This window comes from Allobosea sp. 10L417, from assembly GCF_056395485.1.
Map to the genome: position 1 here is coordinate 1 of NZ_JBFTJP010000019.1, position 42,122 is coordinate 42,122.

Annotated in this window: 38 protein-coding genes and 3 pseudogenes; 19 read left to right on the forward strand and 22 right to left on the reverse strand. The window is 62.4% G+C overall.

Annotated features, from left to right (window positions below; all coding sequences use genetic code 11):
* A pseudogene (locus AC1DE3_RS26965) lies at positions 1 to 660 on the forward strand (hypothetical protein); the annotation flags it as partial.
* A 402-nt stretch (positions 661 to 1,062) separates the two neighbouring features.
* Positions 1,063 to 1,389 (forward strand): Ku protein, encoded by a 327-nt coding sequence (locus AC1DE3_RS26970; RefSeq protein WP_476852944.1) that lies wholly within the window; start codon positions 1,063 to 1,065, stop codon positions 1,387 to 1,389.
* A gap of 248 nt (positions 1,390 to 1,637) precedes the next feature.
* On the opposite strand, the gene AC1DE3_RS26975 is transcribed toward AC1DE3_RS26970, so the two are convergent.
* The 5 genes and pseudogenes from AC1DE3_RS26975 to AC1DE3_RS26995 all read right to left on the reverse strand — a co-directional run bounded on the left by AC1DE3_RS26975 (position 1,638) and on the right by AC1DE3_RS26995 (position 6,211).
* Positions 1,638 to 3,080 carry a DUF1254 domain-containing protein gene (locus AC1DE3_RS26975; protein WP_476852945.1) on the reverse strand — a complete coding sequence of 481 codons (1,443 nt, stop codon included), beginning with the start codon at positions 3,078 to 3,080 and terminating at the stop codon, positions 1,638 to 1,640.
* A gap of 344 nt (positions 3,081 to 3,424) precedes the next feature.
* Positions 3,425 to 3,727: a hypothetical protein gene (locus AC1DE3_RS26980; protein ID WP_476781332.1), complete on the reverse strand. Its 303-nt coding sequence runs from the start codon at positions 3,725 to 3,727 to the stop codon at positions 3,425 to 3,427.
* 53 nt (positions 3,728 to 3,780) lie between these two features.
* Positions 3,781 to 5,176: pseudogene (locus tag AC1DE3_RS26985) on the reverse strand (FAD-dependent oxidoreductase).
* A 50-nt stretch (positions 5,177 to 5,226) separates the two neighbouring features.
* Positions 5,227 to 5,541, reverse strand: a complete 315-nt coding sequence (locus AC1DE3_RS26990; protein ID WP_476781336.1) for an ArsR/SmtB family transcription factor — start codon at positions 5,539 to 5,541, stop codon at positions 5,227 to 5,229.
* A gap of 220 nt (positions 5,542 to 5,761) precedes the next feature.
* Positions 5,762 to 6,211 (reverse strand): helix-turn-helix transcriptional regulator, encoded by a 450-nt coding sequence (locus tag AC1DE3_RS26995; protein WP_476781331.1) that lies wholly within the window; start codon positions 6,209 to 6,211, stop codon positions 5,762 to 5,764.
* A gap of 266 nt (positions 6,212 to 6,477) precedes the next feature.
* On the opposite strand from AC1DE3_RS26995, the gene AC1DE3_RS27000 reads away from it, so the two are divergent.
* The 4 genes and pseudogenes from AC1DE3_RS27000 to AC1DE3_RS27015 form a co-directional block, all read left to right on the forward strand.
* On the forward strand, positions 6,478 to 6,819 hold the full coding sequence (locus AC1DE3_RS27000; protein ID WP_476781330.1) for a DUF6634 family protein: 342 nt from the start codon (positions 6,478 to 6,480) through the stop codon (positions 6,817 to 6,819).
* A gap of 106 nt (positions 6,820 to 6,925) precedes the next feature.
* Positions 6,926 to 7,732 (forward strand): metallophosphoesterase, encoded by an 807-nt coding sequence (locus tag AC1DE3_RS27005; RefSeq protein ID WP_476781329.1) that lies wholly within the window; start codon positions 6,926 to 6,928, stop codon positions 7,730 to 7,732.
* A gap of 14 nt (positions 7,733 to 7,746) precedes the next feature.
* Positions 7,747 to 9,678 carry an AAA family ATPase gene (locus AC1DE3_RS27010; protein ID WP_476781328.1) on the forward strand — a complete coding sequence of 644 codons (1,932 nt, stop codon included), beginning with the start codon at positions 7,747 to 7,749 and terminating at the stop codon, positions 9,676 to 9,678.
* A 465-nt stretch (positions 9,679 to 10,143) separates the two neighbouring features.
* Positions 10,144 to 10,278 (forward strand): annotated as a pseudogene (locus AC1DE3_RS27015) (DUF6538 domain-containing protein); the annotation flags it as partial.
* Here the strand turns inward: AC1DE3_RS27015 and AC1DE3_RS27020 are convergent.
* Together AC1DE3_RS27020 and AC1DE3_RS27025 are read right to left on the reverse strand one after the other, a co-directional pair.
* Complete coding sequence (locus tag AC1DE3_RS27020; RefSeq protein WP_476781337.1) at positions 10,279 to 10,599, reverse strand: hypothetical protein; 321 nt, start codon at positions 10,597 to 10,599, stop codon at positions 10,279 to 10,281.
* 18 nt (positions 10,600 to 10,617) lie between these two features.
* Positions 10,618 to 11,370, reverse strand: a complete 753-nt coding sequence (locus AC1DE3_RS27025; RefSeq protein WP_476852946.1) for an SDR family NAD(P)-dependent oxidoreductase — start codon at positions 11,368 to 11,370, stop codon at positions 10,618 to 10,620.
* A gap of 116 nt (positions 11,371 to 11,486) precedes the next feature.
* On the opposite strand from AC1DE3_RS27025, the gene AC1DE3_RS27030 reads away from it, so the two are divergent.
* The gene (locus tag AC1DE3_RS27030) at positions 11,487 to 12,395 is read left to right on the forward strand and encodes a LysR family transcriptional regulator (protein WP_476852947.1); all 909 of its coding nucleotides are present in this window, start codon (positions 11,487 to 11,489) and stop codon (positions 12,393 to 12,395) included.
* A 249-nt stretch (positions 12,396 to 12,644) separates the two neighbouring features.
* On the opposite strand, the gene AC1DE3_RS27035 is transcribed toward AC1DE3_RS27030, so the two are convergent.
* Positions 12,645 to 13,565, reverse strand: coding sequence for an alpha/beta hydrolase (locus tag AC1DE3_RS27035; RefSeq protein ID WP_476781296.1), 921 nt, complete (start codon positions 13,563 to 13,565; stop codon positions 12,645 to 12,647).
* Between the two features lie 174 nt (positions 13,566 to 13,739).
* Between AC1DE3_RS27035 and AC1DE3_RS27040 the strand changes: the two genes are divergently transcribed.
* The gene (locus tag AC1DE3_RS27040; RefSeq protein WP_476781295.1) at positions 13,740 to 14,660 is read left to right on the forward strand and encodes a LysR substrate-binding domain-containing protein; all 921 of its coding nucleotides are present in this window, start codon (positions 13,740 to 13,742) and stop codon (positions 14,658 to 14,660) included.
* 241 nt (positions 14,661 to 14,901) lie between these two features.
* On the opposite strand, the gene AC1DE3_RS27045 is transcribed toward AC1DE3_RS27040, so the two are convergent.
* From AC1DE3_RS27045 to AC1DE3_RS27055, 3 genes are read right to left on the reverse strand one after another with little or no spacing between them, the layout of a single operon-like run.
* Positions 14,902 to 15,723, reverse strand: a complete 822-nt coding sequence (locus tag AC1DE3_RS27045) for an SDR family NAD(P)-dependent oxidoreductase (RefSeq protein WP_476781294.1) — start codon at positions 15,721 to 15,723, stop codon at positions 14,902 to 14,904.
* A gap of 25 nt (positions 15,724 to 15,748) precedes the next feature.
* Positions 15,749 to 17,014 carry a multidrug effflux MFS transporter gene (locus tag AC1DE3_RS27050; RefSeq protein ID WP_476852948.1) on the reverse strand — a complete coding sequence of 422 codons (1,266 nt, stop codon included), beginning with the start codon at positions 17,012 to 17,014 and terminating at the stop codon, positions 15,749 to 15,751.
* A gap of 35 nt (positions 17,015 to 17,049) precedes the next feature.
* Positions 17,050 to 17,643, reverse strand: coding sequence for a TetR/AcrR family transcriptional regulator (locus AC1DE3_RS27055; RefSeq protein ID WP_476852949.1), 594 nt, complete (start codon positions 17,641 to 17,643; stop codon positions 17,050 to 17,052).
* Between the two features lie 78 nt (positions 17,644 to 17,721).
* On the opposite strand from AC1DE3_RS27055, the gene AC1DE3_RS27060 reads away from it, so the two are divergent.
* Positions 17,722 to 18,846, forward strand: a complete 1,125-nt coding sequence (locus AC1DE3_RS27060) for an efflux RND transporter periplasmic adaptor subunit (protein WP_476781291.1) — start codon at positions 17,722 to 17,724, stop codon at positions 18,844 to 18,846.
* Positions 18,843 to 21,965 carry an efflux RND transporter permease subunit gene (locus AC1DE3_RS27065; RefSeq protein ID WP_476781290.1) on the forward strand — a complete coding sequence of 1,041 codons (3,123 nt, stop codon included), beginning with the start codon at positions 18,843 to 18,845 and terminating at the stop codon, positions 21,963 to 21,965. Before AC1DE3_RS27060 ends, AC1DE3_RS27065 begins: the two co-directional genes overlap by 4 nt.
* Positions 21,966 to 22,235: 270 nt before the next feature.
* On the opposite strand, the gene AC1DE3_RS27070 is transcribed toward AC1DE3_RS27065, so the two are convergent.
* The 4 genes from AC1DE3_RS27070 to AC1DE3_RS27085 all read right to left on the reverse strand — a co-directional run bounded on the left by AC1DE3_RS27070 (position 22,236) and on the right by AC1DE3_RS27085 (position 25,805).
* Positions 22,236 to 23,318 carry a Gfo/Idh/MocA family protein gene (locus AC1DE3_RS27070; RefSeq protein ID WP_476852950.1) on the reverse strand — a complete coding sequence of 361 codons (1,083 nt, stop codon included), beginning with the start codon at positions 23,316 to 23,318 and terminating at the stop codon, positions 22,236 to 22,238.
* On the reverse strand, positions 23,290 to 24,015 hold the full coding sequence (locus tag AC1DE3_RS27075) for an SDR family NAD(P)-dependent oxidoreductase (protein WP_476852951.1): 726 nt from the start codon (positions 24,013 to 24,015) through the stop codon (positions 23,290 to 23,292). The genes AC1DE3_RS27070 and AC1DE3_RS27075 overlap by 29 nt, the downstream gene beginning before the upstream one ends.
* Positions 24,016 to 24,098: 83 nt before the next feature.
* Complete coding sequence (locus tag AC1DE3_RS27080) at positions 24,099 to 25,418, reverse strand: ABC transporter substrate-binding protein (RefSeq protein WP_476781288.1); 1,320 nt, start codon at positions 25,416 to 25,418, stop codon at positions 24,099 to 24,101.
* 99 nt (positions 25,419 to 25,517) lie between these two features.
* Positions 25,518 to 25,805: a hypothetical protein gene (locus AC1DE3_RS27085; RefSeq protein ID WP_476781287.1), complete on the reverse strand. Its 288-nt coding sequence runs from the start codon at positions 25,803 to 25,805 to the stop codon at positions 25,518 to 25,520.
* An 11-nt stretch (positions 25,806 to 25,816) separates the two neighbouring features.
* On the opposite strand from AC1DE3_RS27085, the gene AC1DE3_RS27090 reads away from it, so the two are divergent.
* Positions 25,817 to 26,614, forward strand: a complete 798-nt coding sequence (locus AC1DE3_RS27090; protein ID WP_476781286.1) for an IclR family transcriptional regulator — start codon at positions 25,817 to 25,819, stop codon at positions 26,612 to 26,614.
* 210 nt (positions 26,615 to 26,824) lie between these two features.
* Here the strand turns inward: AC1DE3_RS27090 and AC1DE3_RS27095 are convergent, their stop codons facing one another.
* The 7 genes from AC1DE3_RS27095 to AC1DE3_RS27125 form a co-directional block, all read right to left on the reverse strand.
* Positions 26,825 to 28,030: a fumarylacetoacetate hydrolase family protein gene (locus tag AC1DE3_RS27095; protein ID WP_476781285.1), complete on the reverse strand. Its 1,206-nt coding sequence runs from the start codon at positions 28,028 to 28,030 to the stop codon at positions 26,825 to 26,827.
* A 214-nt stretch (positions 28,031 to 28,244) separates the two neighbouring features.
* Positions 28,245 to 29,066, reverse strand: coding sequence for a sugar phosphate isomerase/epimerase family protein (locus tag AC1DE3_RS27100; RefSeq protein WP_476781284.1), 822 nt, complete (start codon positions 29,064 to 29,066; stop codon positions 28,245 to 28,247).
* A 79-nt stretch (positions 29,067 to 29,145) separates the two neighbouring features.
* Entirely contained in the window at positions 29,146 to 29,946 is an 801-nt protein-coding gene (locus AC1DE3_RS27105; RefSeq protein WP_476781283.1) for an SDR family NAD(P)-dependent oxidoreductase, read from the reverse strand.
* 92 nt (positions 29,947 to 30,038) lie between these two features.
* Positions 30,039 to 31,556, reverse strand: coding sequence for a UxaA family hydrolase (locus AC1DE3_RS27110; RefSeq protein ID WP_476781298.1), 1,518 nt, complete (start codon positions 31,554 to 31,556; stop codon positions 30,039 to 30,041).
* A 114-nt stretch (positions 31,557 to 31,670) separates the two neighbouring features.
* Positions 31,671 to 32,348, reverse strand: coding sequence for a hypothetical protein (locus tag AC1DE3_RS27115; protein ID WP_476781282.1), 678 nt, complete (start codon positions 32,346 to 32,348; stop codon positions 31,671 to 31,673).
* A 105-nt stretch (positions 32,349 to 32,453) separates the two neighbouring features.
* Complete coding sequence (locus AC1DE3_RS27120) at positions 32,454 to 33,461, reverse strand: Gfo/Idh/MocA family protein (protein ID WP_476781281.1); 1,008 nt, start codon at positions 33,459 to 33,461, stop codon at positions 32,454 to 32,456.
* 34 nt (positions 33,462 to 33,495) lie between these two features.
* A complete protein-coding gene (locus AC1DE3_RS27125) occupies positions 33,496 to 34,257 on the reverse strand; it encodes an SDR family NAD(P)-dependent oxidoreductase (protein WP_476781280.1) in 762 nt (253 codons plus the stop codon).
* Between the two features lie 109 nt (positions 34,258 to 34,366).
* On the opposite strand from AC1DE3_RS27125, the gene AC1DE3_RS27130 reads away from it, so the two are divergent.
* The 8 genes from AC1DE3_RS27130 to AC1DE3_RS27165 all read left to right on the forward strand — a co-directional run.
* Entirely contained in the window at positions 34,367 to 35,167 is an 801-nt protein-coding gene (locus tag AC1DE3_RS27130) for an IclR family transcriptional regulator (protein ID WP_476781279.1), read from the forward strand.
* A 169-nt stretch (positions 35,168 to 35,336) separates the two neighbouring features.
* Positions 35,337 to 36,389, forward strand: a complete 1,053-nt coding sequence (locus AC1DE3_RS27135; protein WP_476781278.1) for an ABC transporter ATP-binding protein — start codon at positions 35,337 to 35,339, stop codon at positions 36,387 to 36,389.
* Positions 36,390 to 36,521: 132 nt separating this feature from the next.
* Positions 36,522 to 37,400 (forward strand): carbohydrate ABC transporter permease, encoded by an 879-nt coding sequence (locus tag AC1DE3_RS27140; RefSeq protein WP_476781277.1) that lies wholly within the window; start codon positions 36,522 to 36,524, stop codon positions 37,398 to 37,400.
* A 10-nt stretch (positions 37,401 to 37,410) separates the two neighbouring features.
* Positions 37,411 to 38,259, forward strand: coding sequence for a carbohydrate ABC transporter permease (locus tag AC1DE3_RS27145; RefSeq protein WP_476781276.1), 849 nt, complete (start codon positions 37,411 to 37,413; stop codon positions 38,257 to 38,259).
* Between the two features lie 81 nt (positions 38,260 to 38,340).
* A complete protein-coding gene (locus AC1DE3_RS27150) occupies positions 38,341 to 39,615 on the forward strand; it encodes an ABC transporter substrate-binding protein (RefSeq protein WP_476781275.1) in 1,275 nt (424 codons plus the stop codon).
* A 69-nt stretch (positions 39,616 to 39,684) separates the two neighbouring features.
* Positions 39,685 to 40,533: a fumarylacetoacetate hydrolase family protein gene (locus AC1DE3_RS27155; RefSeq protein WP_476781297.1), complete on the forward strand. Its 849-nt coding sequence runs from the start codon at positions 39,685 to 39,687 to the stop codon at positions 40,531 to 40,533.
* A 136-nt stretch (positions 40,534 to 40,669) separates the two neighbouring features.
* Entirely contained in the window at positions 40,670 to 41,431 is a 762-nt protein-coding gene (locus tag AC1DE3_RS27160) for a fumarylacetoacetate hydrolase family protein (protein ID WP_476781274.1), read from the forward strand.
* A gap of 158 nt (positions 41,432 to 41,589) precedes the next feature.
* A partial coding sequence (locus AC1DE3_RS27165; protein ID WP_476781273.1) for an aldehyde dehydrogenase family protein occupies positions 41,590 to 42,122 on the forward strand: 533 nt, incomplete at its 3' end.

The following is a 42,122-nucleotide window of genomic DNA, read 5'->3' on the forward strand; positions in this document are numbered from 1 at the left end:
TGGCGTGTTATCGATACGCCGGTGCTGGACGAAGCCGGGCCGTGGGAGACACCCCGCCAAAGCCGATCATCACGTACGGAATTGATGACCCGCCCCGGCGTACTGGCCTGCGGCCTTTTGTGTGCAATAGCTCTGAACTTGGTCGTCGTTGTCTTGGCTACGCGAGAGCAACTCCCGCCCCAATTCCCGGTGTCCGATCAGGCGCTTGAGACGCTTGAGCCACAGGTGACCGTCAGGCCGTTCGTCAGTTTGTCATCCGCACCGGAAGGCGTGGCATTCGCCGCTGACTTGTCCGAGGAAGTGCTGACGAGCCTCGCAAAGCAGAAGAACCTGCAGGTTTTTGCGGAAAATGGGCCGGTTAGTTCGGTGGCCGGTGACCGAGGCAGGCAAATTCCGCACCGGTACTTTGTTGAAGGCAGCATTCGCCAGGCAGCGGATAAGTGGCGTGTCAGCACGCGCCTGATCGACGCCCGTACGACTGCTGTGAAATGGGCCTACTCAGCAAACGGCGAACTGCGGACCGGATCAAACTTGGCGGCCGAGCTGGCCGATTTGATTACCCTTCAATTGGACACCGCTGCGGCGGCATCATGCGCATCGGCGCGCGCCGCAGGTCCTTCGAGACCACTGTCCGAGGTCGACGGCGGAGGGTGGCGTTGAGATCGGCATCGGAAAGCCCAATCTAGCACTTTTCGCCCTGTCACGCTTCAACGGGGCAGATTGCGGTCGTTCGTGGATCGTTCACGATTTCCAGCCATTCTCTCCGAGCGCCTTCGATGCGGCGTGGCGCCGAGCAGCCGTCTTCCCCCGATGGCGTGTGCGGCTCGGCGCCGTTTTTTCGCCTGGCCTCGCTATGCGGGGCCGGGCTTTCTGTCGCCGACTGCCGACCCCCGCAACAATCTGTCGCTTGGGAAGTTCTTTCCTAAGGCTGCTTCTTTGGTCGGAAGGAGCCTATTTTCCTTAACTTGGCCCGCCGGTCGTTCTGGCGGGCTCTTTCTTGCCGCTGGAACCTGCCAGCTCAGCATTGAATCGGGTGGTGTGTTGCGTCGGGAGTAGAGTGCCATGGTCGCGGCGCGTGCGAACTGGAAGGGCAACCTGAGATTCGGCGAGATCAGTTGTCCGGTGGCGCTCTATACCGGTGCAAGCACCGCGGAGCGCGTGTCGTTCAATATGATCAATCGCGATACCGGGCATCGGCTACGACGTGAGTTCATCGACCCCGTCACCGGCGAGGCGGTTGACCGTGAACACCAGATCAAGGGCTTCGAATTCGAGAAAGACCATTACGTCGAGATCGAGTCCGACGAGATCGCCCAGGCCGTCCCCGAGAGCACCAAGATCCTCGCTGTTGCCGCCTTCACCCCTGCGGAAAAATCCGGCATTAGGTAGCAAAGACCACCCAGGCCTCAGTAAGTATCTGACTCGGAAGGATTTCCGCCTCCTTGGTGCGGCCGAGAATTTTGGTGAGGCGTGCCCGCCTCGCCCGGCATCTACCGGCTCCTGGAAGGTCGCCGGGATCTCGCCCCTGAGCAGACGTTCCGAAGGTCGCAGAAGGGTGGAATGCGGAAGTTCGCCCGAGCCCAGGCCATGAGGCGCTTTCGGGCGCCCCCGGCCACGGCACCGTATTCCCTGTGGGGTTACGAGACGCGTTGCAGTCCGGGCGGCTGCCAGGTTCCTTCGCCCGCTGGCAGCACCGAAGGCGGCGTTGTCTTCGGCCAGTAGAGCCGCATCACCAAGTAGATCGGCCCGTTCGGAGCAGGCAGCCAGTTGGCTTCCTTGTCGGCGCCCGGAGACTTGTTCTGGATGTAGAGCGTCAGCGATCCATCGGCGTTGGTCTTCATGGCCGGCAGCATGGGCGAGTTGATCAGATAGCGGTTGAGCGGGTTTTCGATCAGGAGTTGGGACTTGCCGTCATACATCGTCAGCGACCAGAACGAATTCACCGGTGGCAATTGTCCCGCCGGGAAGGTCAGCGTGTAATTGTGCTTGCTGCCGTCGAGCGTCTGGCCGTCGCTGTCGACGCGCGTGAACGGATAGGTCGCTTCTGCCGGGTCATTACCATAGATGCCGGCCTGCGCGGCGACGGCGCGCTTCAACCAGTCGCCATTATAGTGGGCGCTATCGCCGGGAAGACCGCTGAGCCGCCAGCCATTGATCGCCTTGCCGACACTGGCGACGGCCTCATCGACCTTCCGCTGGCCCTCCTTCATGCCAAGGCCGATCTCCAGCTTGTGCTCCAGAGAGAGGTCCTTGAAGTTGAAGGTCTTGCCGGGTCCAACGCCGATGCGTGCCAGCTTGGCGCGTATCTCCCTCTCATTACCCTGCGCCGGCGCGAATTGCAGCGCGAAGTCGAGGTAATCGAGGAAGTTGGTCTTCACGAGTTCCTTATCGATCTTGGGGAAGTCGATGGTTGGCGCGGCCGGTGGTGGCGTCTGCTTCAGATAGGCCGAGAGCATCTGCGCCTTGTAGCCAGCCTGCACCTTCTTGACGTTGTCCAGATCATCCGGGCCGAAAAGCTGGGTGCGATAACCCGCAAGGGAAAATTGTGTGCTCGAACGAAAGACCTGCTTGATGCCCGCCGGGGTGTCGCCCTTCCAGTCGGGCCCGACCACCATGTAGTCGCCGGCCTCGCTCCCCGTGGCCCGGGTGCCGATATAGCCGTAATTGTAGGTATTCCCGTCGCAGAGCATGACCGAGTAGTAACGCTTCGGGTCGATCGCCGGCACCGAGAGCACCACCGGCTCCGCCCGCAAATCCATCCACACGAAGGAATAGGGCGTGTCGCTGTTTGGCGTGACGATGGCCGTATCTTTGTAGGTGAAGACGTTCGGTTCGTTCTTGATCTGATTGAACGGAGCCTTGAACTGCCCAGAACTCCGATCAATCGCGTATTCATACATGATGGCATAGTTCATCACGATAGGCAGGCCGTAGATGAATCCTGCCTCGGCGATGTCCTTGGCTTCAAACATGTCGGGCCATTCGGCCTTGTTCTGCGCAAAAACCGGGTTGGACTTCACTGTGGCGGCGGCGAATGCGGCCATCGCAGCCGAGCCAAGCAGATCGCGTTTCGTCAGCATCTGAAGACTTCCTTCCGGTTCGCAACTTGTGGTCAAACACGCGCAGACTGAGGTAACGCTACGCTATCTCGATGATCGACGACAATGCAGGAATGGTCGATCCAGCCATGCTTGCATGTCCGCCCTTGGTCATTCCGCGAGCTTGGTGAATTCCGCCTGTGCGGCAAAGCAGCAATCCGACAGCAAGACTACTCATTTTGTGCCAACCCTGCGGCATTCCGCGGCATCCAGTGCGCGGCCGAGATCCCGGTCGTCTCGGCCATATCCTGCACGGCGCGTCGGTAAGTCGAGGATAAGACGCTCCAGCGGGGCCAGCCGCGGCAGGGTTCGATCTCGACTGCCGGTCAGGCGATCAGCGCCGCACTCAACGCGACGGCCGAAAAGGCGTACACCTCAGTGTCGGTCTCGGTTTCAGCTACCGGAAGCACCGACCCGAGGGTCATCATCAGCCGGGTGCCGTAATGATCAATCAATCGCCCAGCAACGGGCGCGACCAGTCCGCCGATCAGCAGCCCGGCAGCGAACCCGCCATATGTCCACTCCGGGGACCAGCCGAAGCTTTCGGTCATCTTCGGAGCCAGTACGGCGAAGGCGTAGTACAGGCCGCCATAACCAGCGACCTGAGTGACGCCGAGCGCCGTGATCAACGCGAGACCGCGCCCTCCAGTGGGAGCGGGTATAGGTAGCGATAGGCTGGACATCAGGCTTCTGCCGTCTCACGGGTGGTTTCGCGGGAGCTGGACGAGCATCCGCATCCCGCCTTCCCGGATTGCTTGGCAGCCGCGTCATCGGCGCAGCAGGCATCGACGGCCGCTGGCGCGGGGCCTCCGCAGCAGCTCGATGTCGAAGCCGACGGCCCGCCGGGCGTCGCGCTGCAAACACCGGTCTCGGGCAAGACGAGTTCGACGCGCCGGGCCGCGACGTGATCGCCGGCGAGTTCTGCCACGATCGAGCGGACTTGTTCATGCCCCGTCGCGAGCAGGAAGGTCGGCGCTCGGCCATAGGACTTCATGCCGGCGATGTAGAAGCCCGGTTCCGGATGGGCGAGCTCGGCGACACCGTGCGGACGCACCGTTCCGCAGGAGTGGACGTTGGGATCGATCAGCGACGCCAGGCTTGGCGGACATTCGAGCGCGGGATCGAGCTCGACGCGCAACTCGCGCAGCAGAGCCAGTTCCGGGCGGAAACCGGTCGCGACGATGAGTTCGTCGACGGTGACGGCCTGCTTGCTTTCGTCGCTTGAGATCAGGCGCAGACCGGAGGCATCGCGCTCGATCTGTTCCAGCCGAAAGCCGGTGTGGGTCCTGATACGGCCTTGCTTGACGAGATCTGCGATCTGGAGACCGAGTTCGCCGCGGGCGGCGAGCTGGTCGGCGGCGGCGCCACCGAATGCCTTCGCCAGAATCGGACCCCGATAGAGCCAGGTGATCTTGGTTGCGGGATTCTCGGCCTGAAGCTCTGATAGCGCGATGAGGGTGCCGATGGCCGAATGGCCTCCGCCGAGCACCGCGACCTGTTTCCCGGCAACGCGATCGGGATTCCCCGGAGATGTTCGGCATCCCGTAGGCGATATGCTCGGTCGCTTCGATCTCGCCGATCGCCGGCAAACCGCCGACGCCAGCCGGGTTTGGCGAGAACCAGGTGCCGGATGCGTCGATGACGGCGTCGACGGCCAAGCTCGCGAGCGTACCCCGTCGCGATAGCGCACCAGCAGCGGCGCTGCCTCGCGGCCATCCGTCTTGACCTTGTCGTATCCCGCCCGGGAGACCGAGATCGCCTCGGCATTGAGCTTGATCCGATCCCGCAGTCGTTCGGCTAGAGGGGCGACGTACTGCGAAATCAGGTCACCGCCCGTCGGGAAACGATCCGGATCGGGGCGCGTCCAACCCGACGCCTCGAGGAGACGTTCAGCCGCCTTGTCGATGTTGAGGGCCCCGGGGCGAGAACATCGGAACATGAGCCCATTGCCGGATGGCATGTCCGGCCGCAGGACCGCGCTCCAAAACGATCGGGACGAGGCCGCGTTCCAGAGCATGGGCCGCCGCGGCGAGACCCACAGGGCCGGCCCCGATGATCGCGATCGTCGTGGTAGCCATCTTCGCATCTTCCCGTGAAACCGGAAATACTGAAATAGGGCCGAAAAAATTTATGCCGCAGTCTGCTCGGAGGCACACCCAGCGTCGGCGCAGCATTCGGCGATGAGGAACTGAACCAGTTCGTTCATGCGGTCGAAATTCGCCCGGCAGATCAGCGTGGTGCCATCGCGTTCCTGACTGACCAGGCCGACGATGATCAGCGCCTTCAGGTGGTGCGATAACGTGGACCCTGCGATCTCGAGGCGCTGCTGGCACTGACCCACGGACAGGCCGGGATGTCCCGCCCTCACCAGGAGGCGGTAGAGCGACAACCGGGTTGGGTTGCCGAGGGCCTCCAGCTTTGCTGCCGCGTCTTGCGTGATCATCATGATCGGAACCATGCGGCGGGCAGAACGGTGACTCAATCCGTATTTCCAAAAATACGGAAATATCGTTCAACCTTGAAACCCATGAGGCCCTTCAACTCCGTCAATCTTGAGGGCAGTCACGTCTAAAGCCGATGGGTTTCGCGGTAACCACTCGAGGCAAGCGCCCAGGCCAAGGTTTCCGAATCATAGGCTCCGACCGCCAACGTCGAGGTGTCGGTCACTCCGCAGCGGGTTGGGAGTCCGTGTCCGTGAGGGCCAAGGGTAGCCGAAAGCCTTCCCCCTTTTTAGCGCGGGCCTTGAGGAACTCCACGCCGCGATCCTCCAGCGCCTTTTGAACCATCGCGGCACCCTTCAGATATTGAGGGGATCGAGGATGGGTCTCGACTCGCCCAAGTGTCCGGCGGCTGATGCCGGCTTCCTCGGCCAGTTCTTCCGGGCTCAATCCGAGCGCAATTCTCGCCGCTTTCAATACGTTAGCGCCAGGGACCATGCGCATGGCATCGCACGCGAACGGCCCGGAATCCAGCTTGTCAACAATTGTCCGATATTGGCCTTCTATGTCCAATATCGGACATGTGTGGCCAAAATTGGCCAAATTCAGTAGACGGATTTTGGTCGGCCCGATAGGATTCAGCGAATCATCAAGGATCCGGAACGGGAAGGCCAAGCAATGGAAGCCGTTGTAATTGTGGGATTCGATCAGGGCGTCGGAAGGGCAATGGCCCGCTTGCCGACCGTCGGCCGGCCGGTTCGGGATGAGATTCGGGCGGCTGCATGTCCAAGCGTCGGCGGCCGAGGATGCTTCAACGCGCAGGATATCGAGGGAGCTCTTTCGAGACCGCCATTCTCGAACTCGTCACGTCGCCGCGAGGGCGACGGGCAGTTCGCTGGTCGAATTCCAGGAGGGTGGGTCCTCGCAGGAACGGCATTCCGATGGATCCAATAGATCTGGCTTGGTCGGACCGGCGGGCAGGGCTTGAACTTGAGATCGAGCGACTGACGCGGCTCGTGGCCGACTTGAAGACGTTCTGCGCCACCAAAGCCCCGGCCAGTTCGGAACTCACGATGGCGCCGATGCTTGATCGATGGCTGGTGACGTCAAGGCCCGCCTATTGCCTGGCTGGCGAGGTCTCCGGACATCCGCTGCTGGCGGGAGCAGGGCGTCGGGTCGTTACCTCCGACCTCGTTCTGATCGATGCAGAGCGCGGCTGGGCGAGGACGCGGTCTCGCTGGTATCGGCTCGGCACGCACATCAAGTCGGCGCCCGGCGGCTGAAGTTTCCGCTCAACGAAATCCGTCGAGGGAACCGAGAAAATCACCTCCGGCTTCCAACGTATCGTCGCGCGCGTTCCGCAGCCGACGCGGCCAATAGGAATGATGCATGCGTCTTCTCGTCCTATCCGACATCCATCTAGAATTCGGTTCCTTCGCACTTCCCGATGACATCGAGGATTTCGATGTCGCCGTATTCGCCGGCGATATTGGGCGACCGATCGCGGATGCGATTGCGTGGATCGATCGGCAACGGAGTGGCACGCTCAAGGGGCGGCCCGTCGTTTTCGTCCCGGGGAACCACGAATTCTATGGAGCGGAACTCGCCGAATCCCTGAGCACGGGAGAGATCTTGGCCCAGCGGGCCGGAATCCACATGTTGGCGCCCGGAATGGTGACCGTCGCCGATACGCGCTTCATCGGCTGCACGCTCTGGACCGATTACGCCCTGCTGGGAGACCCCAAAAGCGCGCGACAGGCGGCGCTCATGAGAATGAACGACCATCGCTTGATCGAGATCGTCGAAGACCAGCGAAGAATGCGTTTCCTGCCGACGCACGCTGCGGCGTTCCATGCGCTCGATCTGAACTTCATCGTCGAGCGCCTTCGGGAGCCTTTCGACGGGAACACGGTGGTGGTCACGCACCACGCTCCTCATCCAGGCTCCGTTCAACCACGGTACCGAGGTGATGCACTGTCGCCCGCTTTCGCCTCCGACCTCACCGACGTACTTGAACGTTACCGTCCCGAACTCTGGATCCACGGGCACGATCACGCTTCTCACGATTACTGGGTCGGTCAGACGCGTATCCTTTCCAACCAGGCCGGCTATCCGCGCCCCGGAGGAGGACACGAGAACCCCGCTCTCAATCCGCGCCTCGTCGTCGAACTCCCTCCATTTCGCAATTCTCGCTGACGGGACACAGGCCGATGAGGAAACGGAATGGTCGAGTCCTGCGGGATCGCGCCAACATTACCCGGAGCGTTGGGCGCCTTCTGGCCTACTGCGCGACGATCCGTGGTTGCCGGTCGTATCTGCGCCGCGGCGGCACCCTCGCGCTCGTCCTAATCGTCCCGGACGATGTCGACGTCGAGGACTATCGGCAGGCAGCGAACTTCGCGTTTTCGAAACCCAATCGGTTCGACGGCTTCGATTTCGGCGATGACGCGAAGATCGTGGTCGCTGCCGATCACTGGCGAAAGGAGCGAAAGGAGTCCGCTCTCGACGACCTGCTGAAGCACGACTGTCTCGTCATTCTTGCGAACGACGTGGCCGAGGTTTCGAATGCGATGATGGCTGCGGTCGACGACGTAGTGAGGTTGGACCGTCCTCAAGTCCGTCACCTCATGGGGGCCGGTCGTATTTGCCTTAAGCAGCGGATGAGCTTGCAGCAGGCGGAGGAGCTTGCCGCGATGCCTCTGGCTCTCGTCGGTTCGATGCTATGGCGCGGCCGGCCGGTGTCCCAATCTCTCGATCATATGAGGGAAGCTCTGAAGGACCGCAGCCCGGTCAAGGACCGGGAATTTCGGATCGAGAATCTGCATGGCCTTGGCGAAGTAGGGGATTGGGCGCGTGAACTCGTGCGAGATCTCCAGGATTGGCGAGAGGGAAAGATCGGCTGGGAGGACATAGATCACGGGATACTTGTCAGCGGTCCGACCGGAACCGGCAAGACAACCTTCGCAAAGGCGCTCGCGGCAAGCTGTGGCGTGCATCTTGTTCTAGCCTCGCTGGCGCGTTGGCAGGCGCACGGCCATCTCGGTGATTATCTCCGGGCGATGAGGGCGGCTTTCGACGAAGCGCGCAAGAATGCGCCGTCCATCATCTTCATCGACGAGATCGACGCCGCCGGCGACAGAGAGAAATTCAGCAACGAATACAATAGTCAGTACCACACACAGGCGGTTTCAGGCCTGCTTGAATGCATCGATGGCGCCGAACGGCGAGAGGGCGTGATCGTCGTCGGTGCGTGCAATTACCCGGAGAGGCTGGATGCCGCTCTTGTTCGGCCGGGACGCCTCGATCGTCATGTTCGTATCCCGCTCCCCGATGGCCCGGCGCGCGAGGGTATCATCCGCTGGCATCTGGCTGGGGCACTTCAAAGCGACGATCTCTCTGTCATTGCGGAGCGTACCGACGGCTGGAGCGGCGCTGCCTTGGAGCAACTCGTCCGCGACGCCCGTCGATCAGCGCGCCGGGCTCGACGGATGGTCTCCGTCTCCGATCTCGAGTCATCGCTTCCGTCGACGGTCTCGATTCCCGCCGCGATGTTGCGCCGTGCGGCCGTGCATGAGGCCGGGCACGTGATTGCGGCCGTCGCGTTGGAAAAGCCCTTCGAGTTTGCCGAGATCCGCGGACAGGTAGATTCCGCTGGCGAATATCAATCAATAGGTCGTGTTCGGGTCGGCAAGACGCAGGCCACCGAGATCACCGTCCAGAGCCTGCTCGGCGAGATATGTTTTCTGCTGGCCGGTATAGCTGCGGAAGAGGTCATCTTGGGCAGTCGCTCTGCTGGCGGCGGCGGAGCCCGGGGTAGCGATCTCCATCTGGCGACCCTGGTCGCGCTCCGGATCGAAGCGTCATACGGGCTCGGCGACGGGCTGGCTTTCCTGGCGGGTGACGGAGAGCCGGAGCTGCTTCGATTACTTCATACCTCACAAGCCGTTCGCGAGCGGGTCGAACTCGTTCTGGACGAGCAAATGGCGAGGGCGTGCTCGCTCGTACAGGACAACTGCGGCGCGGTAGGGCTCGCGGCGGAGCAATTGCTCGAAGGGAAGCGCCTCACAGGCGTTGATACGGTCGCGCTGTTCGCATGCGTCCGGCCACGGCCGGAGAGTATCCGACAATCCGCTGAAGCATAAATTCTGAGCGCGTCAGCACGATGTCAATGGCAGCACTCGAACGGATAGTTGCCGATCGTCGGTGCTCACCATTCAAGCATTGTACTGCACCCGGCGATTCACGCAGGAGTGGGCCGGCTACAGCGCTATTTGGGGGCGCGCCGGCCACCCCCGCGTGAACCACCTAATCCCCTTTGCCCTTCAACCGAGCTTGGAGCGCCAAAAGGGTGGGGTGCAGTATGGCGGATGGCGGACTGGGTGCCCAAGAATGCGAATGCTGGCTTGATTGGTATGAGGTGATAGGTGTGAAGAGGGGGGCAAAAGGACGTCGCCCTCTCACGGCGAAAACAGGGGTTCGAGTCCCCTAGGGAGCGCCATTTCCGGCCGTAATCCACCAAAATCAAGGCCTTAGCTGTCCAGCGAGCTTGCTCGCTGCCGCTCCTTGCGGGACGTTTTGCATAACAAATTGCATAACACGGGCGGCGCATGTCGATTCCAAATTACGTTGCTCTGCGAAAGCGCACCTACCACTACGTTCGTCGGATACCGGATGAGCTTCAGGCCGCGTTCGGAAAAGAACGCATCCAAAGATCCTTGAAAACGAGCGATCAGGGCGAGGCACTACGCCTGGCTGGAATCGTGAATGCAGAGGTCGAGAAGCAATTCGCGGCGGCACGGCAGGAACCCAGGCCGGTCGTGGTTCTCATCGAGGGCCACGATTGGAGCATGAAGGATTGGGCGGACGTCGCGTTGTGGTTCGAGGCGCAGCTCTATCACGAGGACATGCTGCGTCGGCTGCCCAGGTTCACAGGCGCGATCCTCATCGACGAAGTGCGCAGGCCCAAGGACCACATGTCCGATCAGGCGACATTCCGTGCGCACCGTGATCGCTACATGCGCTTCTGGTCTGTGAAGGGAAAGGCTGCCGCCGGCTGCGGTCATCCAATGATGGTCTGCAACTCAGATCTGAACCTGGCCACCATCGACGAAGAGCTCGATGCCGTTGACGAAGCTCGCTTCATCGGAAGCAAGGAACAGAACGGCCTTGGCGATCTCCTCAGGCTGCCCGACCCTGCCCGCAGGGATCAGGCTGGCGAGATAATCCTTGGTGCCCTTCGCCTGCTCGCCACCACCGAAGAGCTCGTCGAGCCCTGCCGTCTCGGTCACGCCGGGGCTGATCGCGTTGACGCGGATGTGCCGATCCTTGAGATCGAGAATCCAGTTCCGGGCGAAGTTGCGTACCGCGGCTTTGGTGGCGGAATAGACGCTGAAAGCCGGCGTGCCGGAAATGCTGGTGGTTGAGCTGGTCAGGATAACGGAAGCCCCGTCCTTCAGTAGCGGCAGCGCCTTCTGGACGGTGAAGAGCACACCCTTCACATTGGTGTCGAAAGTGCGCTGGTAATGCTCTTCGGTGATCGCGCCGAGAGGCGCCATTTCGCCACCGCCCGCATTGGCGAAGACCACGTCGATCTGCGCGTGCTTCTGCTGGATGGCATCGTAAAGCCGATCGATGTCGGCGAGCTTCGACATGTCACCGCGGACGCCGGTGACCTTGCCGCCGATCTGCTTCACCGCGGCGTCGAGCGCGTCCTGCCGGCGGCCGGTGATGAACACTGATGCGCCCTCGGTGGCGAAAGCCTTCGCCGTTGCGAGGCCGATGCCGCTCGTCCCGCCCGTCACCACCACGACCTTGTCGTCGAATTTGCTCGTCATTGTTCGTCTCCTTGAAACCGAGCGACGAAGCGCCGCCGCCCTTTTCAAATGTGACAAGAACGATGATGCGTGTAGTCGCCGAATATGGCACTCATCGTTCCACAAACGGAACGATGATGAAGATCGACTTGAACGACTACGCCTATTTCGCCGAGGTCGTGGCTCACGGTGGCTTCGCCCCGGCAGGCCGGGCGCTGCGCGAACCCAAATCGAAGCTCAGCCGGCGCATTGCAGCGCTGGAAGAGCGGCTCGGGCTGCGGCTGATCGAACGATCGAGCCGGCGCTTCCGCGTGACCGATACGGGCCTTGCCTTTTACGATCGCTGCCGGGCGATCATGGCGGAGGCGGAGCAGGCCGAGGCGCTGGTCATGCAGGCTCAGTCGGAACCGCATGGCCGCATCCGCTTCAGCTGTCCCACCGGCATGTTGGAGCCGATCTCGGGCCTGATATCGTCCTTCCTGGCCAAATATCCCAAGGTGCGTCTGCAACTCGTTGCGACTGACCGGCCCGTCGATCTGATCGCGGAGCGGATCGATCTGGCGCTGCGGGTTCGCGCGGCCCTGACGAGCGACGCCGCCCTGACGATGCGCACGCTCGGGCTCTCGACACGCATTCTCGTCGCCGCGCCACGGCTCGCGAGCCAGGTGGCCGACGTTGCCCAGTTGGCCGCGCTGCCCACCCTCGCGACTAGTGACGATGCGGACGATCTGGAATGGCAGCTGGAATCCGAAGACGGCGGCACTCGCGCCATCCGTATCACGCCACGGATGGGTTGCGCCGATATGATGGCGGTTCGCCAGGCCGCTATCGACGGGCTGGGCGTCGCGATCCTGCCTGATCATGTCTGCCGTGAGGCGCTTTCCGACGGGCGCCTCGTCCGCGTACTGCCAGCGTGGCACGGGCTCAAGGGCATCGTGCATTTAGTCTTCACGACCCGGCGCGGTCTGCCACCGGCGGTCCGGGCGTTGATCGATCATCTCGCCGCCGGATTTCAGAAAGAGTTGGCTATGAAGGCGACAATGTAAGGCACGCGTTACGCGGCGCCACGCAAATACTCCGTCATGCGCAAGACCCAAGCTCGTTTGGGTCGGCTTTCGGGCAATGTCCTGGAGTCCGCTTGTGGCGCACTACAGAGGTCGAGACGATCGGTCCCGAGCGTACTTTGGTCGAGAAATCCCGCCGTCGATCCCTACAAGCTTCAACACGGCAACGAAACCAAGCCGTACCCCGATCATCACCTGCCCGACCTGCCTTTGAAGACCCCAGCCTCGCAATCAGGACAGATGGGTTAGGAAATGGTCTGCAACGCGGTTGGCGGCCTCACGCACCTGCTGGGGTTGATCGTAGAAGTCGAAATGAGCGCCGGTCGACCAGTGAAGCTGTTTCGGGCCGGCGAGGCTCTCGAACACCTTGCGCGCCTGGCCAGGGAACGCCGCGCCATCGGAATGGACGACCAGGGTCGGGGCGGTCACCCGCGGCGCCTGCGCCACGGGATCGAAATCGAGCCATTTCTCCCAGCCCATGACCGCGAAGGCGTTGCGCCACGGCCTGGCACCACCGCCGCGTGACTGGTCCATGTAATACTGGCTCGGGCTGATGCTGACCGCGGTCTGATCGTTCGGATCGTAGGCGGGGATGAAGTCGATGATACCGGTCGCCTCAAAGCGCTTGAGAGCCGCGCGCCCCTCGGCGCGGCGCCGTACGATTCCCTCGGGGCCCTTGAAGATCATCTCGTTCGTGCCGGCGTCGGAGAAGAACCCAGCCACCGTCGCGACGGCGCCGACCTGCTTATCGACCGCGGCGGCATAGAGGGCTGTGCCGCCCGAGGTGCAGACGCCCAGGAGGCCGGTACGCGAGACGTCCGGGCGAGCGGATAGGAAGCGAAGCGCCGCGGACAGGTCCTCGACCTTCATCGCCTGGTCCTCGACCTGACGCGTAGCGCCGCCACTCTGTCCGTAATTCCGATAGTCGATGGCTAACGCCATCACGCCACGGCGGGCCAGCTCGCCTGCGTGAATGCCGCCCATCTGCTCCTTCACAGAGGTGAACGAGCCACCTACGGCAACGGCCGGATACTGCCGAGCGGTATCGTGTCCCTCGGGCAGGTAGAGGTGGGCCACGACGTAGCTGTCCCCGCTGGGAAAGCTGACGGTGACCGGCTTGGGGCCACCCTGGGCGGTGAGAGGCTGTGCCATGATCGCTCCTGTCGGAAGGGCCGATGCCGCCGCACCGGCCGCCAGACCGAAAGTGCGTCTGCTGATCGACGTGTGTGCCATGCCAGCTGCCCTTGATGAAAGCCAAAGCTGGTCGCCGTCGACATATTTGGCAATCTGCGCATATCTTGAAGGGCCTTCAAACAGGATTTGATAATGGTCGCTGACCTGCTCGACGGCATCGTCGCCTTCACCAAGGTGGCCGAGAAGCGAAGCTTCACGGCGGCCGCGCTGGAGCTCGGGGTCACACCCGCCGCAGTGAGTTGGACCGTCAAGCGGCTAGAGGAGCGTGTCGGTGCGCCGCTGTTGGCACGAACCACGCGCTCCGTGAACCTGACCGAGGCCGGGGCACTGTTCCTGGAGCATGCCAAGGCGTCAGTCTCGCACGTGGCAGCGGCGTTCGAGGCGGCAAGGACTCTAGGAGAGAGGCCTCGGGGCCTGCTGCGGTTGAACCTTCCTTCGGTGGCGCGCCCGGCTGTCGAACCGATGCTGACCGGGTTCGCGGCTGCGCATCCGGATATCGAGCTCGAACTGGCAATAGAGGATAGCTTCATCGACATCGTGGCCGAGGGGTACGACGCCGGTATCCGCATCGGCGAGACGATCGCGCAGGACATGGTGGCGGTCCGGCTCACGGAGCCGTCGAGGATGATCGTCGCCGGCTCCCCCGCCTATTTCGCCGCCTATGGCATTCCCCTGCACCCCGAGCAGTTGGCCGAACACAACTGCATCAACTTCCGGCAGTCCCAAGGTCAACTCTATCGCTGGCAGTTCGCGGAAGTGCAGGACAGTGGCGAGGTGCGGGAGTACGATGTTGCGGTTCCCGGATCGCTGATCGTCAACGAGGCCGGCCTTAGCGTGTCGGCTGCGGTTTCGGGCATCGGTCTTGTCTACAACGTCGCCGCCAACGTGGCGCCGCAGCTCGCCCAAGGGCTGCTGGTGCCCTGCTTAGAACGGTTCATGCCGACCATGCCGGGCTTTTTTATTTACTTCCCCGGCCAGGCACGCGAATTGCCGAAGCTAAGGGCGTTCCTGGATTTCTGGCGGCGACTTCCTGATCACCAAGTTGCGCGCTGAACGGATCGGCCTCGGTCTCCGCTTCGATCTTCAGGCACTGTTGCGATACCTAGTGGCAGCCGTGGTCTCGTCGCGCGCCGCGAGCGTCTGCTTTCGGCGGGGGTCGGATGTCCGCTCCTGGCGCATCAACGAATGGCTCTCTGTGACGTCATCGACAGGAGCTCTCAGGCCGTCATTCCAGCACTATGGGAACTCGCCCGCTCGACGCAATCTGCCTCCTTGAGTAGCTGGGAACATCGTCTCATGGCGCCATCACCTTTCGCATCGAAGCCCGCTGCATCGATCGCGTGGTGAAGCGGTTCGAGAATGCGACGATCTTGTTGAGCACACCCGCAATGACGGATGGCTTGGCCCGAGCCAAAGCGTTCAGTCCAGCCTCGGCGACCGGGCGAGGCTTCATGGTCAGCCTACGCAGCATCGGCGAGACGCTGGCGTCGGCAGCCGCATCGAACCCGGTTTCGGTATGGCCGGGGCAGAGCGTAGTTACGACGACGCCACATGAACGCAACTCATCGTGGAGCGCTTCGCCGAAGGAGAGCACATAGGACTTCGTCGCGGCATAGGCCGCATAAATGGGAACAGGCTGGAAGGCCAGCAGACTGGCGACGAGAAGCATCTCGCCGGAGCCTCGGCTGGCCATGTCCCGCCCGAAGACGTAGCTCAGCTCGGTCAGCGCCGTCACGTTAAGCTGGATCATCTCGGCGGTGCGCGCGAACGGCGTATCGAGAAAGTCTCCATGCAGGCCGAAGCCGGCATTGTTGACCAGGAGATCGATCCGCAGCGCTTCCGTATCCAGCTTCTCTTTCAAGCCGCCGGCAGCGCCGGGAACGGAGAGGTCGACCGGCTCGACATGGATCTCGACGCCGTGCTTCCGGCGAAGCTCGAAGGCGAGTCTTTCCATCGGCTCGCGTCGCCGCGCCGCGAGCACGAGATTGATCTTTCGCGCTGCCAGAAGCTCGGCGAATTCTACGCCGAGGCCGCTCGATGCGCCCGTCACGAGGGCCCATTTTCCCGAGGGCGCGTCCAAGGTGCGTCCAGCGGGGGAACCGCTCACGTTCTGCATGTGGTGACCTTTCGAGTAAATGCCCCTATGCCTCGTTCGAGGCCCGCGCTTCGATGATGACGGAAGGCTGAATTTCGCGTCGCGGACGGTCGCGGTAGACGGGAGCGAAGGCCGCGAGCGCGCCGACCGAGGCTGCCGTCATGACGATGGCGAGCGAGACCGATGGCGACAGGGGTATCGCGCTCGCCAGCGTCGAACCGATGGCCGCGCTGCCCATCTGCAGGAAGCCCAGCAGGGCAGAGGCCGAGCCGGCCTGGCGGCCAAAAGGCTGCAGCGCGATCGCCGTGCCGAGTGGATTGATCAGTCCCATGCCGAAGAGGACGATCGAAAGTGCCGCGGTGAAGGTCAGGTAGGATGGCTGCGACGCGACCGCGATCATCGCCAGCGCGCCGGCGGCGAAGATGATCAGCCCCGCGAGGCCGGTGGTCCGGTCGCCATGGCGCTGCGCAAGCAGAGGCGCCAGGAACCCGGCTGCAAAGACGATCAGCACCGTCGCCGCGAAGGACAGACCCATTTGAAGCGGCGTCAGTCCGAGCTGCCCCATCAGGACGCCGGGCGCCGCGGCAAAGAAGCTGAACAAGCCGCCCAGCACCATGCTGACCGAGAGCGCCGGCAGCAGGAAGCGACCGTCGACCAGGAGGGACCGATAGGAGGCCGCCACACCGCCGAGCCCGAGCGTGCTCCTGGCGTCAATAGGATGGGTCTCGCCGACCCGCCGTAGGTAGAGCAGTGCCAGCGCTGCCGCACAGAGGGCGACGAACATGAAGCTCGCTCGCCAGCCCGACAGATCGACGAGGACGCTTCCCAGAAGCGGCGAGAAGCCGGGCGCGACGGCACCAGCGATCATAGTGAGGGACAGTACTCTGCCCAGGGCCTCCCCCTGGAATAAATCTCGGGCGATCGCGCGGGCGAGTACGGATGCGGCGCAGGCCCCCATGGCCTGGACGACCCGCCCGAGCACGAGCCAGAACAGGTTGTCAGCTTGTGCGGCGATCATGCTTCCCGCCAAGAAGGTGGCGAGGCCGCCGAGAACCAGCGCCCTTCTTCCGAAACGATCCGAGAGCGGGCCGACGATCAGTTGGCCCAGCGCAAAGGTGAGAAAGAAGCTGCTGAGGAGAATTCCGAGCTGGGTGTCCGTCAGGCCAAGCTCGGCCGCCATGCGTGGAAAAGCCGGGAGGATAATGTTCGTCGCAAGCGTGCCGATGGCGGCCAGACCCGCAAGCAGCAGGACGATGGGACCGCTGACTTCGCGGGCCTCGGATCGAAGCGGGTCGAGGCCCGTTTGGGACACCTGCGACGGTCCGTCGAGCGCCGCTTCCGCGGCACTCACTGCACGCGCCCCGGCTTGCCACCGGGCGGCTTCGCATGGGCGGCGATCTGGGAGCCAGCCGCGTTCAGGATCTGGCGCGCCAGCGTCTCGTCGTTGACCGTCCGCGACAGCAGGACGGCTCCGACCATCATCGACACCTTCGCCAGAAGAGCGTCACGGTCTTCCTCCGCGGTCAGGCTTGCGATCATGTCGAGGTTCGCGCGGATGCCGGCCTCGAACTCGGCCTTCACCTCCGGGCCCTGCCGCGCCGCGTCGGATGCGAGCGCGACGAACGGGCATCCTTCGGCGCGTTCCGCGACATGCTCCGGGCTGAGGTAGAATTCCGCCACGGCCGAGAACGGGTCATCCGGCCGAGAAGCGACGGCCGACGACCAGCGCTCGGCCGCACTAGCGATCGCTCGCCGCGACGCCAATGCGGCCAGTTCGTCCTTCGACGCGAACTGCTTGTAGAAGCCGCCCTGCGTCAGGCCGGCGCTCGCCATCAGGTCCTTGAGACCGATGCCGTCGAAGCCGTGCTCGCGAAAAAGCCGGCTCGCCGTCTCGATCACCCGCTCCCTGTTCTGCGCCGCCTGCTCCCGAGAGACCCGCATGCCCTGCTCCGAAAATTAGATTGCGTACGAACTCTATAACAGTCATAGATGTCGTACGCAATCTATTTGGTAAGCGCCATGACAAGGAAATTCCGGCTCGCCCTGCTCGCAGTCGGTGGCATCGTGATCGCCGCCGGAATCGGGGGCGCCGTCCTGCTGATCGGGCAGAAGTCCGCCCCTTCGGCAGCCGTCGACCCCCGACAGGAGCCGCCGGTCGTCCGCGTGTCGACGGCGAGCCCGGTTTTCGGTGCCGACCGGCGCTTCACGGGCGTCATCGCGGCACGCGTCCAAAGCAATCTCGGCTTTCGGGTCCCGGGCAAGGTCGTCGAGCGGCTGGTCAATGTCGGCCAGTCGGTGAAGGCGGGGCAGCCGCTCCTGCGGGTCGACGAGACGGACCTAGAGCTGGCGCTGACGGCCAAGCGCAACGCCGCCATCGCCGCTCGGGCCGTGCTGACGCAGGCAACGGCCGACGAAGCGCGCTACGCGGTCCTCGTCAAGAACGGGTTCGCCGCCAGCCCGCAGCGCTACGAGCAGGCGAAGGCCGCGCTCGATACCGCCAAGGCCCAGGCCGCAGCCGCTAAGGCTGCAGCGGATGTCGCGGAAAACGAGCGGACCTATGCCGTGCTCGTCGCTGATGCGGACGGGATCATCGTCGAGACCCTGGCGGAGCCCGGGCAGGTCGTCGCGGCGGGACAGGTGGTCGTTCGTCTCGCACAAACGGGCCCGCGGGAAGCGTTGGTGGCCTTGCCCGAAACGATGCGGCCTCCGCTCGGGTCCACCGCGCAGGCGACGCTCTACGGCGTCGCGGGGCGCAGCTTCCGCGCCACTTTGCGCCAGTTGTCCGGTTCTGCCGATCCACAGACCCGGACCTACGAGGCACGCTACGTCCTCGAAAGCGAGGCCGCGCTGGCGCCGCTGGGCGCGACCGTGACGATCCGCTTGTCCGATACGGCGACCGAGGCTGAGACGGAGATTCCGCTCGGAGCGGTTCTGGACGACGGACAGAAGACCGGCGTCTGGCTTCTCGACGATGCGGCCTCCGTCGTGACGTTCCAACCCGTGCGTCTCGTTCGCGTCACAAGCGAGACGGCGGTCGTTTCGGGGCTGCAGGCCGGGCGCCAGATCGTCTCCCTCGGGGCGCATCTCCTGCGCGAAGGCCAGCAGGTCCGGGCTTCCTCGAACATCAAGGCGGCCGCGCGATGAGCTTCAATCTCTCGGCGATCGCCGTCCGCGAACGCGCCGTCACCCTCTTCACGATCCTCCTGCTCGTCGCGGCCGGCGCCTACGCCTTCGTCAAGCTCGGGCGCGCCGAGGATCCGAGCTTCACCATCAAGACGCTGACCGTCACCTCTGTCTGGCCCGGCGCGACGGCCCGCGAGATGCAGGACCTCGTCGCCGAGCCGTTGGAGAAGCGGCTGCAGGAGCTCGCCTGGTACGACCGTGTCGAGACCACGACGCGGCCGGGCTATGCCTATCTCACGGTCAACCTGAAGGACTCCACCCCGCCGTCCCGCGTCCAGGAGGAGTTCTACCAGGCGCGCAAGAAACTCGCCGACGAGGCGCGCAACCTGCCGCCCGGCGTGCTCGGCCCCTTCGTCAACGACGAATACTCCGATGTGAGCTTCGCGCTCTACGCACTGAAGGCGAAGGGCATGCCGAAGCGCGAACTGGCGCGGCAGGCGGAAGCAATCAGGCAGGATCTCCTGCATGTGCCCGGTGTGAAGAAGGTCAACATCCTCGGCGAGCGCCCCCAGCAGATCTTCGTGGAGTTCTCCTATGCGAAGCTTGCGACGCTCGGCGTTTCCGCCCAGGACATCGTTACCGCCCTGCAGCGGCAGAACACGGTCACGCCCGCAGGCTCGGTCGATACCAAGGGGCCGCGCGTCTTCATCCGGGTCGACGGCGCCTATGATGGCGTGCAGGCCATCGCTGACACGCCGATCGTCGCGGGAGGCCGAACGCTGAAGCTCACGGACATCGCGGATGTCCGCCGCGGCTACGAAGATCCGGCAAGCTTCATCATCCGGCATCAGGGCGAGCCCAGCCTCATGCTCGCCGCGGTGATGCAGGACGGCTGGAACGGGCTGACGCTCGGCAAGGATCTTGAAAATAAGACCGCTGCAATCGGCCGGACATTGCCGCTCGGCATGTCGCTTGAAAAGGTGACGGACCAGGCCGTCAACATCGCTGAGTCGGTCGACGAGTTCATGATCAAGTTCGCGATGGCGCTGGGCGTAGTGCTGCTCGTCAGCCTGCTCAGCCTAGGCTGGCGCGTCGGCATCGTCGTTGCCGCGGCGATCCCCATCACCCTGGCCGCCGTCTTCTTCATCATGCTGGAAACGGGCCGCTTCTTCGACCGGATCACGCTGGGCGCGCTGATCCTGGCGCTCGGCCTCCTCGTCGACGACGCCATCATCGCGATCGAGGTCATGGTCGTGAAGATGGAAGAGGGCATGGACCGCATCAAGGCGGCGGCCTATGCCTGGAGCCATACCGCGGCGCCGATGCTCTCGGGGACCCTGGTGACGATCGCGGGCTTCCTGCCCGTCGGCTTCGCCTCCTCCACTGCCGGTGAATACGCCGGCAACATCTTCTGGGTGGTCGGTTTCGCGTTGATCGTGTCCTGGATCGTGGCGGTGGTCTTTACGCCTTATCTCGGCGTCAAGATGCTGCCTGAGATCACGCCTGTCCCCGGCGGCCATCACGCTATCTACGACACGCCGAACTACCGGCGCCTGCGGCGGCTGATCACCTTCGCCGTCGACCACAAGTTCCTGACCTGCGCGATCGTCGGCATCGCCTTTGCTCTCTCCGGCGTCGGCATGGGCGGGCTGAAGCAGCAGTTCTTCCCCACCTCGGATCGGCCCGAGGTGCTCGTCGAAATCCGTATGCCGGAAGGCAGCAGCATCGAGACCACCACCGCCGCGGTCCAGAAGGTCGAGCGCTGGCTCAACCAGCAGTCGGAAGCCACGATCGTCACCAGCTATGTCGGCCAGGGCGCGCCGCGCTTCTTCCTGGCGCTGTCGCCAGAGCTGCCCGATCCGGCCTTCGCCAAGATCGTCGTGCTGACGCCCGACGCTCATGACCGCGAGGAGCTCAAGCTTCGGCTACGAGAGGCGACCTCGAACGGGCTCGCGCCCGAGGCCTATGTCCGCGCCACGCAGTTCGTCTTCGGGCCGCCTTCGGTGTTTCCGGTCGAGTTTCGCATCGTCGGTCCCGACCCGGCTGAGCTCTACAAGATTTCCGAACAGGCCCTGCAGGTGATGCGCGGCATCCCCGATGTCAGGGAAGCGAATCGCGACTGGGGCAATCGCACGCCGGTGCTGCGCTTTGTGCCGGACCAGGATCGTCTCAACCTGATTGGCCTGTCGCCGGCACAGGTCGGCCAGCAGCTCCAGTTCCTGCTGAGCGGGGTGCCTGTCACGCAGGTCCGCGAGGACATCCGCAACGTACCGGTCATCGCCCGAAGCGCAGGCGCTGAACGTCTCGATCCGACGCGCCTCGCCGACTTTTCTCTCATGAGCAAGGACGGCCGGCAGATCCCCCTGGATCAAATCGGGCACTCCGAGATCCGTTACGAGGAGCCGATGCTGAAGCGACGCGATCGGATGCCGACGATCACGGTCCGCTCCGAGATCAACGAGGCCACGCAGCCCCCGGAGGTCTCCAAGCAGGTGCTGACCGCGCTCCAGCCGCTGATCGCCGCGCTGCCGGCTGGCTATCGCATCGACATGGGTGGTTCGATCGAGGAGGCGGCCAAGGCGAACGATGCCCTCGGCAAGATCTTCCCGCTGATGATCGCCGTGACGCTGATCGTCGTTATGTTCCAGGTGCGGTCCTTCTCGATGATGACGATGGTGCTGTTCACCGCGCCGCTCGGCCTGATCGGCGTGGTCCCGACGCTCCTGGCCTTCAATCAGCCCTTCGGCTTCAACGCGATTCTTGGCCTCATCGGGCTCGCCGGCATTCTGATGCGCAACACGCTGATCCTGACCGACCAGATCAAGGAGAACCAGATCGCAGGTCTGGACGACTACCATGCCGTCATCGAGGCGACAGTGCAGCGCACGCGACCGGTGATCCTGACCGCGCTCGCAGCGGTCCTGGCCTTCATCCCGCTGACCCATTCGGTCTTCTGGGGATCGATGGCCTATACGCTCATCGGCGGCACGGCGGTCGGCACGGTGCTCATCCTGCTGTTCCTGCCGGCGCTCTACGCCGCCTGGTTCAGAATCAAGCCGACATCGGCATCCGCCGACAAGGTCGACGCCCGATCGAATGCCGCAACTTCACCGCCCGCCTTTGCGGAAGCGGCAGAGTAAGCGATGGGCCAGCCTCCGCAAGCTCAGGCTATGACCCCTGCACCGGGCTTGCGGCTTCGATCCTGCGTGCCGCCGGTGTTCTGTCTCTAAGGACCGACGCAGCACTACGGCATCTCAGCCTCAAACCGGAAAACTGATCCCATGGAGCTGCCTCGACATGGATGCGCGCCCATCGATCGGTGAAGTTAATTGGACACCCGAGCGCTCGATCGCGTCCAGATGGAGCGGAACATGCCAGTAGTTCGATTCGATCAGGGCGACACGCATGGCTCAGCTCTGCCCGAGTACGATGGTGCGCTCTTCGGCCGCCGATTGGACGATGGCCGAGGTGGCCGCAAGCGTGCGGAGCCCATCCTCGCCCGAGCAGACGGGTGCGGCGCCGTCGCGGATCACCGAGCAGAAATGCGTCAGTTGTGAATAGTAGGCATCCGCCGGTGTAACGAGGCGTTCCTCGGAGATCGATGTGGCGTTCCAACTCGGTTCCTCGCCCGTGGCATGTCGCCAGACCCTGAGGTCGGGAAATTCAAGCGCCGCTTGGGTGCCGAGGAACCGCGTCGAGTTGGCCCGGCTCATGCGGATCGCCGGATTCTCGCCTGAGTTTGCGTCCCATGACCAGGGCGAAGGCGCTGCGTCGCTGGCCGTGACGGTCGCCAGCGCTCCGGTCTCTAAGCGGATCAGGACAGCAGTGGTGTCCTCGATCGCCAAACCGCGACCGATGTTCCCAACATGGGCAGTAACGGAAGAAATCTCGCCGCAGAGATGGCGCAACAGATCAATGTCGTGGATGAGGTTGGTCAGGATTGGGCCCGCGCCGGGCTGCGTACGCCATGGCACCGCGAAATAAGCGTCTGGCTTCCGCACGGCCCAGAGCATATTCACCGCGAGCAGGCGGCCCAACTCACCGCCGGCGATGATCTTGCGGGCCGCCGCCACAATCGGGTTATGCCGCCGGTGGTGGCCGACAAGGAGCGAGATTCCGTTCACCGCCGCAGCGTCGATGATCTTGCGTGCTGATGAAACATCTGCGGAGATCGGCTTTTCGACAAGGAGATGCAGCCCTGCTTGGGCTGCAACCAGGCAAATCGGTTCGTGCAGTGGGGTCGGGGTCGCGACGATCACGGCCTCGGGTGGATTTGCAGCGATCAGGCTCTCAATATCGGCGAAGACGGCGACGCCGAGTTCGGCTGCGAGAGCCATGGCGTAGGGCGCGGGATCGACGATCGCGGTGAGCGCGAAGTCAGGGTGACTGGCGCACAGCCTTGCATGGCGCTGGCCCATCGCGCCTGCGCCGATGACTGCGACCGAGATTGGGTTCCGAGCCATCTCAGTAGGTGGCCCGGCCGCCGCTGGCATCGAAGGTGAAGCCGGAGGTGAAACTGCACGCGGGGCTCGCCGCAAAGACAGCGACGGCAGCAATTTCCTCGACCTTCGCGAAGCGGTTCATCGGAATCTTGCTGCGCGCGGTGGCGATGTGCGTAGCGGTCATTTGCTTGAAGAGGTCGGTCTCGGCGATGGCCGGCGCGACGCAGTTGATCGTCACGCCGGTCTCGGCGAGTTCTTTCGCGACGGCCTTGCTGAAACCGATGACGCCAGCCTTGGCAGCGGAGTAGGCGGCGGCGCCGGCCGAACCCTCCTTCCCCGCGATTGAGGCGATGTTCACGATCCGTCCGTAGTTGGCGGCTCGCATGGCGGGTATGGCGGCTCGGCAGCAGTTGAAGACGCTGGTGAGATCAACGCGGATCACATCGTGCCAATGCTCCGGCGGATAGTCCTCGACCCTGTGGATGGGCCCGTTGATCCCGGCATTGTTGATCAGAACATCGACGCGGCCGAAGGCGAGGAGCGTCTTGCCGAAGGCCACCGCGACCGCCCCCGTATCGGCCACATCGACGACGCAACAGTCGACCGCGGTGATATCTAGGCCTTCGAACGAGCGATCCCAGACCGAGACGCGGCAGCCACGGCTCAGCAATTCCTTGACGATGGCGAGGCCGATGCCGCGGGCGCCGCCGGTGACGATCGCCGTCTGGCCGGCGAATTCGGATGTCATGACCATCAATCTCCCATTGGCTTGGCCAAGCTGACCAGTCGCGGAATCCGGTGCACTCGCGCGCCGGATCCCGCCTGCGGTCGCTATTGCGCCTTCTTCAGGGCCTCGTCGTATTTGGCCACGATCTCGGCATAGGCTTCATCGGCTGTGCTGTTGCGCAGGATCATCCGCACCGTGGCGTCGCCGAGGATCTGGTTGAAGGTCGAACTGACGACGGAATAGTTGACCATCTTGCCGCGGGACTTGATCAACTCCGCCCAGGCAAGTTGATTGGCCGCGTCCGGCTGCTTGAAATAAGGGGCGCTATAAGCAGAGGTGCGCGATACCACCTCGCCGCCTTCGGCTGCGATCGCCTGCGCGTCGGGGCCGGTCATGAACTTGGTGAAGGCCCACGCCGCCTCGCGCCGAGGAGAATTGGCGTTGACGACGATCTGAAAGCCATAGGTCACCATCTTGCCGTCGGGCGCGAAGGCGGGCGGCGGCGCCCATGCGAGATCGTTGCCGGCGCCGCCGGACTGGATGGCGCGGAAGCGGAACAGTCCAAAGGTCGCTTGCGCGATCGTACCGGCGCGCAGGCCGTCATGGGTTTCGCTGTATCCAAACTGCGCGTTGGTCGTCGGCGTCGCCTTGCACTTGCCGTACATGTCCCGGATCGTCTGGAGCGTCCGGATCACAGCCTCTCGCGACGCTTGGAAGGAACGGCCGTCATCCGCGAAATAGCGACCTCCGGTTTCCGTCACCATCGAGCTGAACAGATTCTCGGCCAGCGCCTGAGCGCCACCGACACCGCCGCTTGACCCGAGCGGAATGGCGTAACCTGTGACACCGTCCTTATTCAGCTTGCCACCTGCGACGCAAGCCTCGTCCCAAGTCTTTGGCGGAGTGACCCCGGCTTTGTCGAGCAAGCTCTTGCGATAGAGCAAAACCGGGATACGGTAATCCTGCTGCATCCCGTAGATCTTGCCGCCGACCTTGGTCTGAGACAGCGGGAGCAGCCAGTCAGCCTCGCTGACATTGTCGCGTTTCAGCAGGTCGTCGAGGGGCAATACCGAGCCCGTGGCGACGATTTCCGAGATCGACCAGTTGGCGAAGCGCGCGATGTCGGGGGAGTCCGACTTGCTCCGGAACGCTCGCGAAGAGGCGGCCTGAGTGGGGTCGATCACGACCTTGACCTTGATGTTCGGATTGGCCTTCTCGAAGGCCTCGATCATCCTTGTCTGTGCCGCGGCACGCGGATCCGCCTTGTTGTTGGGATCAAGGAAGGTTGCGTAAGCAATCTCGACCTGTTGGGCATGGGCGGGCGCCATCGCAACAGCGCCGAGCGCCAGCACTGTTGTAGCGGCAAGCAGCGCGAACTGGCGGCGGCTGGCGCTTGAATTCCTCGTCTGGATCGATGTCTTCATAGTCCTCCCCTTTTCTCGGACTGGGTTCCTCGTCGGCGGCAGCAGGCCCGGTCTCGACAGATCTTCACGGTGCTGGCGGTTGGCCTAAGCCCTGAACCATCACTGAAACTGAATACGCACGGCCGCATGGACCGCCGCGGTCCGATAGAGCGTGAGCACTCTCGATAGCCGCGATACCGGCGCGAGCCACGGCCAATCGCGCACGGTGGAAGCTCGCTGATCGTCGGCAACCGAGACTTGATATGCGTCGCTCATATCGGACGCCGCTCCCTGAAATGCGTGCACTGCGGTACGCTTGAACAATTCATAACCGAACAGCGTTCGTAAATGCAATTGGGGGTACTTGACCTCGGCCCACTGCCGGCTATCACCTCGCGTTTCCTCCACGGAGTGCATCCATGCCCGCCGGCTCGATGATCGACCGCGTCCTCGACATGCTCGACCTGCTGGCCGATTACCCAACCGGATTGCCGGTTTCCGAGATCGCGCGCCGTCTGAATGCCTCAAAGAGCGAAACCTTCCGGGTGCTGACCGTTATGATGAAGCGGGACTTTGTCAGCCAGGATCGCGAGACGCAGCGTTACCGATTGAGCGTAAGGACTGCGGCGCTCGCTCTGCGGTTTTTCGGGAGTTCCGGCTTAATTGAAGTCTGCCAGCCGATCCTCGACCGGTTGGCGGCGCGCACCGGCGAGCTCGTCCGACTGGCTATTGTCGAACACGGTGAACTCTACTTCATCGCCAATGCTCAAGGCGCCTTGGGTGGCATTCGGTTCGATCCCGACATGGGCCGAAAGCCGGCTAGCCTCAATGGGACCGCAAACGGCCGCGCCTGGCTCGCGACGCTTGATCCACAAGAGGCGGAGGACGTCGTGACCGAACGTGGCTTCACCGTCCCGCAATTGCCCTTGAAGACCAGCGTGACAGACACTTCGAGCTTGCGGATCGCTCTCGCAGCGGTGCGAGATAATGGATTTGCGACCTCCTTTGAAGAAACGATCGAAGGCCTTGTGACCGTAGCGGCCGCGATCGAGCGCCGTTCTGGCGGACCAGCGGTTGGGTGCGTCAGTTTTGCCGGCCCCATCTTTAGGCTCAGCAATCAAAAGATCGCCGAATTCGTTCCAGATCTCAAAGCCGCCGCCAGTCAAATCGGCAGCATATGGCCGGTAAAGCCGCAATATCTTGATATTGATATCTGAACATCATTTTCAGGATTCTTGGCGGCTTAAGGCAAGGCTTTCGGTTCGGCGCTTCGTGGCAGTCCTGGGGGCCTGCACTCGCTTGATGCTGATGATCTCCTGATCGAGCATGAGGGTGTAGCAGCTCGTCGCCAACGTCCGGAAGGACGCTCAAGCCCGACGGCATGCGTCTCATCCTGATCCGCCAAGCGCATCGGGCACAATCTTGAGCTAGGAGCGACGCACGCTTTCGCGGAGCAGACCTCGGCCAGCAAGATTGGCCATGAATGCGCCGAGGCCAAAAGTCCAGGGCTCGCAGGCCGAGCTCGGCTTCATGCGGTTGACCAGTGCCCCCAATCCGGGCGCGGCGATGGTGACGATATCACCGGTCTTATGGGTGAAGCCCATGCCCGGCTGATCGCGATCCTGCGTCGGTGCGAACATCGTGCCGAGGAACAGGACGAAGCCATCCGGATATTGGTGATGCGGACCGAGGGTCTGAGCCACCAGATCCTCGGGATCGCGACTGATCTCGGAGATGGAAGACGACCCCTCCATCCGGAATCCGTCCTCTCCCTCGACCGTCAGCGTCACAGTCGTCTTGCGTACGTCGTCGAGAGAAAACGTCTCGTCGAAAAACCGGATGAAGGGCCCGACGGCACACGAGGCGTTGTTGTCTTTCGCCTTGGAGAGGAGCAACGCGGAGCGGCCTTCGAAATCGCGCAGATTCACGTCGTTTCCCAGGGTCGCACCCACGATTCTGCCGTCGGCCTTGACCACGACGACGACCTCGGGTTCTGGGTTGTTCCAGGTCGACCCCGGATGAAGCCCTGCATCCATGAAAGCGCCGACAGCGGAAAGGGTGGGCGCCTTGGTGAACACCTCGGCATCCGGGCCGATCCCGACTTCAAGATACTGGCTCCAGGCCCCTTGAGCGACCAGCACGTCCTTGAGCCTCGCAGCTTCCGTTGAACCGGGCTTCAATCGGCTCAAATCATCACCCACCAGGCGCAAGACCTCGGCTCGAATGGCTGCCGCCGCGCTGGCATCGCCTCTTGCCCGCTCCTCGATCACGCGCTCCAGCATGGAAACTGCAAAGGTCACGCCGGCAGCCTTGACCACCTGCAGGTCGATGGGCGCAAGCAGCCAGGGACGCGACGGATCTCTGCTATCCGGCATCGTGTTCGCAATGATCTCATCGAGAGAGCCCACCAATTCGCCCGCAGCGGCCCTCAGAAAGCCGGCTGGGTCGCCCATGTCCGCGAGCTGGCTCATGGTGGGGACGGCAGAAGATATGTCGAAGATGCCATCCTGACGGATCGCCACCACCGAAGGTCCGATGCCTGGTCGCCAAACCCTCCCAGCAAGCGCACCGTCGTAGCCATCGACAGGCAGAGTTTGACGGGGGTTGCCGAAGGGCCATGCCGGTGAATTCATTGCCTGTCTTCCGTTCGCATTTTCAAGCAGAGGCGGCACGGGCGCGCCTGGAAGCGTAAGAACTCTGGACTGTCGTTAAAGGGCGCCAGAAGATCGTTCAGATCTCCGCTGTCTTGGGGCTTCGCAGTATGCGGAGTGGGACAGCTGACCCGCCTCAAAGCGAAATGTTCATCTTTGCTTATGGCAGCTCCACCCGGGTGATCTCTACAGCCTATCACCGGCCCGAGGACTTGAGATTCCAACCCCTCTTCTGCAGCTCGGCGATGCCCGTGTTGATTGATTGCAAGGGCTCTTTCTCGCGAATGATTTCGAGAACGACGTTCTCGATCTTGCAGGTCGCTTCGACTGCTTTTCCCAGCGCCTCGAAATCGATGACCCCGGTCCCGATCGGATCATGGCCCCAGATGTCGAGCCCGGTATCGGAGATATGCACAAGTCCGATCGCCGAATGTCCCGACAGAAGGCAGGCGACGGGATCTTCCTCAATGTAGGCCGCGTTCGCGACGTCGTAGACGATTTTCAGGCGGTCGCTGCCTACCTCCTGGACCACACCGAGCATCTCGGCGAAAGTCGGCCGGAAGCAATACGGCGTGTTTTCCAGCAGCAGCCGGACTCCGGCCTGTTCAGCCCGCGGCAGGAGAACGTCCAGGCTCTCGTACAGCCAGCCGAACGTCTGCTCCAGCGAAGGCGAGATCATCGGGCGGCGCGTGCCCGGCGAGATCACCACGTCGACCGCACCCCAGGCATAGGCGAGGTCGATCACGTCCTTGATGTGATCGGTGCTCTTGCGTCTCATGTTCGCAGCCGGACTCGCCAGGTTGATGTCGTATCCACCTGCGTTAAGCGACCTCACGCTGGCTCCGCAGTCCTGCAATCGCCGCCGCGCCGTTGCGCGCGCGGCTGGCGCCATCTCGTCCGGCCAGCAATGTGGCGCGCTGATAGGCACCTCGAAGACACTGAAACCGTGATCGCTGAGCTCGACGATCGCGTCGATTGCGGTCGCCGACCAGAGGTATGAGAAGGTATTGATGATCATGCGAATGGTCCTCCGAGGACATCGTCCGGCCGCGACAACGCGCCAACAGCGCGACAGCCGCGTGCCGGCGCTGTCTGCGTCACGCACTTTGGGGCGCCGAGCTGGGTCGCCCGGGTATGTGGCTCAGGATCGACTTGCTGAACCCACCGTCGACGCAGAGATCCTGCCCGGTCACATAGCCCGCCAGCGGGCTGACCAGGAACTCGATCGCATTGGCGATGTCTCTTGGCTGCCCGATCCGCCCGAGCGGAATGAGCTTCTCGCGCGCCGCCTTGATGGCCGGGTCGGCATACATCTTCGCGGACATCGGCGTTTGCGTCATGCCGGGCGAGACGACGTTGACGCGGATGCCGTCCGGCGCCCATTCCAGCGCCAGCGTCTGGGCGAGCATGGCCAGAGCGGCCTTGGTGGGGCTGTAGGCGCCCGAGCCTGCGTGCGGCACCTGCCCTGACATCGAAGAGGTGAAGCAGGCTGCGCCGCGGCTTGCCTTCAAATGCGGATAGCTGTGCTTTGCCAGGAGCCACGCCCCGCGCAGGTTGATTGCGAACATTCGCTCCCACTCGTCGAGCGACAGATCGCTGATCTTCCCGGGTTTCGCCACACCCGCGTTAGCGACCAGCGCGTCCAGCCCTCCAAACGCCGCCGCCGCCGCATCGACGAGCCGCGCGGGGGCATCGACGTCGCCGAGGTCGCCGCTGAGTGCGATGGCCTCACCGCCGAGTTCGCGCACTTGGCGCGCAACCTCCTCCTGCGTGTCGGAAGATTCCCGGCCACAGACCGCGATCTTCGGACGCTCGCCTCGGGCGAGCGCTGCTTCGGTGATCCGTAGGCAGACCGCCGCTCCGATCCCGCGGCTTGCGCCGCTCACTAAGGCTCTCATTGATCGCTCCTCCTCAGAACGAGACTTGTGTATTGGGAGACCCGCCTGCGCGACGGGTCCTTCAGATGCGTTTCAGGGGCTGCTGTCGCGCCTCAAACCGTGACGCCGAGCGGCCAGGGAGCGAACTCGGCCGATCCAAAATCGAAGAGTTCGCTCTTGGTGCGCTCGCCGGAGGCGACCCGAAGAATGAGGTCGAAGATCCGCTGTCCGGCTTCCGACACGGTCTCCTCGCCATCGAGGATCGTGCCGCAGTTTACGTCCATGTCCTCCTCCATGCGCGTGTAGAGAGGCGTGTTGGTCGCGATCTTGATCGATGGGGCAGGCTTGCAGCCAAACACGCTGCCTCGCCCGGTGGTGAAGCACACCACGTTTGCGCCGCCTGCGACCTGACCAGTCGCCGAGACCGGATCGAAACCCGGCGTATCCATGAACACGAACCCCTTCGCGGTTACCGCCTCCGCATACTTGATCACGTCCACAAGGTTGGTGCTGCCAGCCTTGGCCATGGCGCCGAGCGACTTTTCGAGAATCGTCGTCAGTCCTCCAGCCTTGTTGCCAGGAGAGGGGTTTGCGTTGATCTCCGCCCCGTGCTTGCGGGTATATTCCTCCCACCAGGTCATGAGGCTCACCAGCTTCTCGCCGACTTCCCGGCTGACGGCACGCCGGGTGAAGAGGTGCTCGGCGCCGTAAGTTTCCGTCGTTTCCGACAGAATTACTGTGCCGCCATTGCGCACGACGAGATCGCTTGCGACGCCGAGGGCGGGATTGGCCGAGACGCCGGAGTAACCGTCCGATCCGCCGCACTGCAGGGCGATCTTGAGCTCGCTCGCGGGAACGGTCTCCCGATGCACGCGGTTGGCATCAGTGAGAACCTCCCGCACAAAATCCATGCCGGCTTCCACCGTCTTGCGGGTGCCGCCCATCGCCTGGATATCCATGTTGCGGATGCGATCGGTCAGGTTGTGCTCCTTGAGCATCGCGCCAATCTGATTCACCTCGCAACCGAGCCCGAGCACGACGATGTGAGAGAAATTGGGGTGGCGCGCATAGCCGGCGAGCGTCCGCCGCAAGAGCTGCAATGGTTCTCCCTCGGCCATGCCGCAGCCGGTCTTATGCGTCAGCGCAACAACGCCATCGACATTCGGATAGCCCGCTAGCGGCTCGATTCCGAGAAGTGGATGTCGCTTGAAAGCGTCGGCAACGAGGCCTGCCACATGAGCACTGCAATTCACCGAGGTGAGAATGCCGATGTAGTTGCGCGTTGCGACGCGGCCATCCGGGCGGCGAATGCCTTCGAATGTGGCTGGGACTTCGACATAATCAGTAGGCCTTACGTCTTGGCCGTAAGCATAGTCCTTCGCAAAATCGCCCATTCCCATGTTGTGAACGTGGACGTGCTCTCCAGGGGCGATATCGGTGGTCGCAAACCCGATGACCTGATTGTAGCGGCGAACAGGCTCGCCTTGAACGATCGCCCGTGCAGCGACCTTGTGGCCTGCAGGAATGCGAGCGGAGGTCACGACCCCGTCGGCAACGGGCGTGCCAGCCAGCAACGCCGCGCGCGCAATGACGACATTATCGTCCGTGTGAAGGCGTATTACTGGGTGCATTGTCCCGGTTTCCTGTTCGCGAAACTGCGCGTCGACCAAGGTAGGCGCGCTGTTCTTGCTAGTCGGCCGTGCCCGTGAGAGCTGGCCTTGGCGCCTCGAGGCGCCAAGTTGATCTCAACGGGTGCCGACGAGGTCGAACTGCAAACGGTAGATTCCGTGCAGGGCTTCCGGCGCGCCTAAGTCACTGAGCACTGCGGGGCTCAGATGAGTGGCCACGACATGCTCGACCGCTTCCTGCGTGGCTCCCTCCACCATGAGTACCCAACGAGGAACCATGTTTGCGGCTCGCCCACGCTGCTCGGCTGTCTTGACGTTGCTCGCGCTCTCATCAGCCCGGCAGATATGCACTGCTGAGATCGCAGCTGTTTGCGCCACCTTAGGCAGCATGGATTCGGAGAGTGTCTTGAGAATTTCCGGATCCTGGCCTGGCTCGCAATCGAAGCGGATGGTCCCGATGAAGCCACCCGATCCCGCGCCTAGCGAGACCTCGACGTCGCACAGCGATCGAGAGGTGTTCCTGAAGTGCTGGACGGAGCGCGTGGTCCATTCGGTCGGACTGTTCAGCCGCGCCAGATAATCCGCACCGGTGAGCACCGACTTGTGCTGAACCTCGTAGAGCGTGAAATATTCCGGCGTGCCCGACAAAGCGATGTAACGGCGACCGCGCAGAAAGCCCGGAATTCCAACCCGCTCCGGGATATGCTCGCGGTCGTGCCATTCATAAAAATTGGCCCGACCTTCATCGGTGATATCGTTCCATATGGCGATAACGCCTGATCCTGACAAAGACATGGGAAGCTCCTCGCTCGTTGGTTTTCCCGTTGCGTTCGTCCGATCCAGGAGGCCGGCGAACGCGATAGCGTCGCAGCTGGATCGAGCTACTGGCCGGGTGTGGGTCTAAGGTGCGTGTTCGACCGTTTGGGGCGTGCCGCCGTTGGCCGCGGAACGGTATGCTGCCTCGAGGACGGCGATCGCGTGTTCCGCCTCGCGTAGACCTGCGACGGGCGCTCGGCCTTCGGCCAGATCCGCCCAACTGCGTCGGAGAAACACCGGGTAATATTCGTCGGTATTGAACTCGACAGTGGTGGAGCGCCCCGGCTGTTGGTCGCGGCCTTTCACATAGAGCTGGTCAGCATACGCTCGCACGTAGGAGGAGGTATGCGAGATCGAAAACGCAAAGTCGCGCTGGTCTTCTGCCGTTGACGGATACAGGTAACCGGTTTCGATCACGCCAATTTGGCCCGCCGCATTCTGGCAGGACAGGATGGCCTGCTCGTCGACGGTGACCTCGGGGCGGAACGTCCGAGCCTGAGCCGAAACATGAGTGATCGGGGCGCCCGTGAAGGACGAGATCAGATCGATAAAATGAATACCGACATTCAGGAGCGAACCGCCGCCTGCCTGTCGGTTGTCCAGCATCCAGCTGTTCCCGTTTCGCTCATAGCGATCAGCCAGGCCTACGATGAATCTGAATGACAGATGCTGAAAGCCTTCCGGCGTAAAACCTTCGGCCGGCGACAAACGTGAAGCCCAGTCGCTTACCCGGTTGATAAACGGAACGGTGACGTGAACGCGCCGCCGCTCGGCCAGCTGCCGGATGCGTCGAACCTCTTTCAGATTGAGGCCGCAAGGCTTCTCGATCAGAAATGGGATTCCGCGGTCAGTCAGGCGCTCGGCCAAGGCTGCCATCCTGGAATGGCGGCTAAACACGAGGGCGAAGTCGAAATCTTCTTTGAGCAGCTCTTCGTTCGAACCGAAAAGCTTGCAGTTCAGCTGGTGCGCGAAACGCGCCCCCGAAAACGCTTCGCTATCGGAGATGCCGACTATCTCGACACCCGGATCGCCGAGCGCCGGGATGTAGAGCGGGAAATGCCAATGGCTGACGTCGAATATTGCGATCTTCATAGGAAGTTCCGTGAAAACGCGAGTGTCGAAGCACTCAATCCATGTAGGAGCCGCCGTTGACGCTTAGGGTCTCGCCGAAGATGTAGCTGGCGTCGTCGGAAGCGAGGAAGGCCGTTGCCCGCCCGATCTCTTCAGGGCGACCGAGGCGGCCGGCGGGAATGCGCGAAATGGTCGTCGCCTTCATGTCGCCGCTCATCCCATCGGTGAGTTCTGTTGCGAAGAGTCCGGGCGCGACGGCATTGACGTTGACGCCGAATGGGGCGGCGTAGAGTGCGAGAGATTTCGTCAGGCCGATAATTCCGGCCTTGGCAGCGGTATAATGCGCATTGCCGATGAAATCGCCGCGCTTTCCGGCCACGGAACTGATGTTGACGATCTTGCCGTACTTCTGCTGTTTCATGCCGGCGAGCACTGCCTGGCAGCAATTGAACGAGCCTTTCAGATGGATGTTGAGCATCCGATCCCACTTTTCCGCGGTGATCTCTGGAAAGCTCACGAAATCGCCGATGCCGGCGTTGTTGATCAGGATGTCCACTCGGCCGAATTCTGCCCGGATTTTTCCGAAAGCTTCCTCGACCTGGTCGGACTCAGCCACGTCGAAGGCGATCGGGCTGGCTTTGCCGCCTGTGGCTCGGATGGACGCTGCAGCCAGTTCGGCAGGCTCGAGCAAGCGATCGGTAATGACCACATGAGCGCCGCGGCCGGCGAGAACCTCGGCAATGGCTTTCCCCAATCCGCGGCCAGCTCCCGTGACCACGGCAATCTTTCCCGACAGGTCGTGCTGAATAGAAGTCATGCTCACTCCCGGTATTACTCGGCTGGTTATCGAGCCGCCTCGGTTTGCGAAAACCGGCGAATTATGCTAATGGAATATCGTTCCAGCAACCTCTTGCTACAGTGGTGCCATGCGGCTTGTCAAATCCCTCGTCGAACGCTGCTTCGACCTCATCACCCTGCTGAGCGAGAACGCTGGCGCGATGCCGCTCGGTGAGATCAGCCGCCGTCTGGACGTGCCGAAGAGCGCGGCGCATCGGCTTGTGACCACGCTGTGCGACCTCGGATGGGCCGAGCAGGACGCTGACAGTGGCTTCTATCGCTTGTCGTTGCGGTTGGCCGTCGTTGGTCAACGTCTTCTGGTAGGAACGCGTATTCCTGACATCTGCCAGCCAATTCTTGATCGCTTGGCGAGCACGACGGAAGGACTCGGCAGAATCGCTATCGTAGACCCAGACGGACTAACCTGGATTGCTCATTCACAAGGCGCCCGTACCGGCCTGATTTATCAGCCTGAACTTGTAGCAAAAGTTCCTCTTCATATGACGGCCAACGGAAAAGCTTGGCTAGCGACCCTTGATCGTGATGATGCCTTGGCCCGAGCAGTCGCCAGTGGACTGGGAACATCAGACGTTGGGGGGCCTCGGGTCATCACGACCAAACAGACATTCTCAGCTGCCCTGGATGAGACGCAGGAGCGAGGCTGGGCCACTGCGATCGAAGAGGCTGAGCCGGGTGTTGCCGCCGTGGCGGCTGCAATCCGTGTCGGTGAGCAGGTCGTAGGCACGGTAAGCGTTGCCGGTCCGATCCATCGCTTCTCGCCTATCGTCGTTCCACGAGTGGGGGAGCTGGTAAAGGCGACTGCGCAGGAGCTTTCGGCTCTTTGGCCGTATCGGATCGCCTCCGCCGTGAGGCAGGCGACGACAGCTTAATAATATTAAGTATATGAAAAATAATAATAATTAGCGCTCGACTTGGCAGGGCCGCTTGAGCGCAAGAGGTTCTCATTGACACCAGACTTGCTAACGGAATATCATTCCATTAACAGCCAGCTTACGGCCAATGAGAAAACGGCTCCTCCGAGAGCCAAGGGAGGAATTGATGGCGAATGTCGAGCTGAAGGCGGTCCGTAAATCTTATGGGAACGCGCCTGTCATTCACGGGGTGACTGTCGACATTCGTGACGGAGAGTTCGTCACATTGGTCGGGCCTTCCGGGTGTGGAAAGTCGACCCTGCTTCGTATGATCGCCGGTCTGGAGGATATTTCGGGCGGCGAGGTCCAGATCGGTGGTCGAACAGTGAACGGCGTTCCACCAAAGGAGCGCGACATCGCCATGGTCTTCCAAAACTACGCGCTGTATCCCCACATGACGGTCGCGGAGAATATGGGTTTCTCCCTGAAGCTTAAGAAGGCCCCTCGCGAGGAGCGGGAAGCGGGCGTGAGGCGCGCGGCGGAAATTCTCAGCCTCACCAAGCTCCTGGATCGCTATCCCCGCGAGCTGTCTGGTGGCCAGCGTCAGCGCGTGGCGATGGGCCGTGCGATCGTTCGAAACCCGCAGGTCTTCCTCTTCGACGAGCCTTTGTCGAACCTCGATGCCAAACTACGCGTGCAGATGCGCACCGAGATCAAGGAGCTGCATCAACGCCTCAAGACCACGACCGTTTATGTCACGCACGACCAGGTCGAGGCCATGACGATGGCCGACAAGATCGTCGTGATGCATGACGGCCTAGTCGAGCAGATCGGCGCTCCGCTCGAACTCTACAACAATCCCGCCAATATGTTTGTCGCCGGATTCATTGGATCTCCGGCAATGAACTTCCTGAAGGGGCGTTGCGAGCAAGGGCGGTTCCTCCTTGAGGACGGGTCGGCCCTGCCTCTGCCTGCCAGCCTGCAGCATCTATCCACCGACGCCATATATGGTGTCCGGCCCGAGCATCTCGTCAGGAGCGATGACGGGTTGGCACTTACCGTCGCGGTCGTTGAGCCGACGGGGGCCGAGACGCAGGTAATCGCTCGCCATGGCTCGCAAAGCATCGTGTGCATTTTTCGGGATGCTGACCTGCCGCAGCCCGGCGAAACTATTCGCGTCAGGCCGGATGTCTCGCGCATTCACGTGTTCAGCGAAAGCAACGGCAGTCGACTCTCCTGAGCAACAGTGAATGCGCTCGCTGGCTGCAATGGCCTGCGGCCGTTGCCCAGGGAATTTTTACGGAACCCAAAAATGTCAGCAAGCCGCTCACAGGCCGTGACCAGCTCCCCAGGAGTTGGCCTCACAGGCGACATGCCAGAGACGCACAGCGAAGCTCGCATCTCTTGGGCACCCTATCTCTGGTTTGCACCAGCGATATTGGTACTGTTTCTGGTCACGCTTTACCCGACCTTTTTCGTCGGTTGGTTGAGCTTTCAAAAGACGAGGTACTACGATCTCATCGGGTTTGTCGGGCTCGCGAATTACACGGAGGTCTTAGGATCGGCGGCATTCTGGAGCACGGTGTATGTGTCTTTGGCTTACGTCGTTGGATCGCTTGCGGGCGCGGTGGTCCTCGGCATGGCCGCGGCCCTCGTGCTCAACAATGCCGGCCCGACCGGAACAGTTCTGCGGGTTTTTATTCTGTTCCCCTGGACGCTGTCGATGTCGGTCGTGGGCAGTATCTGGCTCTGGCTTCTCAATCCGTCTTTCGGGCCTATTCCCTACTTGATGCAGGCCATTGGGATTGAACCTGGCCTTATGCTGGGGGACCCGGGCCTTGCACTGCCCCTGATCATCATCGTCACTGCCTGGTGGTCGTTTCCCTACGTGATGGTCATGGCCACTGCTGCCATGCAATCCATCCCGAAAGAGCTTTACGAAGCCGTAGAAATTGATGGCGGAGGGCCGCTGATCAAGTTTCGCTATGTTACGCTGACGCAGATCCTCCCGACGCTCGGCAGCACAGCACTGACCCTGTCGATCATGTACCTGACCTTGATGACGCTGATTATCGTCATGACAGGCGGCGGACCGCTCGGCTCGACCACGACTCTAAGCTTCGAAGCGTTCCGCGGAACCGTGCAAGCCGTCAACATCGGGCCCACCGCGGTCGTCTCGATTGTTGTCCTGTTGATCAACGTTGCCCTCGGTGTGCTCTACACCCGGCTTACTGGTCGCGTTACCGGATAGGATTAGGCACATGAGCGCAGCTGTATCTTCTGGTCGCCCAACCGGGCGCGCCCCCGCGATCCTTATGTCCCTGTTTTTCGCGGTCATTGTGCTCGGGCCTGTGGCTTGGGCTCTGGCGACGTCGTTCAAGACCGAAGTGGAAGCGGTAGCCGTACCGCCGACGCTCTGGCCTAGTAAAGCAACGCTGGAAAACTACTTCAAGGTCTTTCGAGACCAGTCCTTCGCTCGGGATTTCTTCAACTCCGTTCTCTATGCCGTTGGTGCCGTAGTTCTCGCGCTACTGGTCGGCATTCCCGCTGGCTATGCAGCCGCTCGCTTCTCGTTCAAAGGCAAGCGCGCGCTGATGCTCGTCATCCTGGCGACGTCGATGGTGCCTGGCGTCGCGCTGCTGGTGCCCACCTATTACCTGCTCGATTCGGTCGGCTTGCTGAACAGCGGAATCGTCGTGACGATCATTCTGTCGGCAAGGATTATCCCCCAAACCGTGTGGTTCATCGCGAATTTCGTCGAAGCGGTTCCTGTCGAGATCGAAGATTCCGCTTTCATGGATGGTGCGAACCGCTTCGAGATCATCTGGAACCTCATCCTCCCGCTGATACGTCCAGGCATCGCCGCGGTCGCTACGATCGGCATCGTCACGACCTGGAACGACTACATTACGGTGGCAGTCTTTGCGCCCGAGGTCGCCAAACGGACGCTTCAGGTCGCGCTGGTCAATCAGGTTTTCGACGCGGTTGGCATCTCGTGGTCGTACATGATGGCCTTCGTCGTCATCGCATCGATGCCGGTCATTCTCATGTTCGGCCTTGTTCAAAAGTGGTTCATCTCCGGCCTCACGGCAGGAGCGGTGAAGGGCTGACCGGCAGAAGATCGATAACTGCACGGCAGCACAACAAATCAGAGAGGGGAAACACCTATGACTGCTACGTCACGACGCGCAATGATCAAGGCAGCAGCGGTATTGACCGTCTGTGCCAGCGTATCCGCTTCATTCACGGAGCACGCCATCGCTCAGGCAACGGAAATCGTCTACTCGACGTTTCTTGATCCGAATAATGCCAAYGATCCTCGGTCGGCAGCCCAGACGAAGATGATCCAGGCTTTCGAGAGCAAGTACCCGGACATCAAAATCAAGCTCTTGGTCGATCCGACGGGCGCGACCGTCACCAGGGCGGTCAAGTCCCGTAGCGACACGCCAGACGTCATTCGCGTTGTAAGCTTCGGTCTCCCGGAGTACGCAGCCACGGGCAATCTCGTCCCGTTGAATGACCTCGTCAAAAAGGATGGGATTCCCGACGAGGACTGGCTGCTTCCGCTATCGACGTCCCAGATCGACGGAAAGCTTTTCGCTCTTCCCCAGGATTTCCGCATCCCGATCCTGACGTATCGCAAGGGCGCCATCCAGGAAGCGGGGGTGACGCCGCCGAAGACTTGGGACGAGGTTTGCGCTGCGGGCTCAAAATTCAAGCAGCCGAACGTGAACGGCTTCGCCGTTCCGCTCGGCGCAACCGGCGGCATCGGTGGCGCCCAGAGCCTGGCGGAGTTCTTTCTAAGCACGATGCTGGTCGGCTCCGACGGCCGGTACTTCGCTCCTGATGGGAAGATCGCGTTCTCGAAAGAGAATTTCATCCGCGCTGGCACAACGATCAAAGATCTTTTCACGAAGTGTAAAGTCACATCCCTGCGCAGCGCGCAGATGGGGATCAACGAGGTCCATGACGGCCTGCGATCCGGCACGATCGCGATGACCAACTTCGGTCTGTATCGCTTTAAGACCCTTCAGACCCAAGGGGCGGGCGACGATCTGGGCTGGGCGCCGGCGCCTTCCTTCTCGGGTACCGACAAGCAGACCGTTTACAGCTACACCATCGCCCTCAACAAGAACTCGAAGAAGCAGGACGCCGCCTGGACCTTCATGAAGTTCGTCATCTCCCCCGAGGCGCAGGCGATTGCGGCCGAAGGCGGCGAGGTGGTCTCGAGGAAATCGGCCTACAACTCGCCTTATCTCCAGAGCGAGGCAGCCAACAATCAGAAGCAATGGGCCGAACTGGTGAGCCAGCGCGGGCAGGCCGTCGCATACTCCCCAATTCTGTCGACCTTCCACACCATCCTCGGCGAAGCCTTCCAGAGAATGGTGCTGCGCGATGAAACGCCAGAGAACGCCTATGCGGAAGTCGTCAAGCGCTACGACGAAGCGCTGACCAAGGCGCAGTAATCACCACAAGGCCAAGCGGGTGGGATGGGAGCGTTCTCCAACCCACTCGCCTTTCATGGAGAATTTGAGATGAAGTTGTTGCGCTATGGACCGGCGGGCGAGGAGCGGCCTGCTCTTCTTGCAGGCGACGGCACAATTCGGGATCTCAGCGGGATCATTCAAGACGTGAACGGTGCGTCTGTAACCCCCGATGTCCTCCGGCAGATTGCGGCCGTTGGCCCGATAACTCTGCCAATCGTTAGCGACGTAGGGCGGATCGGCTCCTGCATCGGCGGCGTCAGCAAGTTCATCTGTATCGGGCTCAATTACATCGACCACGCTCGTGAGACCGGCAACCAGGCGCCCGCGGAGCCCGTCGTGTTCATGAAGGCGACAAGCGCGATCGTCGGCCCCAACGATGATATCGTTCAGCCGCGCGGCTCCAGCAAACTCGATTGGGAGGTCGAGCTGGGTGTCGTCATCGGGACGAAGGCCAAATACGTCTCCAAGGAGCGCGCGTTGGATCACGTTGCGGGCTACTTCCTCGCAAACGATGTCTCCGAGCGGGCTTTCCAGACCGAGGGGACAGGCCAGTGGACCAAGGGCAAGAGCTGCGACACCTTCGGACCGATCGGGCCTTGGCTCGTGACCGCAGATGAGGTGCCCAACCCTCAAGCTCTCCGGCTTTGGCTCGATGTCGACGGCGTGCGACGTCAGGACGGCACGACCGAGAACATGATTTTCAGCATCGCTGAGATCGTCAGCTATCTCAGCGGTCTCATGACGCTCAATCCGGGCGACGTGATCATCACGGGAACGCCGGCTGGCGTCGCTCAGGGCATGAAGCCGCCCGCCTATCTGCAGCCCGGCCAGGTCGTGACGCTTGGCATCGAAGGGCTCGGCGAACAGAGGCAAACTGTCGTCGCCGACGCAGCGTGATAGCGCCTTTCCCGGTGGGCGGTGGACCACTGCGGGCGTGGTGGAATCACTGCCGCCCACCATTTGGGCCTCCGCGATCGGGTTCGCTTCTTCGTGTCAGAACCGGCCTAGAAGGCCCTTAGGTAACGAGGTCAGGATGGCTCTTCAGAACTCTCCCAGCATCGAAGGAAACGTACTCGCAGAGGAGTTGATCCGCGCCCATCTGACGGGCGCGGAACTTGACGCGGGTTCTCTCCCAGAGCCGTCAAATCCATCGATCGCGATGCAAGTACAAGCCGAGGTGCACGAGCGGCTGGCTCGTCCCATCGCGGGTTGGAAAGTGGCGATTGGGCCGGAGCGGCTGCCGGTGGCGGCTCCCCTCCTGTCTGTTTATCCCAACGCCTCAATGATCGCGCATTCAAGCAAATTCACCGTCGAAGTCGAGCTCGCGGTTTTCCTCCGTAGCGATCTCCCCCGCCGGGTGGCTGGGTCCTATGAGCGCTCAGATATCCTCGACGCGATCGACAAGGTTGTGCTGGGGATCGAAGTGATCGGAGGACGGTTCGCGAACCCCGCGGACGTCCCATTCCTGTCGTTCCTGGCGGACAACCTGGGGAACCGAGCTTACGTCGTCGGCGATACCGTTTCGCCGGCTGCCCTCAGCGAGATCAATGGCCTCGACTGTGAAGTGACATTGGCCGGGCGGTCAATTTTCAAAGCCGCTGCGTCCCATCCTGCCAAGGACCCGCTGCTGCCGTTGCTCGCCTATGCAAACGCGCAAAGCGATAATCTCGGGGGACTGAAGGAGGGGCAAGTCGTGACCACCGGTAGCCTTTGCGGAGTCCTGCCCATCGCCGTTGCTGACCTGCTGGAGGCGCGTGTTTCCGAGATTGGTCAGGTATCGGTGCGGTTCGAATAGCGTCGCCGGTCGCTGGTCTCCCCATTGCACGCCGACGTGCCGCGCGCCTTCACGCCGTTGACCTGGGACAACTCGATCCCGCTTTCCAGGCTGCGCCTGCTTGAGACTTCCCCAACCAACGACTCTCGACCAAACGGTCGAGCAAGAAGGTGTGACATATGTCTGGACCGTTCAAAAACCTCATCGCCGGAGAATGGGCTGGCGGAGCCAACGCCTCGCGCAACATCAACCCCTCGAACACGAACGATGTGGTCGGCGAGTACACGCAAGGCTCGGTCGAGGACCTGAACAACGCGGTCGCCGCCGCCAAGGCCGCTTTCCCGGCCTGGAGCCGCTCCACCCCGCAGGAGCGCTACGACATCCTGAAGAAGGCCTCCGACGAGATTCTCGCCCGCAAGGACGAGCTCGGCCGCCTGCTTTCGCGCGAGGAGGGCAAGACGCTGGCCGAAGGCATCGGCGAGGCGACCTGCGCCGGCCAGGTCTTCGCGTTTTTCGCCGGTGAGTGCTTGCGCCTCGGTGGCGAGATGGTTCCGTCGGTGCGTCCCGGCGTCGGCGTGGAGGTGACGCGCGAGCCGCTCGGCATCATCGGCATGATCACGCCGTGGAACTTCCCGATCGCGATCCCCGCCTGGAAGATCGCGCCGGCGCTCGCCTGGGGCAATTGCGTGGTCCTGAAGCCGGCCGATCTTGT

Bases quoted from the DNA above. Each gene is read 5' to 3' on its own strand.
- AC1DE3_RS26970 (WP_476852944.1), top strand. From the start codon at position 1,063: ATGGTCGCGGCGCGTGCGAACTGGAAGGGCAACCTGAGATTCGGCGAG.
- AC1DE3_RS26975 (WP_476852945.1), bottom strand. From the start codon at position 3,080: ATGCTGACGAAACGCGATCTGCTTGGCTCGGCTGCGATGGCCGCATTC.
- AC1DE3_RS26990 (WP_476781336.1), bottom strand. From the start codon at position 5,541: ATGATCACGCAAGACGCGGCAGCAAAGCTGGAGGCCCTCGGCAACCCA.
- AC1DE3_RS27000 (WP_476781330.1), top strand. From the start codon at position 6,478: ATGGATCCAATAGATCTGGCTTGGTCGGACCGGCGGGCAGGGCTTGAA.
- AC1DE3_RS27005 (WP_476781329.1), top strand. From the start codon at position 6,926: ATGCGTCTTCTCGTCCTATCCGACATCCATCTAGAATTCGGTTCCTTC.
- AC1DE3_RS27010 (WP_476781328.1), top strand. From the start codon at position 7,747: ATGAGGAAACGGAATGGTCGAGTCCTGCGGGATCGCGCCAACATTACC.
- AC1DE3_RS27020 (WP_476781337.1), bottom strand. From the start codon at position 10,599: ATGACCGCAGCCGGCGGCAGCCTTTCCCTTCACAGACCAGAAGCGCAT.
- AC1DE3_RS27025 (WP_476852946.1), bottom strand. From the start codon at position 11,370: ATGACGAGCAAATTCGACGACAAGGTCGTGGTGGTGACGGGCGGGACG.
- AC1DE3_RS27030 (WP_476852947.1), top strand. From the start codon at position 11,487: ATGAAGATCGACTTGAACGACTACGCCTATTTCGCCGAGGTCGTGGCT.
- AC1DE3_RS27035 (WP_476781296.1), bottom strand. From the start codon at position 13,565: ATGGCACAGCCTCTCACCGCCCAGGGTGGCCCCAAGCCGGTCACCGTC.
- AC1DE3_RS27040 (WP_476781295.1), top strand. From the start codon at position 13,740: ATGGTCGCTGACCTGCTCGACGGCATCGTCGCCTTCACCAAGGTGGCC.
- AC1DE3_RS27045 (WP_476781294.1), bottom strand. From the start codon at position 15,723: ATGCAGAACGTGAGCGGTTCCCCCGCTGGACGCACCTTGGACGCGCCC.
- AC1DE3_RS27055 (WP_476852949.1), bottom strand. From the start codon at position 17,643: ATGCGGGTCTCTCGGGAGCAGGCGGCGCAGAACAGGGAGCGGGTGATC.
- AC1DE3_RS27060 (WP_476781291.1), top strand. From the start codon at position 17,722: ATGACAAGGAAATTCCGGCTCGCCCTGCTCGCAGTCGGTGGCATCGTG.
- AC1DE3_RS27065 (WP_476781290.1), top strand. From the start codon at position 18,843: ATGAGCTTCAATCTCTCGGCGATCGCCGTCCGCGAACGCGCCGTCACC.
- AC1DE3_RS27070 (WP_476852950.1), bottom strand. From the start codon at position 23,318: ATGCCAGCGGCGGCCGGGCCACCTACTGAGATGGCTCGGAACCCAATC.
- AC1DE3_RS27075 (WP_476852951.1), bottom strand. From the start codon at position 24,015: ATGACATCCGAATTCGCCGGCCAGACGGCGATCGTCACCGGCGGCGCC.
- AC1DE3_RS27080 (WP_476781288.1), bottom strand. From the start codon at position 25,418: ATGAAGACATCGATCCAGACGAGGAATTCAAGCGCCAGCCGCCGCCAG.
- AC1DE3_RS27090 (WP_476781286.1), top strand. From the start codon at position 25,817: ATGCCCGCCGGCTCGATGATCGACCGCGTCCTCGACATGCTCGACCTG.
- AC1DE3_RS27095 (WP_476781285.1), bottom strand. From the start codon at position 28,030: ATGAATTCACCGGCATGGCCCTTCGGCAACCCCCGTCAAACTCTGCCT.
- AC1DE3_RS27100 (WP_476781284.1), bottom strand. From the start codon at position 29,066: ATGATCATCAATACCTTCTCATACCTCTGGTCGGCGACCGCAATCGAC.
- AC1DE3_RS27105 (WP_476781283.1), bottom strand. From the start codon at position 29,946: ATGAGAGCCTTAGTGAGCGGCGCAAGCCGCGGGATCGGAGCGGCGGTC.
- AC1DE3_RS27110 (WP_476781298.1), bottom strand. From the start codon at position 31,556: ATGCACCCAGTAATACGCCTTCACACGGACGATAATGTCGTCATTGCG.
- AC1DE3_RS27115 (WP_476781282.1), bottom strand. From the start codon at position 32,348: ATGTCTTTGTCAGGATCAGGCGTTATCGCCATATGGAACGATATCACC.
- AC1DE3_RS27120 (WP_476781281.1), bottom strand. From the start codon at position 33,461: ATGAAGATCGCAATATTCGACGTCAGCCATTGGCATTTCCCGCTCTAC.
- AC1DE3_RS27125 (WP_476781280.1), bottom strand. From the start codon at position 34,257: ATGACTTCTATTCAGCACGACCTGTCGGGAAAGATTGCCGTGGTCACG.
- AC1DE3_RS27130 (WP_476781279.1), top strand. From the start codon at position 34,367: ATGCGGCTTGTCAAATCCCTCGTCGAACGCTGCTTCGACCTCATCACC.
- AC1DE3_RS27135 (WP_476781278.1), top strand. From the start codon at position 35,337: ATGGCGAATGTCGAGCTGAAGGCGGTCCGTAAATCTTATGGGAACGCG.
- AC1DE3_RS27140 (WP_476781277.1), top strand. From the start codon at position 36,522: ATGCCAGAGACGCACAGCGAAGCTCGCATCTCTTGGGCACCCTATCTC.
- AC1DE3_RS27145 (WP_476781276.1), top strand. From the start codon at position 37,411: ATGAGCGCAGCTGTATCTTCTGGTCGCCCAACCGGGCGCGCCCCCGCG.
- AC1DE3_RS27155 (WP_476781297.1), top strand. From the start codon at position 39,685: ATGAAGTTGTTGCGCTATGGACCGGCGGGCGAGGAGCGGCCTGCTCTT.
- AC1DE3_RS27160 (WP_476781274.1), top strand. From the start codon at position 40,670: ATGGCTCTTCAGAACTCTCCCAGCATCGAAGGAAACGTACTCGCAGAG.